This is a genomic window from Pectobacterium versatile, from assembly GCF_003932035.1.
GTDB classification, from domain to species: Bacteria; Pseudomonadota; Gammaproteobacteria; order Enterobacterales; family Enterobacteriaceae; genus Pectobacterium; species Pectobacterium versatile.
In genome coordinates, this window is the sequence record NZ_CP034276.1 from 2,418,649 (window position 1) to 2,476,319 (window position 57,671).

At 50.5% G+C, this 57,671-nt stretch carries 53 protein-coding genes, 1 tRNA gene, 1 other RNA gene and 1 riboswitch (2 of these 56 only partly in view); of the genes, 22 read left to right on the plus strand and 33 right to left on the minus strand.

From position 1 onward, the window contains the following. The 3 genes in view from EIP93_RS10965 to EIP93_RS10975 are tightly spaced (at most 13 nt apart) and all read right to left on the minus strand, a layout consistent with a single transcriptional unit that may run on beyond the window. Window positions 1-612: the start of a PTS sugar transporter subunit IIC gene (locus tag EIP93_RS10965; RefSeq protein WP_103860755.1), read on the minus strand. It extends 726 nt beyond the left edge of the window; the window shows 612 of its 1,338 coding nt (coding positions 1-612); the start codon lies at window positions 610-612; its stop codon lies beyond the left edge, outside the window. Between the two features lie 13 nt (window positions 613-625). Next, a complete protein-coding gene (locus EIP93_RS10970; RefSeq protein ID WP_010295258.1) occupies window positions 626-919 on the minus strand; it encodes a PTS sugar transporter subunit IIB in 294 nt (97 codons plus the stop codon). Window positions 920-929: 10 nt separating this feature from the next. Beyond that, window positions 930-1,910: a 6-phosphofructokinase gene (locus EIP93_RS10975; protein ID WP_103860754.1), complete on the minus strand. Its 981-nt coding sequence runs from the start codon at window positions 1,908-1,910 to the stop codon at window positions 930-932. Window positions 1,911-2,394: 484 nt separating this feature from the next. On the opposite strand from EIP93_RS10975, the gene EIP93_RS10980 reads away from it, so the two are divergent. After that, window positions 2,395-3,648 carry a D-amino acid dehydrogenase gene (locus tag EIP93_RS10980; protein ID WP_040032906.1) on the plus strand — a complete coding sequence of 418 codons (1,254 nt, stop codon included), beginning with the start codon at window positions 2,395-2,397 and terminating at the stop codon, window positions 3,646-3,648. 22 nt (window positions 3,649-3,670) lie between these two features. Here the strand turns inward: EIP93_RS10980 and EIP93_RS10985 are convergent, their stop codons facing one another. The 4 genes from EIP93_RS10985 to yeaG all read right to left on the minus strand — a co-directional run bounded on the left by EIP93_RS10985 (window position 3,671) and on the right by yeaG (window position 8,863). Further along, entirely contained in the window at window positions 3,671-4,870 is a 1,200-nt protein-coding gene (locus EIP93_RS10985; protein ID WP_039489569.1) for a multidrug effflux MFS transporter, read from the minus strand. Between the two features lie 197 nt (window positions 4,871-5,067). Beyond that, window positions 5,068-5,478, minus strand: coding sequence for a hemerythrin domain-containing protein (locus EIP93_RS10990; RefSeq protein WP_010295253.1), 411 nt, complete (start codon window positions 5,476-5,478; stop codon window positions 5,068-5,070). A gap of 139 nt (window positions 5,479-5,617) precedes the next feature. Then, a complete protein-coding gene (locus EIP93_RS10995) occupies window positions 5,618-6,892 on the minus strand; it encodes a YeaH/YhbH family protein (protein ID WP_103940706.1) in 1,275 nt (424 codons plus the stop codon). A 36-nt stretch (window positions 6,893-6,928) separates the two neighbouring features. After that, window positions 6,929-8,863 (minus strand): protein kinase YeaG, encoded by a 1,935-nt coding sequence (yeaG, locus tag EIP93_RS11000; protein ID WP_039489567.1) that lies wholly within the window; start codon window positions 8,861-8,863, stop codon window positions 6,929-6,931. A gap of 456 nt (window positions 8,864-9,319) precedes the next feature. Here yeaG and EIP93_RS11005 point away from each other — a divergent pair, with 456 nt between their 5' ends. Together EIP93_RS11005 and EIP93_RS11010 are read left to right on the plus strand one after the other, a co-directional pair. After that, entirely contained in the window at window positions 9,320-10,069 is a 750-nt protein-coding gene (locus tag EIP93_RS11005) for a MipA/OmpV family protein (protein ID WP_103971529.1), read from the plus strand. 158 nt (window positions 10,070-10,227) lie between these two features. Further along, entirely contained in the window at window positions 10,228-11,079 is an 852-nt protein-coding gene (locus EIP93_RS11010; RefSeq protein WP_125232701.1) for an aldo/keto reductase, read from the plus strand. 175 nt (window positions 11,080-11,254) lie between these two features. On the opposite strand, the gene EIP93_RS11015 is transcribed toward EIP93_RS11010, so the two are convergent. Both EIP93_RS11015 and gapA read right to left on the minus strand, forming a co-directional pair. Further along, on the minus strand, window positions 11,255-12,124 hold the full coding sequence (locus EIP93_RS11015) for a D-hexose-6-phosphate mutarotase (RefSeq protein ID WP_040032908.1): 870 nt from the start codon (window positions 12,122-12,124) through the stop codon (window positions 11,255-11,257). 107 nt (window positions 12,125-12,231) lie between these two features. Further along, window positions 12,232-13,227: a glyceraldehyde-3-phosphate dehydrogenase gene (gene gapA, locus EIP93_RS11020; protein WP_103860747.1), complete on the minus strand. Its 996-nt coding sequence runs from the start codon at window positions 13,225-13,227 to the stop codon at window positions 12,232-12,234. 344 nt (window positions 13,228-13,571) lie between these two features. Between gapA and msrB the strand changes: the two genes are divergently transcribed. Both msrB and EIP93_RS11030 read left to right on the plus strand, forming a co-directional pair. After that, a complete protein-coding gene (gene msrB, locus EIP93_RS11025) occupies window positions 13,572-13,991 on the plus strand; it encodes a peptide-methionine (R)-S-oxide reductase MsrB (RefSeq protein WP_039505479.1) in 420 nt (139 codons plus the stop codon). 132 nt (window positions 13,992-14,123) lie between these two features. Beyond that, the gene (locus EIP93_RS11030) at window positions 14,124-14,402 is read left to right on the plus strand and encodes a YeaC family protein (protein ID WP_103860746.1); all 279 of its coding nucleotides are present in this window, start codon (window positions 14,124-14,126) and stop codon (window positions 14,400-14,402) included. Between the two features lie 52 nt (window positions 14,403-14,454). Here EIP93_RS11030 and pncA read toward each other — a convergent pair whose 3' ends face one another. The 3 genes from pncA to sppA all read right to left on the minus strand — a co-directional run bounded on the left by pncA (window position 14,455) and on the right by sppA (window position 18,160). After that, window positions 14,455-15,102, minus strand: coding sequence for a bifunctional nicotinamidase/pyrazinamidase (gene pncA / locus EIP93_RS11035; protein ID WP_116362142.1), 648 nt, complete (start codon window positions 15,100-15,102; stop codon window positions 14,455-14,457). A gap of 19 nt (window positions 15,103-15,121) precedes the next feature. After that, on the minus strand, window positions 15,122-16,141 hold the full coding sequence (gene ansA / locus EIP93_RS11040; protein ID WP_039531489.1) for an asparaginase: 1,020 nt from the start codon (window positions 16,139-16,141) through the stop codon (window positions 15,122-15,124). 168 nt (window positions 16,142-16,309) lie between these two features. Further along, on the minus strand, window positions 16,310-18,160 hold the full coding sequence (gene sppA / locus EIP93_RS11045) for a signal peptide peptidase SppA (protein WP_107332906.1): 1,851 nt from the start codon (window positions 18,158-18,160) through the stop codon (window positions 16,310-16,312). Window positions 18,161-18,445: 285 nt separating this feature from the next. Here sppA and EIP93_RS11050 point away from each other — a divergent pair, with 285 nt between their 5' ends. The 3 genes from EIP93_RS11050 to EIP93_RS11060 all read left to right on the plus strand — a co-directional run bounded on the left by EIP93_RS11050 (window position 18,446) and on the right by EIP93_RS11060 (window position 21,303). Further along, entirely contained in the window at window positions 18,446-18,997 is a 552-nt protein-coding gene (locus tag EIP93_RS11050; RefSeq protein ID WP_103860743.1) for an NAD(P)H nitroreductase, read from the plus strand. Window positions 18,998-19,093: 96 nt separating this feature from the next. Beyond that, a complete protein-coding gene (locus EIP93_RS11055; RefSeq protein WP_125232702.1) occupies window positions 19,094-21,019 on the plus strand; it encodes a DNA topoisomerase III in 1,926 nt (641 codons plus the stop codon). Then, window positions 21,016-21,303, plus strand: a complete 288-nt coding sequence (locus EIP93_RS11060; protein ID WP_039489548.1) for a YnjH family protein — start codon at window positions 21,016-21,018, stop codon at window positions 21,301-21,303. Before EIP93_RS11055 ends, EIP93_RS11060 begins: the two co-directional genes overlap by 4 nt. 131 nt (window positions 21,304-21,434) lie before the next feature. Here the strand turns inward: EIP93_RS11060 and xthA are convergent, their stop codons facing one another. Next, a complete protein-coding gene (gene xthA / locus EIP93_RS11065; protein ID WP_103860741.1) occupies window positions 21,435-22,241 on the minus strand; it encodes an exodeoxyribonuclease III in 807 nt (268 codons plus the stop codon). Between the two features lie 309 nt (window positions 22,242-22,550). Beyond that, window positions 22,551-22,647, plus strand: a riboswitch (glycine riboswitch). 21 nt (window positions 22,648-22,668) lie between these two features. On the opposite strand from xthA, the gene EIP93_RS11070 reads away from it, so the two are divergent. Next, entirely contained in the window at window positions 22,669-23,295 is a 627-nt protein-coding gene (locus tag EIP93_RS11070; protein WP_039537403.1) for a trimeric intracellular cation channel family protein, read from the plus strand. Window positions 23,296-23,459: 164 nt separating this feature from the next. Here EIP93_RS11070 and EIP93_RS11075 read toward each other — a convergent pair. The 4 genes from EIP93_RS11075 to EIP93_RS11090 all read right to left on the minus strand — a co-directional run bounded on the left by EIP93_RS11075 (window position 23,460) and on the right by EIP93_RS11090 (window position 25,272). Beyond that, a non-coding RNA gene (locus EIP93_RS11075) (RtT sRNA) lies at window positions 23,460-23,589 on the minus strand. Between the two features lie 43 nt (window positions 23,590-23,632). Next, a tRNA-Tyr gene (locus EIP93_RS11080) sits at window positions 23,633-23,717 on the minus strand. Window positions 23,718-23,871: 154 nt separating this feature from the next. Then, a complete protein-coding gene (purU, locus tag EIP93_RS11085) occupies window positions 23,872-24,720 on the minus strand; it encodes a formyltetrahydrofolate deformylase (RefSeq protein ID WP_010295235.1) in 849 nt (282 codons plus the stop codon). A gap of 84 nt (window positions 24,721-24,804) precedes the next feature. Next, window positions 24,805-25,272 carry a YchJ family protein gene (locus EIP93_RS11090; RefSeq protein ID WP_125232703.1) on the minus strand — a complete coding sequence of 156 codons (468 nt, stop codon included), beginning with the start codon at window positions 25,270-25,272 and terminating at the stop codon, window positions 24,805-24,807. Between the two features lie 132 nt (window positions 25,273-25,404). On the opposite strand from EIP93_RS11090, the gene rssA reads away from it, so the two are divergent. The 3 genes from rssA to galU all read left to right on the plus strand — a co-directional run bounded on the left by rssA (window position 25,405) and on the right by galU (window position 28,568). Next, window positions 25,405-26,310 (plus strand): patatin-like phospholipase RssA, encoded by a 906-nt coding sequence (rssA, locus tag EIP93_RS11095; RefSeq protein ID WP_039531504.1) that lies wholly within the window; start codon window positions 25,405-25,407, stop codon window positions 26,308-26,310. A gap of 124 nt (window positions 26,311-26,434) precedes the next feature. After that, entirely contained in the window at window positions 26,435-27,451 is a 1,017-nt protein-coding gene (gene rssB / locus EIP93_RS11100) for a two-component system response regulator RssB (protein WP_103860738.1), read from the plus strand. 205 nt (window positions 27,452-27,656) lie between these two features. After that, window positions 27,657-28,568 (plus strand): UTP--glucose-1-phosphate uridylyltransferase GalU, encoded by a 912-nt coding sequence (gene galU / locus EIP93_RS11105; RefSeq protein WP_039473018.1) that lies wholly within the window; start codon window positions 27,657-27,659, stop codon window positions 28,566-28,568. Between the two features lie 146 nt (window positions 28,569-28,714). Here galU and hns read toward each other — a convergent pair whose 3' ends face one another. Beyond that, window positions 28,715-29,122, minus strand: a complete 408-nt coding sequence (gene hns, locus EIP93_RS11110; protein WP_010275331.1) for a histone-like nucleoid-structuring protein H-NS — start codon at window positions 29,120-29,122, stop codon at window positions 28,715-28,717. Window positions 29,123-29,640: 518 nt separating this feature from the next. Between hns and EIP93_RS11115 the strand changes: the two genes are divergently transcribed. After that, entirely contained in the window at window positions 29,641-30,237 is a 597-nt protein-coding gene (locus tag EIP93_RS11115; protein WP_039487093.1) for a thymidine kinase, read from the plus strand. Window positions 30,238-30,390: 153 nt separating this feature from the next. Here the strand turns inward: EIP93_RS11115 and adhE are convergent, their stop codons facing one another. Continuing rightward, window positions 30,391-33,066, minus strand: coding sequence for a bifunctional acetaldehyde-CoA/alcohol dehydrogenase (gene adhE / locus EIP93_RS11120; protein WP_095699419.1), 2,676 nt, complete (start codon window positions 33,064-33,066; stop codon window positions 30,391-30,393). A gap of 1,008 nt (window positions 33,067-34,074) precedes the next feature. On the opposite strand from adhE, the gene oppA (EIP93_RS11125) reads away from it, so the two are divergent. The 6 genes from oppA (EIP93_RS11125) to oppF all read left to right on the plus strand — a co-directional run bounded on the left by oppA (EIP93_RS11125) (window position 34,075) and on the right by oppF (window position 41,506). Beyond that, on the plus strand, window positions 34,075-35,745 hold the full coding sequence (oppA, locus tag EIP93_RS11125; protein ID WP_103860736.1) for an oligopeptide ABC transporter substrate-binding protein OppA: 1,671 nt from the start codon (window positions 34,075-34,077) through the stop codon (window positions 35,743-35,745). A 191-nt stretch (window positions 35,746-35,936) separates the two neighbouring features. Then, window positions 35,937-37,574, plus strand: a complete 1,638-nt coding sequence (gene oppA / locus EIP93_RS11130; RefSeq protein WP_103182986.1) for an oligopeptide ABC transporter substrate-binding protein OppA — start codon at window positions 35,937-35,939, stop codon at window positions 37,572-37,574. Window positions 37,575-37,627: 53 nt separating this feature from the next. Next, on the plus strand, window positions 37,628-38,548 hold the full coding sequence (gene oppB, locus EIP93_RS11135; protein ID WP_039489534.1) for an oligopeptide ABC transporter permease OppB: 921 nt from the start codon (window positions 37,628-37,630) through the stop codon (window positions 38,546-38,548). 11 nt (window positions 38,549-38,559) lie between these two features. Further along, window positions 38,560-39,468 carry an oligopeptide ABC transporter permease OppC gene (gene oppC / locus EIP93_RS11140; RefSeq protein ID WP_010295218.1) on the plus strand — a complete coding sequence of 303 codons (909 nt, stop codon included), beginning with the start codon at window positions 38,560-38,562 and terminating at the stop codon, window positions 39,466-39,468. 11 nt (window positions 39,469-39,479) lie between these two features. Next, on the plus strand, window positions 39,480-40,475 hold the full coding sequence (gene oppD, locus EIP93_RS11145; protein WP_039489532.1) for an ABC transporter ATP-binding protein: 996 nt from the start codon (window positions 39,480-39,482) through the stop codon (window positions 40,473-40,475). Continuing rightward, entirely contained in the window at window positions 40,472-41,506 is a 1,035-nt protein-coding gene (gene oppF, locus EIP93_RS11150) for a murein tripeptide/oligopeptide ABC transporter ATP binding protein OppF (RefSeq protein ID WP_103182987.1), read from the plus strand. The genes oppD and oppF overlap by 4 nt, the downstream gene beginning before the upstream one ends. Window positions 41,507-41,577: 71 nt before the next feature. On the opposite strand, the gene EIP93_RS11155 is transcribed toward oppF, so the two are convergent. Then, entirely contained in the window at window positions 41,578-41,901 is a 324-nt protein-coding gene (locus EIP93_RS11155; RefSeq protein ID WP_010295213.1) for an HI1450 family dsDNA-mimic protein, read from the minus strand. A gap of 55 nt (window positions 41,902-41,956) precedes the next feature. Then, window positions 41,957-43,417, minus strand: coding sequence for a cardiolipin synthase (gene cls / locus EIP93_RS11160; protein WP_039505499.1), 1,461 nt, complete (start codon window positions 43,415-43,417; stop codon window positions 41,957-41,959). Window positions 43,418-43,612: 195 nt separating this feature from the next. Here cls and EIP93_RS11165 point away from each other — a divergent pair, with 195 nt between their 5' ends. Continuing rightward, window positions 43,613-43,789: a YciY family protein gene (locus EIP93_RS11165; protein WP_085996914.1), complete on the plus strand. Its 177-nt coding sequence runs from the start codon at window positions 43,613-43,615 to the stop codon at window positions 43,787-43,789. 87 nt (window positions 43,790-43,876) lie between these two features. Here EIP93_RS11165 and EIP93_RS11170 read toward each other — a convergent pair whose 3' ends face one another. Together EIP93_RS11170 and EIP93_RS11175 are read right to left on the minus strand one after the other, a co-directional pair. After that, complete coding sequence (locus EIP93_RS11170) at window positions 43,877-45,550, minus strand: Tar ligand binding domain-containing protein (protein WP_103971536.1); 1,674 nt, start codon at window positions 45,548-45,550, stop codon at window positions 43,877-43,879. A 131-nt stretch (window positions 45,551-45,681) separates the two neighbouring features. Continuing rightward, window positions 45,682-45,978 carry a YciI family protein gene (locus EIP93_RS11175; protein ID WP_103860733.1) on the minus strand — a complete coding sequence of 99 codons (297 nt, stop codon included), beginning with the start codon at window positions 45,976-45,978 and terminating at the stop codon, window positions 45,682-45,684. Window positions 45,979-46,241: 263 nt separating this feature from the next. On the opposite strand from EIP93_RS11175, the gene tonB reads away from it, so the two are divergent. Next, window positions 46,242-46,997, plus strand: a complete 756-nt coding sequence (tonB, locus tag EIP93_RS11180) for a TonB system transport protein TonB (RefSeq protein ID WP_125232704.1) — start codon at window positions 46,242-46,244, stop codon at window positions 46,995-46,997. Between the two features lie 122 nt (window positions 46,998-47,119). On the opposite strand, the gene yciA is transcribed toward tonB, so the two are convergent. From yciA to EIP93_RS11195, 3 genes are all read right to left on the minus strand, one after another. Beyond that, the gene (yciA, locus tag EIP93_RS11185) at window positions 47,120-47,542 is read right to left on the minus strand and encodes an acyl-CoA thioester hydrolase YciA (protein ID WP_103860731.1); all 423 of its coding nucleotides are present in this window, start codon (window positions 47,540-47,542) and stop codon (window positions 47,120-47,122) included. A 22-nt stretch (window positions 47,543-47,564) separates the two neighbouring features. Then, window positions 47,565-48,131 carry a septation protein A gene (locus EIP93_RS11190; protein WP_103860730.1) on the minus strand — a complete coding sequence of 189 codons (567 nt, stop codon included), beginning with the start codon at window positions 48,129-48,131 and terminating at the stop codon, window positions 47,565-47,567. Between the two features lie 199 nt (window positions 48,132-48,330). Further along, window positions 48,331-49,083: a YciC family protein gene (locus EIP93_RS11195; protein ID WP_103860729.1), complete on the minus strand. Its 753-nt coding sequence runs from the start codon at window positions 49,081-49,083 to the stop codon at window positions 48,331-48,333. Between the two features lie 349 nt (window positions 49,084-49,432). On the opposite strand from EIP93_RS11195, the gene ompW reads away from it, so the two are divergent. Beyond that, on the plus strand, window positions 49,433-50,065 hold the full coding sequence (gene ompW, locus EIP93_RS11200; protein WP_116362136.1) for an outer membrane protein OmpW: 633 nt from the start codon (window positions 49,433-49,435) through the stop codon (window positions 50,063-50,065). Window positions 50,066-50,193: 128 nt separating this feature from the next. Here the strand turns inward: ompW and EIP93_RS11205 are convergent, their stop codons facing one another. The 7 genes from EIP93_RS11205 to EIP93_RS11235 form a co-directional block, all read right to left on the minus strand. After that, on the minus strand, window positions 50,194-50,913 hold the full coding sequence (locus tag EIP93_RS11205; protein ID WP_103971538.1) for an oligogalacturonate-specific porin KdgM family protein: 720 nt from the start codon (window positions 50,911-50,913) through the stop codon (window positions 50,194-50,196). A gap of 385 nt (window positions 50,914-51,298) precedes the next feature. Beyond that, window positions 51,299-52,105 (minus strand): tryptophan synthase subunit alpha, encoded by an 807-nt coding sequence (trpA, locus tag EIP93_RS11210; protein WP_109225183.1) that lies wholly within the window; start codon window positions 52,103-52,105, stop codon window positions 51,299-51,301. Further along, on the minus strand, window positions 52,105-53,298 hold the full coding sequence (gene trpB, locus EIP93_RS11215; RefSeq protein WP_170310025.1) for a tryptophan synthase subunit beta: 1,194 nt from the start codon (window positions 53,296-53,298) through the stop codon (window positions 52,105-52,107). Before trpB ends, trpA begins: the two co-directional genes overlap by 1 nt. A gap of 13 nt (window positions 53,299-53,311) precedes the next feature. Then, window positions 53,312-54,679, minus strand: a complete 1,368-nt coding sequence (trpCF, locus tag EIP93_RS11220; protein ID WP_125232705.1) for a bifunctional indole-3-glycerol-phosphate synthase TrpC/phosphoribosylanthranilate isomerase TrpF — start codon at window positions 54,677-54,679, stop codon at window positions 53,312-53,314. Between the two features lie 7 nt (window positions 54,680-54,686). Beyond that, entirely contained in the window at window positions 54,687-55,685 is a 999-nt protein-coding gene (gene trpD / locus EIP93_RS11225; RefSeq protein WP_125233336.1) for an anthranilate phosphoribosyltransferase, read from the minus strand. 83 nt (window positions 55,686-55,768) lie between these two features. After that, window positions 55,769-56,347 (minus strand): glutamine amidotransferase-related protein, encoded by a 579-nt coding sequence (locus EIP93_RS11230; protein ID WP_010275261.1) that lies wholly within the window; start codon window positions 56,345-56,347, stop codon window positions 55,769-55,771. Continuing rightward, window positions 56,347-57,671, minus strand: partial view of an anthranilate synthase component 1 gene (locus tag EIP93_RS11235; protein ID WP_103940363.1) — the 3' portion only. 238 nt of this gene lie beyond the right edge of the window; only the last 1,325 of its 1,563 coding nucleotides appear in the window; the start codon falls outside the window, past its right edge; its stop codon occupies window positions 56,347-56,349. Before EIP93_RS11235 ends, EIP93_RS11230 begins: the two co-directional genes overlap by 1 nt.

The following is a 57,671-nucleotide window of genomic DNA, read 5'->3' on the forward strand; positions in this document are numbered from 1 at the left end:
GTTTTTACCGACGACCCGAGCGACGGCAGCCTGCACCAAATACCCGATGGTACAAAAATGTCCCAGCGCAACATCATCGGAATTCGTGATTTTACGGACAATCGGTTGTGCCAGCGCTGGCATCAGTACCGCCATAATGCCGCCAAATATGCCTCCGGTTAGGATCAGCGTTGCGCCGGTCAAACCTGCCTTATAGCCAATTACGGTACCGATTGTTGCCATCCACAGCAGAGCCTGTCCCGTCAGGAAGATATATTTAAAGGGGGTAATGCGCGCAATAAGGATGTTGACGGCAAAGATCACCATGAGCGTCAACGCGACTTCTGACCCGAGCTCGCGGTTTGCCAACCCGGCGATGGCGGCGACATCGGTGATGTAGCCTTTCATGCCAAAGCCTTGGGTAAAGATGCTGTTCAAATACGTCAGGGTATCAACGATGATGTTAATCCCCGCCATCATGATGAGGAAACCCAGCAGTGTCTTAAACGTCCCCTCGGCCGTTTTCCCTACCGACTTCTTCTGCAAAATCAACCCGATCATGGCGATCAGCGCGATTAATATGGATGCCTGGCCTAATAAATCTTTCACAATGAAATTGATAACGGTGTTCATTTTTCACCTCATGCTATTGATGAGCCTGGATATACGCTAAAATTTTTTCTTCTATTTCATCTTTGTCGGTCAATTTATTAAGAATGATGATTCTTTTTTTCTCATCTTCACTGGCATCGCTATTCAGGATGTCAGCAAATATTTTCTGGGTTAGAATGACGTCATAATTGAAGGCAGAAGCTTCTGAAATCGTGGTGTGATTTATTTCTGCATCAATCCCTAGTTTTTTTAGTACGGATTTCGCACTCATTTCGATAGCGAAACTGGAACCTAATCCACAGCCGCAAACGCAAAGTACTTTCAACATAATCATGGCCTCATATAAGGTGATGAGATTTCGCGAGCTTATAAAAGTGACTGTCGACATCAACCAAACGTCGTTCGGAATCCTCCAGGTCGATAGGAATGGCTTTGTTGTTATTATTGATAATGATGATTTTATTGGTTAGCCCGGTATTAATGCACCGAACCACTTCTTCTGCTAACAGGGTGCCCTGAATAATTTCTTCCCCGGTGGGCGCGCCATTTCGTAAACCATATCCCAAAATAGTTTTTCGGATACGGATGCCAATCTTATGCTCTAGTTTCTTGATAATGGTGTCGATAGCGCCCTGAAAGCCAGGAGTATACTCATGGGTATAACCTTCAGAGCATAAAATGATTACGCTGTTTTGTTCCGCGATTTTCTCCCGAATACATTGTGATAATTGTTCAATATCCCACGGTGATTCTGGAATGAGTGCGATATCTGCGTTGCTCTTTAATGCCGCCTGCAAGGTTAATTCGCCACAATAACCGCCGAGTAATTCAATCATGAATACCCGTCCTTGTAGTCCACGGCCTGTATTTCGCAATTTCTCTACTTCACTCATGACCTGCTCGCAGGCGGTAGAAAAACCGATCGTATAGCTGTTCCCTGAAATATCATTATCAATCGTCATTCCTACGCCATAGCAATGAATACCATAGTGGCTGAGTTTTTTTAGAAATTGGAATGAGCCATCTCCTCCAGCCATAATGAGCGCGTCGAGTTTTTGTTTTTGAATGTTTTTGACGATGTGCTCATAGTCTACTTTTCTACATTTTCCGGTTTTTCTCCCTGAGGAGATCAAGGGCATTGCTGAGAGAGAATAATCCACCAAATCGCGGCGAGTTAGTACTTTGCAACAGTTATCGATAAGGCCATTAATTCCACCATCGAAAATGACGATGTCGGAGGCAGTCATTCTATTCACCTGAAAGATGAAGTTATTTATTCCGCTAACGTCGCCGCCGCTAATGACTAATCCAATTTTCATCGTCGCCCTCTGGAAATATGAATAACCACCGTGTGAACACAATGTTATTAAACTGATAAGGCGTTTTTTTGATGAATGTCGCAAATTTGTATTTAACTACGGGCTTGAGTGTCTTGACAGTGATGTTGTTGATTCAATTGCTGTGATGATTATCACGATTTAAAAATAAGAAAATTAACTAACTTGTTAATTCATTAGGCATTTAACATTTTCATCTTTTTTATTCTTCTTTATCTTTTCAGCTAAAAAGCGAATACGCATTTTGTGAATGATTTCACAGTTATTTCGTTACGATCTCAGTGGGGAATCAACGGATCGAAGAGATAACAATAGATAAATGTTATCGTCGAGGCGGGTGACAATTCCTTCCCAAATGCTAGAGTAGTCTTCAGTTTTACCTTTTAACTAGCGTTTTATTCCATTAAATAAGCATTCTTCCAGTAGATTAGACGGTCTTTAACGGAGAGAAAGGGAGAGCGGTAGCATGCGGGTTGTGATTCTGGGAAGTGGCGTCGTTGGCGTAAGTACCGCCTGGTATCTTGCGCAGGCAGGGCATGATGTTACCGTTATTGACAGGCAACCGGAGCCCGCGTTGGAAACCAGCGCCGGGAATGCCGGACAAATTTCCCCTGGCTATGCCGCGCCTTGGGCTGCGCCGGGCATACCGCTGAAAGCGATAAAGTGGATGTTTCAGCGCCATGCGCCGCTGGCCATCCGGCCGGACTTTACGGCTGCACAGCTTTGCTGGATGTGGCAAATGTTGATCAACTGCGATGCACGCCACTATAAAACCAATAAAGCGCGGATGGTACGTCTGGCGGAATACAGCCGCGACTGTTTGCAAGCGCTGCGGCAGGATACCGGTATCCAGTACGAAGGTCGGCAAGGCGGAACGCTGCAACTGTTCCGCACTGAGCAGCAGTATGAAAACGCGACACGGGATATCGCTGTGCTGGAAGAGGCTGGCGTACCGTATCAACTGCTGACTCGTCATGAGCTGGCCTCGGTTGAACCTGCGCTGGCGAACGTGGCGGGTAAACTGACTGGCGGGCTGCGTTTACCGCATGATGAGACGGGCGACTGTCAACTGTTCACTCGCCAACTGGCGGCGATGTCCGCCGAGGCCGGCGTCACCTTTAAACTGGGACGTAACGTTCGTCAGCTGCGGGTTGAAGGACAGAGCGTCACGGGCGTGCAGTGCGACGACGAAATCATCGTGGCAGATGCCTATGTGATGGCCTGCGGCTCTTATTCAACGGGACTCCTGCGCCAGTGGTTCGATATTCCGGTCTATCCGCTGAAGGGCTATTCGTTGACGATCCCGCTAGCTGATGACGCCTCGGCACCGGTTTCTACCGTACTGGATGAAACCTATAAAATAGCGATTACCCGTTTTGATCGTCGCATCCGCGTTGGTGGAATGGCGGAAGTCGTGGGCTTCAACACTGAGCTGAATCCCAAGCGCCGTGAAACGCTGGAAATGGTAGTGCGCGATCTTTATCCTCATTGCGGCCCGATTGAGCAAGCAACATTCTGGACGGGGCTGCGTCCGATGACGCCGGATGGCACGCCGTTGGTAGGGCGCTCACCGTTGAAAAATCTGTATCTGAATACGGGACACGGCACGCTAGGCTGGACGATGGCTTGCGGATCGGGGAAATTGCTGGCGGATATTCTGTCGGACAAATCACCGGAGATTGAGTCCGATGATTTGTCCGTGGAAAGGTATGTTCGTTAGTTTTGAACTAATTAGCTTTTAACTACGTGCGGGGCAGTGGCGTAATGCTGCCCTTGTGGTGCCGCGTGAGCAGGCGGGCGCGTATCGCCAGCAAGGCGGCACAGAGCATCACCAGCGCCAGTGATATTTTTGACGGCAGAGGGAGCGCCATAGCAATCAGCCCCAGCGCTGCACCGCCCGCCATCTGCACAAATCCTACCATCGCCGATGCAATCCCCGCCTCATTGGAATAAGGCTCCAGCGCATAGCTGGTGGACGGCCCGATCAAAAATGCCAGACCAGCACAGGCCAGCGCGACGGGCAGCATGTAGGTTGGCCAGGTGTTTTGCATCGCTTCGGGTAAGAGAACGACGCCGCTAAGCAGCGAAAGAAAACCGGCCCCCATCAGCAGGCTACCGATAGCCAGACAGCGCGGCCGGCCGACTTTGCGGATAATACGATTCGCAAAGAAGCTGACCAGCATGATCCAAAAACCGTTTACGCCAAAGGCAATCGAAAACTCAAGCGGCGTGAGCTGGGCCTCATTCATCAACACCACAGGAGAGAAGGTGACATAGGTTAACGCCATCCCCATCGCGCCCGCGTTGACTGAGGCGAATCCCAGAAAGTGGCGATCGGATAACAGACGTGCGTATTGGCGCAGCGGCAAGCCGTGTACGGGCAATGTTGAATCTGGTCGCGTTTCAGGAAGAAAGCGGATGACGAGTGCCAGTACTAAAATGCTGTAGCCCGCGAGGAACCAGAAGGGCGCACGCCAGCCTAAGGCTTCGGCCAAAAGCCCACCGAATAGCGGCGCCAGCGCTGGCACAATGTTCAACGTGCCGTTAAGAAAGCCATAGGTTCTGGCGGCATCGTCACCGTTCAGTTTGTCACGCACGCTGCTGAAAATGGCGACGGCGGTACAACAGACGGCCAGCCCCTGAAAAAGGCGTGAGAGGATGAACAGCGTGGCGCTGGTCGCCAGCGCAGCCATGACCGCGCCGATGAGATAGATAATCACACCAGCCAGCGCCATTGGACGTCGACCGTACTTATCGACCAGCGGCCCCGCCAGAAGTTGGCCTAATCCCATGATCAGAATAAACAGTGCGACGGTGGACTGAATCAGCGATTCTGGGCTGTTCAGCGCCACGGCGATGGCGGGAATAAGCGGTAAATAGATGTCAATGCCCAGCGGGCCGAGTAGAACCAGAGCCAGTAAAATCAGAACAAATCGTTGCATAACAAAACAGAAATCTACGTTTTATGGGTTCGACAGGGTAATGCGCACCGTGGCGGAAGGAAAGTGTTATCTTTGTGACAACGTCACGATAATGTGAGAGAGATGGCGTAGCAAGGTAGCATGAAGGCGGTAATCAACAGGGCGGAGCGTCGTCAGCCAGAAATTCTCCGCCCTTTAGTCAATTGTGCTTAATCCACTCAGGCCGTTTCAATGCGGGGATAAAAATCATGATTCTCCCGCTGCATACGTTCATAGACCTTACGCAATACGTTATTGGCATCAGCGCGAAAATCCCTGTCGTGACCAACCAGTTGTGAAGCTGTATTCCAGCGACGGGAAAACGCATCGTAATCTGCGGCAATGGTTTGCATTTCATTCTGGTAATGCTGGCTCATCTTCGTTAACTGCTCGTCACCGCTGCGCTGAAGCGAAGGGTAAAGCACGCGATCTTCTGCGGAAAGGTGCAACTTGATGGTTGAACTCATGGCGACGATGGCGCGAGCGATATCCGCAGCGTTTTCTGTCACGCCCGCCTTAGACAGCCGGCGCAGGGTATCAATGCTTTCGAGGATGTCGTTGTGCTGGTGTTTGAATTTATCAATGTTCATAAGCGATTCTCTGTGCAGGTATAATGCCATTTATAATACATGCATTTTAAATACACGTTTATAGAAAAATGCCCAGAGAGAGAAAATCAGCCAGCTAACTATTAATCATTAACAGATAACTGGCCGACTGAGAGGAAGGTCAATGCCCTACCGTTTGTTTACGGAAGAGTTCACGGAAGACAGGGTAAATATCATCCTGATCGCGGATATGCTGCATAGCGAAATTATCGAACGTATCGCGCAGTGCTTCATATTCGCGCCAGAGCGTCTGGTGTGAACGCCGGGTGATTTCAATGTAGCTATAATAACGGACCATCGGCAGAAGCTGATTCGCCAGAATCTGGTGACACAGCGGGGAGTCATCAGCCCAGTTATCACCATCTGAGGCCTGTGCCGCGTAGATATTCCACTGCGACGGATCGTAACGCTCGCGAACCACTTCCTCCATCAGCTTTAACGCACTGGAGACAATGGTGCCGCCGGTTTCCTGAGAGTAGAAGAACTCCTGTTCATCGACCTCTTTCGCCTGCGTATGGTGGCGAATGTAGACGACGTCCACGTTTTTATAATTTCTGCTGAGGAACAGATACAGCAGAATATAAAAGCGCTTCGCCATGTCTTTCGTCGCCTGATCCATCGAGCCGGACACATCCATCAAACAGAACATCACAGCCTGGCTCGACGGCTCGGCCCGACGCTCGTAGTTCCTGTAGCGCAGGTCAAACGTATCGATAAAAGGCACGCGGGCGATTTTCTGGCGCAGTTCGGTAATTTCCTGCCGCAGCCGTTCCTCTTCCAGCAATTGTGCAGGTTCGGTATGCGCCAGCTGTTCCAGTGACTCTTCCAGCTCATGCAGCGTGCGCCGTTTACCCGCTGTCATCGCCATACGGCGTGCAAGCGAGTTTTGCAGCGAACGCACCACGCTGATATTGGCGGGAACGCCGTTAGCGGTGTACCCGGCGCGGTGCGTTTTGTACTCGGTCATCTGCCGATGCTGGGTCTTCTTCAGGTTCGGCAGTGCCAGATCTTCAAACAGCAGGTCCAGATATTCGTCTTTGGAGATTTGAAAGACAAATTCATCCTCGCCTTCGCCATCTTTACTGGCATCCCCCTGACCGGAACCACCGCCGCCACCTCCTTGTGGCCGCTCGATTTTGTCGTTCTGTACAAAATGATCGTTGCCCGGGTGGACGCGGTGGCGGCGTCCTCCACGGCCCTGATGGAACATCGGTTCGTTGATGTCTGCATTGGGGATCGAGACGGACTCCCCGCTTTCGATGTCGGTCACCGAACGCTTATTAATGGCCTCGGAAATCGACTGTTTTATTTGCGACTTATAGCGGCGCAGAAAGCGTTGGCGGTTCACCGTGCTTTTGTTTTTGCCGTTCAGTCGTCGGTCAATAAAATAGGCCATGTTTCCCCCAAACGCTGTTGCCAGCATCGTGCGTCATTATGATGACTTCCTCACCCGCAGATACCATTCGCACAGCAAACGCACCTGTTTCCGGGTGTAGCCTTTCTCCATCATGCGATCGACGAAATCATCATGTTTTTTCTGTTCATCCGTTGAAGTTTTGGTATTAAACGAAATCACAGGCAGCAGCTCTTCCGTATTGGAGAACATCTTCTTCTCAATGACCGTGCGCAGCTTCTCGTAACTGGTCCAGTTTGGATTCCGGCCGCTGTTGCTGGCACGGGCGCGCAGGACAAAGTTGACGATCTCGTTACGGAAGTCTTTAGGGTTGCTGATGCCCGCAGGCTTTTCGATTTTTTCCAGCTCGGCGTTTAACGATTCGCGGTCAAACAGCTGGCCTGTATCTGGGTCACGGTACTCCTGATCCTGAATCCAGAAATCCGCATAGGTAACATAACGGTCAAAAATGTTCTGGCCGTATTCGGAATAGGATTCGAGATAGGCGGTCTGGATCTCTTTACCGATAAATTCGGCGTACTTCGGCGTCAGATAGCCTTTCAGGTGCTCCAGATATTTTTCTGCCAGCTCCTGCGGGAATTGCTCGCGCTCGATCTGCTGTTCCAGTACGTAGAACAGGTGTACCGGGTTGGCCGCGACTTCACTGTGATCGAAGTTAAAGACGCGCGACAGAATCTTGAACGCAAAGCGAGTCGACAGGCCGTTCATTCCCTCATCAACGCCCGCGTAGTCGCGATACTCCTGATAGGACTTCGCCTTCGGATCGGTATCTTTCAGGCTTTCCCCGTCGTACACCCGCATCTTGGAGTAGATGCTGGAGTTTTCCGGATCTTTCAGGCGTGACAGAATGGAGAAGCGGGCCAGCGTTTCCAGCGTGCCGGGCGCGCAAGGGGCATGTGTCAGCTCGCTGTGATCCAGCAATTTGTCGTAGATTTTGACCTCTTCGGATACGCGCAGGCAGTACGGCACCTTCACGATATACACGCGGTCAAGAAACGCTTCATTGTTCTTGTTGTTACGGAATTGCACCCACTCGGATTCATTGGAGTGCGCCAGAATAATCCCGTTGAACGGCAGGGCGGCAATGCCTTCCGTCCCGTTATAGTTACCTTCCTGTGTCGCAGTCAGCAGCGGGTGGAGCACCTTGATCGGCGCTTTGAACATTTCGACGAATTCCATAATGCCCTGGTTCGCGCGGCACAGTGCGCCGGAATAACCGTAGGCATCGGGATCGTTCTGGGCAAAATGCTCCAGCTTGCGGATATCGACTTTACCGACCAGCGCTGAAATGTCCTGATTGTTTTCATCGCCGGGCTCGGTCTTCGCGATCCCAATTTGCGCCAGAATGGATGGCCACACTTTGACCACTCTGAACTTGGTAATGTCGCCGCCAAAGTCCTGAAGGCGTTTGGCTGCCCACGGCGACATGATGGTGCCGAGATAGCGCCGTGGAATGGCATACTCTTTCTCGAGTATCGCGGCATCTTCCTGCGGGTTGAACAGGCAGAGCGGATGGTCATTCACCGGGCTGCGTTCGCCGTTGGCGCTGAGGATGTAAATCGGTACGCGCTGCATTAGCGCTTTCAGGCGTTCGGCCAGAGAGGATTTCCCGCCGCCGACCGGCCCCAACAGATACAGAATCTGTTTCTTCTCTTCTAATCCCTGCGCGGCATGTTTCAGGTAAGAGACAATCTGTTCGATGGCCTCTTCCATACCGTAAAATTCTTCAAAAGCAGGGTAGCGAGCAATCACCCGGTTTGAGAATAGGCGCGACATTCGTGATTCTTGGGCGGTATCCACCATTACAGGCTCACCGATAGCCGTTAACAATCGTTCAGCTGCGTTCGCATAAGCGTTGCGATCCTGCTGACAGATAGTAAGGAATTCCTGCAGAGTGAACTCTTCATCCTTGGCAGCGTCGTAGCGCTGGCGGTAGTGATCAAATATGTTCATAGCGATGCCCGTCCTTCGTCGATTAGCACAGATTAAGAGAGCGTGTGGAATATATGCCTATTAATGTATTGCCCTCCGAAAGAAGAAATCTCCTGAGTCCAGCAACCCTTATGCCAACTTGTAGCGTCAGGGCGTCGTGATTTTATTCATTCCTGCTGGTCAAGGAAGACGTCACCTTCTGTATTAAAGCGTAGTTTGCATCCGTAAAATTTCCTCTAGTCCACAGACGTATTTTTAAGATATTTCAAGGACTCACTTTCAGGAAAATCCGTGTAACATTATAGAGAATGGGCGTTCTGCCTTAAGGACACCGCCTATTACCGACGTTAGCGCACGTAAAACCTATCGAATATATAGGTTATTCGTTAATGTTATTTTTATATAACCTGAACGCGAACGTGTGTAATTGGCTTATCATGTTTCATGATATTTATCTGTAATAGGAAATAGAAAACTGTGAAAAAACCTCAACTATGTATGCTGGCCGCACTGGTTTCTGGTGCTGTGCTCCTGCCTTCAGCCTATGCCGCAGACGTCTCGCTGGGCCTTGGCGCTGCGGGTTCAACGTCCGTGTACCGTGGTGTTGATAATGATGTTTATCCGCTTCCTGTACTGAATTATGAAAGTGAAAGTTTTTATTTCCGCGGGCTAGGTGGTGGATACTACCTGTGGAATGACGGCGCAAATCGTTTCTCTTTAACGGCGTATTACCTGCCTTTAGGGTTTAAGCCGGGAGATAGCGACGATCTGCGTATGAAGCAGTTGGACAAACGCCGCAGTACGCTGATGGCGGGTGCCGCTTATCGTCATACCGCCGACTGGGGTGAAATTCGTACCGTGCTGGCAGGGGACACGCTGGATTACAGCAACGGCTTCGCGTGGGATACCGCTTATCTTTACCGCTTCTCAATGGGCGATCTGAGCATCACCCCAGGTATCGGCGCCACTTGGTTCAGTGAAAACATGAACCAGTATTACTACGGTGTTAGCGCACAAGAATCTGCTCGTTCCGGCTTTAACCAATATAGCCCTGGCGATGGCTGGGCTCCGTATCTTGAACTGAGTGCGGGCTATCAGATTAACCAAAGCTGGAGCGCCTGGGCCGTGGGCCGTTACACGCGTCTGTCTGACGAAATGAAAGACAGCCCGATTGTTGATAGTAACCACAGCATCTTAATGAGCGCGGGCGTCAGCTATCGCTTCTGATACTTTTCATGAGCACTTTTAATGCTCTGCGTAAGCATAGTGCATCTGCCGTACAATAATGGGGTGATATCACCCCATTTGCACATTTATGGTGCGCCGAATGTCATGTTAGGTTTGACGGTAAACTGGTTACGTTGACGGTATAACAAGGAGGGCTCGTGACAAAAGCGATTCGTTTTCCAGATAACACTCGCGTACCGGCGATCGGTCAGGGAACGTGGTACATGGGCGAAGATGCCCGCATGAAAGCGCAGGAAGTGGCGGCGCTGCAAGCGGGCATCGACCTTGGGTTAACGATGATTGATACCGCCGAAATGTATGCGGAAGGCAGGGCGGAGGACGTGGTTGGGGACGCGATATGCGGCCGCCGTGACAGCGTTTATCTGGTATCGAAAGTGTACCCGCACAATGCGGGAGGCGAAAAAGCGATACAGGCATGTGAACGCAGCCTGAAGCGGCTGAAAACCGAGCGTATTGACCTGTATTTGCTGCACTGGCGCGGTGGCATTCCGTTAGTGGATACGATCGCCGCAATGGAGCGATTGCAGCAGGCGGGAAAAATCGGCCAGTGGGGCGTGTCCAATCTCGATCTTGAGGATATGCAGGAGCTGTGGTCGCTAAATGGCGGACAGCACTGCATGACTAATCAGGTGCTTTACCATTTGGCCTCGCGCGGTATTGAATTTGATTTGTTGCCGTGGTGTCAGCAACAGCAGCTTCCCGTGATGGCGTATTGCCCGCTGGCGCAGGCAGGGCGCTTGCGTGAGGGATTATTCTCGCATCCGGTGGTGAACCGCATTGCGCGTGAACATAACATCACGCCTGCTCAACTTTTACTGGCGTGGGTGATTCGCCAGCCGGGCGTGATCGCGATTCCAAAAGCCAGTTCTGTAAAGCATGTGCAGGAAAATGCGAAAGCGCTGGACGTGGTGTTGTCTGAGGACGATCTCGGGCAGTTGGATCAGGCGTTTCCACCGCCGACGCGCAAACAGCATTTGGATGTGGTGTAGCGGAAGATAAAACATTTGCAGAAGAGGTGTATGGCGGTATACCCGTCATACTTCAAGCCGCATGTGCGTTGGCTTCTCTTACTCACCCCAGTCACTTACTTGTGTAAGCTCCTGGGGATTCGTGCGGTTGCCGCCTTCACGCAACTCGAATTATTTAGGGTATATGCAGCGGTGGTTATTTCTTGATGCGGATAACCGTCGCCAAGCGAGCCGGAGCCTTGGCAGATGCGACAAACGGTTGATTAATTCGCGCGGTTTCCACACACACGAACGTTTTATATCCCTCATCTGGCATATCGCTAATCGTACGAGACAGCTCTGCACCGGGGTTCCATGACACCACATCGCTATGGTGCGTATGGTGTACTTCGATAGCGCGTTTCAGTACCGCATCATGTACCACGCTGGTGTCCTGCGGCTGGGTATAAATACGGTCTGTACGGTCGGTAAAGACCAAATCACCTTGCTGCGTAGCCAGCTTGCCTTGATCCACTTTATCGATGAATGATTCACCCAGGCCGGCAATGCGAATATCGCTGATGTCGCCGATGTTGAAATAGGTGTGCAGCGCGCTGGTGATGCTGTAATCGCCATGCGCTTCCAGCTCAATACCGCACTCTTTGCCCAGCTTGAAGCGGGCGATGAGCGTGAATTCATGCGGCCAGCTCTTACGCGTTTCTTCATTGTCCCGCAGCGTGAATGTGAGCTGCACACCGTGCTCATCTTCGCTGTGAGCGGTAAATTCCCACGGCAGCAGACGGGCAAAACCGTGGTTAGGATCGGCGAAAGGGCCAAACCAAGGGAAACAGATCGGGACACCGCCGCGAATCGCAACGTGATGAGTAAAAGGCGTATTGTCGCTCAGCCAGAGCACCGGTTCTTCGTTTGTCGGCTGCCAACTGAGTAGGTGCGCCCCTTGCAATGCGACCGCTGCGCGCACTTCTGGATGATCAACGACGATGATAGGTAGTTGGTCCAACTGACGCTGGCTGAGGGTTGCGCTAATTTGCTTAGTGACGGGGAGTGAGAAAATTGTGTTATGCATGATAGTGCCTTTTTTTGATTGTTTTTCGTGGTAAAAAGAAATCTGCAATTAACAATAAAAAAGGGCGACATTACGTCGCCCTTTTTTCACAGAATCATCGCTGACGCTTATTTAGAGATGTGAGCGATCAGATCCAGAACTTTGTTTGAGTAACCTGTTTCGTTGTCGTACCAGGAAACCAGTTTCACAAAGTTATCGCTCAGTGCGATACCGGCTTTAGCATCGAATACGGAAGTCAGTTTTTCACCGTTGAAATCGGTAGAAACCACTTCGTCTTCGGTGTAGCCCAGAACGCCTTTCAGCTCGCCTTCAGAAGCGGCTTTGATTGCTGCACAAATTTCTTTGTAAGACGCTGGTTTTTCCAGACGTGCAGTCAGGTCAACAACAGAAACGTTCGGGGTAGGAACGCGGAACGCCATACCAGTCAGTTTGCCGTTCAGCTCAGGAATCACTTTACCTACTGCTTTAGCAGCACCGGTAGAAGATGGGATGATGTTCTGTGCTGCGCCACGGCCGCCGCGCCAGTCTTTGTGAGACGGGCCATCAACAGTTTTCTGCGTTGCAGTGGTTGCGTGAACAGTGGTCATCAGTGCTTCGACGATACCGAAGTTGTCGTTGATAACTTTTGCCAGCGGTGCCAAGCAGTTAGTGGTACAAGATGCGTTAGAAACGATTTCCTGACCTGCGTAAGTTTTGTGGTTTACGCCCATAACGAACATCGGGGTGTCATCTTTAGATGGACCAGTCAGAACGACTTTCTTCGCACCAGCAGCGATGTGTTTACGTGCAGTCTCGTCAGTCAGGAACAGGCCAGTTGCTTCAGCAACAACGTCCACGTTGACTTCGTTCCACTTCAGGTTTGCAGGATCGCGCTCTGCAGTAACACGAATGGTTTTGCCGTTAACAACCAGGTGGCCATCTTTAACTTCAACGGTGCCGTCGAAACGACCATGAGTTGAGTCGTACTTCAGCATATACGCCATGTACTCAGCATCTAACAGGTCGTTGATTGCAACGATCTCGATGTCAGAACGCTCTTGTGCAGCGCGAAAAACAATACGGCCGATACGGCCAAAACCGTTGATACCTACTTTGATAGTCATATATTCCACCAGCTATTGGTTTGTGAATAAAAGGTTGGTTGTAAAATTACAAAAACCTTGCTGAGCGTCAAGCGGAATCGTGTCAATAGTTGCTGTAAGTCAAACCTATGACCAAACTTTGTGCGAAAACCGCTCGACCCTGTAACTAAGTAACATCTAAGACTGATATGAGGGCGGAATGCATCATATAAAGCCTGTGTTATCTCAATATGTGACGTGCATCACAATTAAATATTCATGCTAATAACATTCCTAATATTAGGACAGAACGGCCTGTCAGGTTGTTAATTTTTTGTTATAATCAATGATTAATTGAATTGATAACACCCGCTGTGAGACTTCCAATGACTAACGACTCTGCTTCGCATACCCCGTCCGACAACACTGAATTGACAGAGATGCAGCGCTATGTCACCCAGCAACGCGGTACGGAGCCTGCGTTTTCAGGCAAATTGTTGCATAACAAGCGCACTGGCGCTTATCACTGCCTCTGCTGCCAGGCTCCGCTGTTTTATTCCGATAGCAAATATGACTCGGGCTGTGGCTGGCCGAGCTTCGATCAGCCTGTTTCCTCAGAGGCGATTCGCTATCTGGAAGATGACTCACACAATATGCGCCGCATCGAGATCCGCTGCGGGCAGTGTGATGCGCATCTGGGGCACGTTTTCCCTGATGGCCCGAAAACCACGGGAGAGCGCTACTGCGTGAATTCTGCTTCGCTGAGTTTTATCGACGACGTTGATGGCGAACGCGTTGACGGGTAATCTGTCCGCGATAGGTGTGGCAGTGACAGGCTGATAATGTTTTAGCTTTAAACGATTCAGCTACGATGAAACGCTACACAAACTGGAATCCAGTAATAATAAATCTGACCTTTCTCGGAGCAGAAACCGGATATGGAACTCAATGATCTGATCGATGCCATGACGCCAGAAATTTACCAACGGTTAGTCACGGCGGTGGAGTTAGGCAAATGGCCAGATGGTGTCGCGTTGACGGCTGAGCAGAAAGAAAATTGCCTGCAAATGGTGATGATGTGGCAGGCTCGTCATAACGAAGAGGCTGAGCACATGACGATTGGCACTGATGGCGAAATCGTGATGAAGAGCAAGCAGGAGTTGAAGCGCGAGTTTAACATCGCTGACGCCATTATTACGCTGAAACCCAACGCGTAACGTGTGAGCAGGCAGCCTCATTGGCTGCCGCTATTTTCAGTTGTCAGTCGCGCTAACGGGCAGAAAACACCGTAGTAAGAAACTGCGTCATATCCGTCAGTATCGCGCCACGCTGCGCCATTTCCCGTAACGCAGATTCGCTGTCATCAGGAGAAAGATTCACGCCACGACAACCATCCACCAGGACTTCGGTGTGGTAGCCCAGCGCAATGGCATCCAATACGCTGAACTTGACGCAATAATCTGTTGCCAGCCCCAGAATCGTCAAATGGGTGATGTGATTAGCGCGTAGCCACGCATCCAATTCGGTTTTAACCCGATGCCCATTATCGAAAAAAGCGCTATAGCTATCGATCTCCGGCTGCGTCCCTTTTTGTACGATCCACTGAATGGCCGACTGATTAAGCGCTGGGTGAAAATCAGCTCCGGTGGTTCCCTGTACACAGTGAATCGGCCACCAGATCTGCGGCCATCCGTTTAATTCACCGAGTTCTCCGACCTTGGTATTCGCATTAACCGCAAAGCTGCCGTGATTAGCCGGATGCCAATCCTGACTGGCAATCACCGTGACGCCAGCGTCCAGACAAGCCTCAATAGCACGATTGGCAACGTCAATGACGCGGTCGCCTTCGTTAACGGCCAATGCGCCGCCGGGGCAAAAATCATTTTGCAAATCAACTAATAGCAATGCTTTTTTCATTATCTACTCCGTGATTAACTCAATCTTTATCGCTCAATTCCCCATGCAGATTCTGCTGCATCAACTGGCGGATTTCATCGGCGCTTAAGTCTTGCTGGCTCAATAAGTAATGCAGCTTGGTCAAGGCGGCTTCGACGGTCATATCAAAGCCACTGATGACGCCCGCATGCGCCAGCGCATTGCCCGTCGCATAGCCGCCCATGTTCACGCGGCCGGAAATGCACTGCGTCAGGTTGACGACCACAATGCCGCGTGCGGAGGCTTCACGTAACTCGTGCAGCAGACCAGGGCTTTGCGGCGCGTTGCCAACGCCGTAGGATCGCAGGATAAGGGCTTTTACTGGCTGACGGAGGAAATTGCTGATGACATCGGCAGAAATGCCAGGATAAATCGTAATCACCCCGATAGGCTGCGGCGTAATGTGATGCACTTTCAACGGCGGACAGTTGCTACATTCCACGGTCGGTGCCAGCCGACGAATATGGATGCCGGCTTCCAGCAGCGGCGGATAGTTGGGGGAGGCGAAGGCATCAAAACCGTCCGCATGGGCTTTGGTGGTGCGGTTGCCGCGCAGCAGTTTGTTATTGAAGAAGAGGGCGACTTCATTAATCGGATGATTAGCGGCAACGTATAGCGCGTTCAACAGGTTAGTCTGGCCGTCCGAACGCAATTCTGCTAACGGAATTTGTGACCCTGTCACGATAACCGGCTTGGCAAGGTTTTCGAGCATAAACGAGAGCGCAGATGCGGTGAACGCCATCGTGTCAGTACCATGCAGAATCACAAAACCGTCGTAATCATCGTAGTGGTCTTGAATATCGTCCGCGATGGATTGCCAATCCGCTGGCGTCATGTCAGACGAATCGATTAGCGGGTCATATTCATGAATCGTGAACGATGGCATCTCTTCACGGTGGAATTCTGGCATTTTTGCCAATTGCTGTTGTAAATGACCGGATACTGGTACATAGCCGTTAGCAGAGCGCTGCATACCGATGGTGCCGCCCGTATAGGCGACATAAATGGATTTCTTTCGCATGGTGGTGTGAGTCAGGATTAAAAATCAAGTATAGAGGGAAAAATAGCCCGGTAATATCATCATAAGTAATGACTATTACCGGGCCAGGCCCGTCATACTTCAAGTTGTTTGTGCGTTGGCTTCCTTCACACAACTCGAATTATTTAGGGTACATATAGCGACCAAACGCTACCGGACTTCTCCGCAGGTGAGGCAAAATGCGTACCGGTTCTGCGGGTCGTTCAGGTTATTCATGATGGACGGCTGTGACCGCACCACTTCCGCCAACTGTGCGACCGGTGCTGGCAGCATAGACTGGACGGCAACGGGCAGCAGGGCATAAACGGAAGCGTTCACCTGATTCAGCATCGTGTCGAGAAGGCCTGGCTGTTCGGCATACCAGTTCAACTGATACTGTCCCAGTTTTGCCAGCTCAGCCGCTTTCTTCACGGCATCATCAAAATCGCCGATCTGATCAACCAAACCATTTTCTTTCGCGTCGCTACCGACCCAGACGTGACCTTGTGCGATCTGATCGATTTGCTCAGGCGTTTTCTTACGAGCCTGCGCCACGATATCGATGAAATTCTTATAACCGCGTTCGATACTCAACTGCATCATCTGGGAGAATTCAGGCGGCAGTGATTTTGTGATCGACAGATCGGCCAGCGGGGAAGTAGCAACGCCATCCGTGTGGACGCCAAGGCTTTCCAGCGAATCTTCGAAGGTGGTAATCACGCCAAAAATACCGATAGAACCGGTCAGCGTACTGGCGCTGGAGATGATTGCGTTCGCAGGCGTTGAGATCCAGTAGCCGCCCGATGCTGCCATTCCCCCCATGGATACCACGATCGGTTTACCCGCCAAACGGAGCGCCATCAATTCTGAACGAATCAGCTCCGACGCGGTAACGCTACCGCCGGGGCTATTGACGCGTAATACCAGCGCTTTGACTTTAGGATCGAGGCGCGCGGCGCGGATTTGTGCCGCCGTAGTATCACCGCCGACCATTCCCGGCGTTTCCGGACCGTCAATGATTGCGCCATTGGCAAACACAACCGCGATCTGGTTGTTGTTTTGTACCGGTGGTTTGATGGTGTAGTCGTAAATACTGATGAAATTAAAGTTGTTCTTCTGACTATTCCAGCCGAACGCTTTAACCAGCGATTGCTCGGTCACGGAACGTGATGCCACTTCATCGACCAGCTTGTTATCCAGCGCATAGCGTGCAGTATCGCCCTGAACGGCCTGCAAGCCTGCAAGGATGCTGGTTGCGCCAGGGAAGAGCTGCTGAGGTGTAATCTGGCGGTTAGCAGAAACGGTATTTAAATACTGCTGCCACAGGGCGTTGATCCAACGGCCATCGGCATCACGCGCAGCAGGTGACATATCGTCGCGCAGATACGGCTCAACGGCTGATTTATAGGTTCCCACGCGGAAGATATTGGTGGTCACTTTCAGCTTGTCCAACATGGACTTGAAATAGAGATTGTTGGTGGCGAAACCGTGCAGATCAACACTGCCTTGTGGCGTCAATGACACCGTATTGGCAAAACTGGCCAAATAGTATTGAGACTGGTTGTAGCTGTCGCCGACCGCATAAATAGGTTTGCCGCTATCGCGAAATTCGCGCAGCGCTTTACCGATGTATTGCAGAGACGGTTGGTCGGCACCGGTAAAGTCGCTGAGATCCAGCACCATTCCCGTGATGTTGTCGTCACTCTTTGCCTGACGAATACTGTCGACGATATCGAACAGTGAGTTCTCCTGGCGACGATTGTTCGATGCGCCGAAGAATTCGCGTCCTAATTGACGCAGTTTGTTGTTAACGGTGGGTTGATCAACGACCACGCCCGTCAGATCGACCAACAGCGCACCCTTCGTGGCCGCTTCCGGCGTCGTTTTTACCTGTGAGTAGATCCCAACACCCACTAAAATCAGAGCAATAAGGAAAATATTGAGAATAAATTCTCTGATAAAATTAAGCAGACGCCATGTCCACTTAAAAAATCCGCTAAAAATTCGCCACAATGTGCGCATGATATCTCCATGAACGGGTAAACAGCGTGTGCCCTACGTCCTTCAACTCGCCCTCTGGCAAGTGATGAAGCACAAGGAGTGATAGTATCCTAATGAGCGGACAGTAAAAAGTCAGCATTAAATCGCCGCAGAAGCACGCCCTGTCAGGGGTTATCTTGTAACAAAACTTCTACTTGTGCTAACGTGGCGCGCAACGTTGCCGTACAGTCATTTCTACTGTAGAAGTGGCTTGCCGTAGAACTGAATTGTACCGCAGAAATTATATTGCCAGACAGGAGATGTGCGATGGATGCTCTTGAATTGCTATTGAATCGTCGTTCGGCCTCGCGCCTGACCGCGCCAGCACCGACGGGTGACGCATTGAATAACATTATCCACGCCGGTGTGCGTGCGCCGGATCATGGTGCGATGCAGCCGTGGCGCTTTTTTATGATCGAAAATGACGGTCTGGATCGTTTTAGTACGCTACTGGCCCGTGCCGCGCAGCAGGAAGGGCTGGACGAAGCCGGTATCGATAAAGCGCGTCAGGCACCTTATCGCGCGCCGCTGATTATCACCGTTGTTGCCCATTGTGAAGAGAACCCGAAAGTCCCGCTTTGGGAACAGATTGTCTCCGCAGGCTGTGCGGTTCAGGCCATGCAGATGGCCGCATTGGCGCAGGGCTTTAATGGTATCTGGCGTAGCGGCGCCTGGACGCACAATACGCTGGTGCGTGAAGCGTTCAACTGCCGTGAGCAGGATGAAATTGTCGGTTTCCTCTATCTGGGAACACCCGTGCTCAAAGCATCGACAACGGTCACGCCGCTTGATACCGACGCGTTTGTTCACTACTTCTGATCGTCATCTTTTGAATAATCTCGATTTCCACCCCGTTTTACAGCGTGCTTTCCCGCGAGTTGCGCGGGAAATGCCCAGTCTGCTTGATGGTGAATAATGCGACTTTTTATTGCCGAAAAGCCCAGCCTTGCGCGGGCGATTGCAGACGTGTTACCCAAACCGCATCGACGCGGCGATGGCTTTATTGCCTGCGGTCAGAATGATGTTGTGACGTGGTGCGTGGGGCACCTGCTGGAGCAGGCGCAACCGGATGTTTATGATGCGCGCTATGCTCGCTGGTCGCTCACCGACCTACCTATCATTCCCCAGAAATGGCTGTTGCAGCCGCGACCCTCGGTCAGTAAGCAGCTCAACACCATAAAAAAGCTCCTGAATGACGCCACCGAAGTGATTCACGCGGGAGACCCCGATCGTGAAGGACAACTGCTGGTGGATGAGGTGCTGGAATACCTTTCCCTGCCGGAAGAAAAACGCCAGCAGGTACGCCGTTGTCTGGTTAACGATCTTAACCCACAGGCGGTAGAACGTGCCGTTTCTCGTTTACGTGAAAACAGAGAGTTTATCCCCCTGTGTGTGTCGGCGCTGGCGCGTTCCCGAGCGGACTGGCTCTACGGCATTAACATGACCCGCGCCTATACGATATTAGGGCGCAATGCGGGCTATGACGGCGTGCTGTCGGTTGGCCGCGTGCAAACGCCAGTGCTGGGGCTGGTGGTGCGACGAGATGAAGAGATAGAAAACTTCATTTCCAAAGATTACTTTGAAGTGAAAGCCCATATCGTAACGCCTGCCGATGAGCGTTTTGTCGCGATGTGGCAACCCAGCGAATCCTGTGAACCTTATCAGGATGAAGAAGGGCGATTGCTGCATCGATCGTTGGCGGATCATGTCGTCAAGCGTATCGAAGGCCAGCCCGCGTTCGTCACCAGCTATAATGATAAACGGGAATCAGAAACCGCACCGCTGCCTTATTCGCTGTCGACGTTACAGATCGAAGCCGCTAAGCGTTTCGGGCTTAGCGCACAGCAAGTTCTGGACGTGTGCCAGAAGCTCTATGAAACCCATAAGCTGATTACGTACCCGCGTTCTGACTGTCGCTATTTGCCAGAGGAGCATTTTGCCGGGCGTCATGCCGTCTTGAATGCGATATCCGTACACCAGCCAGACCTGTTGCCACAGCCAGTTATGGATGTGGATCGGCGTAACCGCTGCTGGGACGATGGTAAGGTCGATGCTCACCACGCGATTATTCCTACCGCCCGCAGTGCAAGCGCCTCGCTGACGGAGAATGAGCGCAAGGTGTATGGTTTAGTCGCGCGGCAGTACATTATGCAATTCTGTCCAGATGCTGTGTTTCGCAAGTGTGTCATTGAACTGGATATTGCGGGCGGTAAATTTATTGCCAAAGCGCGCTTCCTGGCTGAAGCTGGGTGGCGCACGTTGTTAGGTGGCAAAGAGCGGGACGAAGAAAACGAAGGGACGCCGTTGCCCGTAGTGGCAAAAGGTGATGAATTACTGTGTGAACGCGGTGAGGTGGTTGAGCGCCAAACACAGCCGCCACGGCCGTTTACCGATGCCACGTTGTTATCGGCGATGACGGGCATCGCGCGTTTTGTGCAGGATAAAGAACTGAAGAAAATCCTGCGAGCGACCGATGGGTTAGGTACCGAGGCGACGCGCGCGGGTATTATCGAGTTATTGTTTAAACGGACATTTCTGTTTAAGAAAGCCCGCTATATTCACGCGAGTGAAGCGGGGCGGGCGTTGATTCACTCACTGCCTGCCAGTGCGGCGCATCCTGACATGACCGCACATTGGGAAGCCACGTTGACGCAAATTAGCGAGAAAAAATGTCGCTATCAGGATTTTATGCAACCGCTGACGAACTCCTTGCAGGAGTTGATTCAGCAAGCGAAACAAAACGGTGCGGTGAGGGCGTTCAAAGGGCTTTCTGCACCGCCGTCGGGTGCTTCAAAACGGCGTAAGCCTCAGACTAAAAAAGCGAAGGAGCAGGAGCAATGAAATCGTTAGTGTCTTTGTGTGTCGCCAGTGTGATGCTAGTGCTGCCCGCTTTGGCGCAGGCTAATCGTGGCGGAACAGATATTGTTGTTCCCGTTCCACCGGAAGTGTGGGGAGCAGGGACTGCGGTGCGTGAGCAAAATAACAACTGCCTGCGTTGCTGCGTGTATGAAAACCGGAATTATTCTGAAGGCGCGGTGGTAAAGGTCGAAGGTGTGATTCTGCAATGCGTGCGGGACAAGCAAACGCTGGGAACGAATAACCTGATATGGCAGTTGGTTAAGTAATAACGGCGAGTTAAAAAGCCCGACGCTTAACTTTCGCTTATTTTAATCACCGCTGTGGCTTGGATGCACAGCGGTGATGTTATTTTCACCGCGTATTATCTCTGCAACGAAAGTTTCTACAATGAAAACGCCTACAACGAAAACTGCGCCCAGATCGGGGCATGGTCGGACGGTTTTTCCATTCCTCGAATATCGTAATCAATACCGGTGGCGATGCAGCGCTCGGCCAGAAAGGTACTAGCAAGAATCAGGTCAATACGCAGGCCACGGTTGTCATCGAACCCGGCGGAACGGTAGTCAAACCACGAAAAACGATCGTTGCTCTCTGGGTTAGCGGCACGGAAGGTGTCGATAAGTCCCCAGCCTTGCAAACGCGCCATCCAGTCACGCTCTTCCGGCAGGAAAGAACATTTACCGGTGCGTAGCCAGCGCTTACGGTTCTCTTCGCCGATCCCGATATCCAGATCGGTGGGACTGATATTAACATCACCCATCACAATCAGCGGTTGTGTCGCGCTATGGTGCTGTTCCAGATAGGTTTGCAAATCCTGATAAAAGCGCGTCTTGGCGGGGAATTTTACCGGATGGTCGCGGCTTTCTCCCTGTGGAAAATAGCCGTTAACGACGGTGAGTGTGCCGTGCTCAGTGGCAAAATCTGCCATGATGATCCGGCGCTGTGCATCGTCTTCATCCGTAGGGAAACCGCGACGAACCGCAATGGGCTGCTCTTTACACAGCAGTGCGACGCCGTAGTGACCTTTTTGTCCGTGATAATAAACGTGGTAGCCGTACTGGCTGACATCCTCTAACGGAAACATGTCATCGTGGACTTTCGTTTCCTGCAACCCGATCACATCCGGCTGGTGTTGTTCGATAATGGCGGCCAACTGATGAGGGCGCGCCCGCAGGCCATTGATATTAAAAGATACAACTTTCATGTTCGCTGCCATTCGCTAAAAAATGTGACCAGATGGTAGCAGAAAATGGGGCGTGGCGTCACGGCGAGGCTACGTTTTCGAATAGGGTTACGGGGCTTATTGCTGTGGCTTCAGAGACGGTTGGCGCAGATGAGAATCGTTAAAAATAAGATTCACTTATATTCAGTTGAACATGAGGCTTGTCGACCGCTATACTCCGCACCTCGCAGGAGAGAGGGCGCATACCCGTCATTATTTAGGGTATATATGACGCTCCGCCGAAGGCGCAAACTCCCATAATCGCTCAGGCTACCCTAACTGCGAATTCCATTGAAGCCAACTGGAGAGAGGTTGCCAATGCAACCCACCGAAGGGGCAAGCAGCACTGCTGCGTAAACTCTCAGGTAAAGCGGACAGAGGGAGTGGCACATTTCACAGGATAACTTGTGTGCTGACTTACATCTATCTGATCGCGATTACGGCAGAGGGGATGTCCGGGGCGCTGGCTGCCGGACGTCGTAATATGGATATTTTTGGCGTAGGCATGATTGCCTTCATCACCGCGCTTGGCGGTGGTACCGTTCGCGATATTCTCCTCGGTAATTATCCCATCGGCTGGACGCAGCATCCCGGCTATATCTACCTCACCATTGGTGCGGGTCTTTTCACGATTATCATTGCGCGCTTCATGCACCATTTGCACCGACTCTTTCTGGTGCTGGATGCGATGGGACTGATTGCCTTTACGGTTATTGGTTGCAACGTCGCACTGCAACTGAATTATTCAACGACGGTGGTGGTTATGGCAGGTATCGTAACCGGGATTTTCGGTGGAATATTGCGTGATATTTTCTGTAACCGTACGCCAATGGTGCTGAAAAAAGAGCTGTACGCCAGCGTCTCGCTTTTGGTTGCACTTCTCTATCTTGGGTTAAAATCGCTTAACGTTAATCACGATATTAATCTGCTGGTGTCATTCAGCATTGGTTTGGCCGTGCGTCTGGCAGCCATTCGCTGGTCGTGGCAACTCCCAGTGTTCTCTTATGTTCCTGGGCGCTGGAAAGGGAAGGCGTAAGGCTATCTTTCCCCATTCCATGCTATTGCGCTGATTATTGGTGCGAGTGGCAGTGGGGAAATAACGCTATGGGTTGCCGAACCTTGGTCGAAGGCTCTCACCTTCCCCTAATGGGAATCTGATACTTTGGCGTTGGGATGTAATTCAGAAGTGCTGCTTTGAAATGGTGGTGGGGGAAGGATAACTCGTCGCTTCGCTCCTCGCCCTGCGGGTCAACGCGGCGCGTTGCTCAAAACCGTGCCGGTTTTGTCGAACCTTGGTCGAAGGTTCTCACCTTCCCCTAATGGGAATCTGATACTTTGTCGTTGGGATTTAATTCAGAAGTGTTACTTTGAAATGGTGGTGGGGGAAGGATTCGAACCTTCGAAGTCTGTGACGGCAGATTTACAGTCTGCTCCCTTTGGCCGCTCGGGAACCCCACCACTGGCCTTGCTGCAAGACACTTTCGCTTCAAGCGGGGCGCATCATATCAAATGACGCGCCCCTGTAAAGCGGTATATATCAAAAATAAATGCGGTTGCCGTTTTTTTATTCCGTTCGGCGCATCCTTATACAAAAAGATGCCCGATCAACCAATTACAGAATAATGGTGCGGTTACCGTAGACAAAAACACGCTGTCCCAGCACGCGGTACAGCGCACGACTCAGGACATTTTTCTCAACGTCTCGGCCTGCACGCATCATGTCGTCGCCCGAATAAGTATGGTCGACATGAATAACATCCTGCATGATGATCGGACCTTCATCCAGATTATCGTTGACGTAGTGTGCCGTCGCGCCAATGATTTTTACACCGCGCTCATAAGCCTGATGGTACGGGCGAGCACCGATAAAAGCGGGTAAAAACGAATGGTGAATGTTGATCACCTGATTTGGGTAGTGCTGGACAAAGGCCGGTGTCAGCACTCGCATATATTTTGCCAGCACGACGTAATCGGGTTTGTATTGGTCGATCTGCGCGATCATTTTTTGATCGTGCTCTTCGCGAGTCAGTCCTTCATGACTGACCAGATGGAAAGGAATATCAAACCGCTCAACCAGTGTCTGCAAGGTATCGTGGTTGCCGATGACGGCAGAGATTTCGACATCCAAACCACCGTAGGCGCTTTTCATCAACAGATCGCCCAGGCAGTGGGCTTCTTTCGTCACTAGAACGACGATGCGACGACGGCCAGCTGCGGTTAATTCGCGAGAAGATCCTTCGGGAAGCGCGCTATCCAGATCGGCTAACAGCGTGGTGTCGTTGAAAATCCCTTCCAACTCGGTCCGCATGAAAAAACGGCCAGTGCGATGATCGACAAACTCATTGTTTTGCACGATGTTCAGTTCGTGCTTATAACAAATATTCGTAATTTTCGCGATGAGCCCTTTTGCGTCGGGGCAAATGGTTCGTAATACTTTTCTTTGTATATTTTGGGATTGCATGAGCGTGTGGATCCTGTCCAAAAAACTAAAATAACGATCTTATGGTAACGCAGCAATAACGCCGCGTGGACGACTGCCTGTGTTCTATTGTCCGCAACACTTTTTGTATTTTTTGCCGGAACCACACGGGCAAGGTTCATTTCTGCCTGTCTGCAAATGAACGCCGTCTATATAGTACCAGCGATCCTGCTGGCGAAGGAAGCGTGAGCGCTCTCGCATCACTTCTGTTCGCTGGTTGTCGCTTTCCGATATATAACGTGCGGCGAATTCCACATAGCCCTCATCGGGCGTTTTTCCGGGAGATGTTGCCAGTATAGTAAGGCCGAGCCACTGTGAATTCTGGCAGCTTTCCGCGAGGGACCCGCGCCATTTCTCGGGCTGAAGATCGGGATGCCAGGTGGCGATAAGATAATAGACATCGTGTTTGACATAGGCGGTATAGCGCGATCGCATTAAGATGGCGGGCTCAGCCGCTGTTGCGGCATGCGTGAGGTAGGGTTGACAGCATGCGTTATACTGCAATCCACTGCAACAGGGGCAAGATTCTGACACGATGTCTCCTGAAGAAAATTTAAGATAAAAACTGATAGATAATAAACAGATCACTATGCAGGATGCCGATATGTTACCTAAGAAACTCTACGTGTAGCAATGTGCGCTAAAATGAAGGCAGGTGGATCGATCATGCAGCGGAAAAAAATTGGAATAGCCTTGGGATCTGGGGCAGCGAAAGGATGGGCGCATATTGGTGTATTTAATGCGTTAACAGAAATGGGGATAGAGGTTGATGTTGTGGCTGGTTGTTCTATCGGCGCGCTGGTTGGTGCGGCGTATGCCACAAACAATCTCTCTTCAGTGGATCGCTGGGTGAGGGCGTTTGGCTACTGGGACGTGATTCGACTGATGGATCTCTCCTGGCAGCGCGGCAGTTTGTTGCGTGGCGATCGTGTTTTTAATAGTGTGAAGCATTTGTTACATACAACACAGATTGAAGACTGTGCTATTAAATATGGCGTAGTGACGACCAACCTCAGTACAGGGCGTGAGCTCTGGCTGACGGAAGGCGACTTGCATCAGGCTATGCGGGCGTCTTGCAGTATGCCCGGTCTGCTATCCCCCGTTCGATTTAACGATTACTGGCTGGTGGATGGCGCGGTGGTTAACCCTGTTCCCGTTTCTCTGGCGCGGGCAATGGGGGCCGACATCGTGATTGCGGTTGATCTCCAGCACGACGCTAGCCTTAATCATCAGGATTTGCTGTCGATCAAACCGACGGCGTCAGACATTGATGTGGAGAATGTTCCGCAAGATTGGCGTAGCAAAATTCGGGAACGCTTACTGCGGGGCCGCCGTCAGCAAGCGGAAAGTTCGCCAACGGCGATGGAGATAATGAGTACGTCGATTCAAATTCTGGAAAATCGGTTGAAGATGACGCGGATGGCGGGCGATCCACCTGATGTGCTGTTGCAACCGCATTGTCCCCAGATTGCTACCTTAGATTTTCATCGGGCGCAGGAGGCGATTGAGGCGGGTTATAAGGCGGTGGAAAAGATGCGTGATGAATTGTTGCCGCTCGCGAAAGAGGCATAGTGAAGCGAGCAGCATGTAGTTGTAGTTAAAGTACATGTAGAGAAGAAGACAGCGTGTGCCGTCTATCCGGCACACTGGCGCTAAAGCAGGTGTGATTATTCGGTGTTTGAAGTAAGGGGTACTGATGGAACAACCACTAGCGGGTAAGCATATTTTAGTCATTGATGACGAGGCCGTTTTTCGATCTGTGCTCGCTGGTTATCTGACTTCTCTTGGGGCTTCAGTTCAGGAAGCGATTAACGGATTAGATGCGCTAAGTACTCTTGAACATTACCAACCCGATTTAATGATTTGCGATCTGAGTATGCCGACGATGGGAGGCATCGAGTTCCTTGAACGTCTGCGCTTGAAAGACAACGACACGCCAATACTGATCATCTCTGCAACCAGCCAGATGGCGGACATTGCCAAAGTCTTGCGGCTTGGTGTTCAGGATGTGTTGCTGAAACCGATTCGTGACTATGGACGTTTGCGTGAAGCTGTAATGTCCTGCCTATATCCTGATATGTTCACCTCACAGCTGAATGAGATGGATCAACTCATGCAGGACATGGATTCCCTAAATCAATCTCCTGAAGCCGTCACCAAACTGCTTGCCCAACTACAACCGCCCGTTCAGCAAACGCTTGCTCGTTGCCGTATTAACTATCGTCAGTTGACGGCAGCGGAACAACCGGGGCTGGTGTTGGATATTGCCGCGCTTTCGGAGACTGAACTAGCCTTCTATTGCCTTGATGTCACTCAAGGCGTCAATAATAGTGGGACGCTGGCAGCGTTACTGCTTCGAACCTTGTTCAATGGGGTGCTTCAGGAGCATTTGGCCGATCAACAACACCGTTTGCCGCATTTGCCGACGCTATTAAAGCAGGTAAACCAGCTGTTGCGGCAAGCGAGCCTGGACGGTCGTTTTCCTTTGCTTGTGGGGTATTACCATCAGCAGTTAAAACAGCTAATACTGATTTCCGCTGGGCTAAATGCGACGCTGAACGTTAATGAACAGCAGATAGCGCTAAATAGCGGCGTCCCTTTAGGCACGCTTGAAGGGGCTTATCTCAACCAGCTGAATTATCAGTGCGAAGCTTGGCAATGCCAGATCTGGGGCGGCGGCGGCCGTTTGCGACTGATGTTGACGACAGAATAGTCTGATAGCGCGAGATGGTGCGGGTTTCAGGTAATACCCATCTTTCGGTATTATTTTTTATTTCCTACTATGTAGGGAGTTATCTTATTTTTATTGAACGGTAACGTTGGGACAAGCGTGCTCTTGTTAAAGTCGTTATACTCTTGCGGTTATCTTGATTAGATAAATAAAGTTCATTATTTGAACGGTATATAAGAGGCTGTTTATGTCTATTGTGAATAAAAAAGTAAAAAAAGCGGTCATACCGGTTGCTGGATTAGGGACGCGTATGCTGCCTGCCACCAAAGCCATTCCTAAAGAAATGCTGCCGTTGGTAGATAAACCGCTGATCCAATATGTTGTTAATGAGTGTATCGCAGCAGGGATTAATGAAATTATTCTTGTTACGCACTCTTCTAAGAATTCTATCGAAAACCATTTCGATACCAGTTTTGAACTGGAAGCCATACTGGAAAAGCGCGTTAAACGTCAGCTGTTGGAAGAGATTCAATCTATCTGTCCTAAGCACGTCACCATTATGCAAGTGCGTCAGGGGTTAGCCAAAGGGCTTGGCCATGCCGTATTGTGCGCGCACCCGTTAGTCGGGGATGAGCCTGTCGCGGTTATTCTGCCAGATGTGATTATTGATGAATATGAATCCGATCTGAAGAAAGATAACCTGAGCGAAATGTTGCAGCGCTTCTCTACGACGGGCCATAGCCAGATTATGGTTGAGCCTGTTGAAAATGTAAGTAGCTATGGCGTGGTTGATTGCAAAGGCGTGGAATTAAAAGCAGGGGACAGCGTACCAATGGTCGGTGTGGTTGAAAAACCTAAGGCTTCCGAAGCCCCGTCTAATTTAGCCGTCGTTGGCCGCTATGTCCTCTCTGCGGATATTTGGTCTCTGCTGGAAAAAACACCGCCTGGCGCAGGTAATGAAATTCAGTTAACCGATGCCATCGCGATGTTGATGGAAAAAGAAACAGTAGAAGCGTATCACCTGAAAGGTGTGAGCCATGACTGTGGTAATAAATTAGGCTATATGCAGGCATTCGTTGAATATGGTTTACGCCATGATGGTTTAGGCCAGGAATTTGCGCAGTGGCTGCAGGAAACGATTGAAGCCGAAGAAAAATAACAGAATGTAATGATTGCTCTCTGTTTACAAAAAACAGAGAGCAGCCAAAAATGGCGGCATATCTGTTTTTCTTTGCAATATGCGTTACCAAAGAAAAACCCCCGATAGTTATCGGGGGTTTTTTCGTATTCAGTACTTATAAACGATTACAGCAGGAAATCGTCTAAAGATTTACCTTGCTCTTCGATCGCTTTCTTGATTACTGCCGGTGTACGACCCTGGCCAGTCCAGGTTTTAAGTTCGCCGTTTTCGTCAGTGTATTGATATTTTGCTGGGCGGGCAGCGCGCTTGCTTTTACCTGCAACCTTAACTGAACCTAAAGACTGCAATAATTCGTTAGGGTCAATACCGTCTGCAATCAGCATATCGCGATATTGCTGCAATTTACGCGCACGTTCTTCAACTTCAGCCTGAACCTGGCTATCTTCTTCGCGGCGTTCATTAACCACGACTTCCAGTTTTTCCAGCATTTCTTCCAAAGTATCCAGGGTACATTCTCTTGCCTGGGCACGCAGAGTACGGATGTTGTTAAGAATCTTTAGTGCTTCGCTCATTGTGATAATCTCAAATAATATTATTGGTGGCGTGTAGTGTGATAATAGAGTGCTATTTTCCTTTCTGCAATAGTCAAATTTGTAAGTTTGTTAAAAAACGTCATTTTTAAAACAGATCTCACATCGTATGTTACATAAATATAAATACTTTCCTGTTATCAAAAAAATACATTTGGTATGCCGCTTTTCTACCTCAAAAGGCAGAGAATGACTTATTGATGCCGTGCCGTTGTTATAAGGAACGTTTATATCCTTTATCATAAAAGGCCGTCGCTGGCGGGTGTATGGACAAAATGTGGTCGGAGAATAGGCCATTGCGCAGCGCGAAGACGAGTTGTTACAATAAGTGTTTACGACCCGAAGATCATATACCCCAAATAATTCGAGTTTCAGGCAGGCGGCAAGAGAAGGAATCCCGATGAGCAAACACAGGTAAGTGATTCGGGTGAGTGAACGTAGCCAACGCACATGCAACTTGAAGTATTACGAGTATATAGCCTGCCTTTTGGAGTGACCGAGTGGCCCAACTTTATTTTTATTATTCTGCAATGAATGCAGGGAAATCGACGGCACTATTGCAGTCGTCATATAACTACCAGGAGCGTGGGATGCGCACGCTGGTGTTCACTGCAGAAATAGATAATCGGCATGGCGTGGGGATAGTAAGTTCACGGATCGGCCTTTCTTCTCCTGCATTATTGTTTAATCCGCAGACATCCTTATTTGGATTGCTGGAGAAAGAGCACCGTGCTCAGCCCGTCGATTGTGTATTAATTGATGAATGTCAATTTTTAACCCGCGAGCAGGTGGGGGAGCTTTCCGATGTCGTGGACCAATTAGATATCCCAGTATTGTGTTACGGATTGCGTACTGATTTTCGTGGTGATTTGTTTTCTGGGAGTCACTATTTATTAGCGTGGGCAGATAAGCTGATCGAGTTAAAAACGGTCTGCCATTGCGGCCGTAAAGCCAACTGTGTATTGCGGTTAGATGCACAAGGTAATGCCGTCCACGAAGGAGAGCAGGTCGTTATTGGCGGCAATGAGAGCTATGTTTCTGTGTGCCGTAAGCATTATAAAATTGCGCTGGGATTAACCCGTAAAGAAAGCGAGTAAGTCGGTTAAATATCCGACAAACGGGGCGATTAATAAACGGCGTATTGATGCGTGTCTATGCTGAGTACGAGTAACAAAAATGCCCAACCTTAAAAGGTTGGGCATCGTTGAGAGATAAACCGCCTTTAGGTTAAGGCGGTTACAGCCAGAACGTTAGTGTGCGGCTTTCTTGCTGGTTTTAGCGGCTTTTGCTACAGGTTCAACTGCTTCTGTTTTTTCTTCTTCAGAGAACTTACGACCATAGTAAGTATCCAGCAGAATTTGTTTCAGTTCGGAAATCAGCGGGTAACGCGGGTTAGCGCCGGTACACTGATCGTCGAACGCATCTTCTGACAGTTTATCGACCTTAGCCAGGAAATCGGCTTCCTGTACGCCCGCTTCACGAATAGACGTTGGGATCCCCAGCTCTGTCTTTATTTCTTCCAGCCAGTTCAGCAATTTCTCGATTTTCTGCGCGGTACGATCGCTTGGAGCAGTCAAACGCAGGTGGTCGGCTATTTCCGCATAACGACGGCGAGCCTGCGGACGGTCATACTGGCTGAACGTCGTCTGCTTGGTCGGGTTGTCGTTCGCGTTATAGCGAATCACGTTTGAGATCAGCAGGGCATTAGCCAAGCCGTGCGGAATATGGAATTCAGAGCCCAGTTTATGCGCCATGGAGTGACAGACGCCGAGGAAGGCGTTGGCAAACGCGATACCTGCAATTGTCGCGGCGTTATGTACACGCTCACGGGCAACCGGGTTTTTCGCGCCGTCACGGTAGCTGTCTGGCAAGTTTTCCTTCAGGAGTTTCAGCGCTTGTAACGCCTGTCCATCTGAATATTCGTTTGCCAGCACGGAAACATAGGCTTCCAGTGAGTGGGTTACGGCATCAAGCCCGCCAAACGCACACAGCGATTTCGGCATATTCATTACCAAATTGGCATCAACAATCGCCATATCTGGCGTCAGCGCGTAGTCCGCCAACGGATATTTCTGTCCGGTAGCATCGTCAGTCACTACGGCAAACGGTGTGACTTCGGAACCGGTACCGGATGTGGTGGTAATCGCCACCATTTTGGCTTTAACGCCCATTTTCGGGAACTTGTAGATACGTTTACGGATATCCATAAAGCGCAGTGCCAGCTCTTCGAAGTGCGTCGTAGGATGCTCATACATCACCCACATGATCTTCGCGGCATCCATTGGAGAACCACCGCCCAGCGCAATAATCACATCCGGCTTGAAGGAATGCATTTGTTCCGCGCCTTTACGCACGATGCTCAGCGTCGGGTCAGCTTCAACTTCGAAGAACACTTCGGTTTCCAGTCCGTGCTGTTTCAGTACAGACGTCACCTGATCGACATAGCCGTTGTTGAACAGGAAGCGGTCGGTCACGATAAATGCACGTTTTGCACCATCGGAAGCGACTTCTTCAAGGGCGATAGGCAGTGAGCCACGACGGAAATAAATGGATTTAGGAAGTTTATGCCACAACATATTCTCTGCTCGCTTGGCTACCGTTTTCTTGTTGATCAAGTGCTTCGGACCGACATTTTCGGAGATGGAGTTTCCGCCCCAAGAGCCACAGCCCAGCGTCAGAGACGGAGCGAGTTTAAAGTTGTAGAGATCGCCGATACCACCTTGAGAGGCTGGGGTGTTAATCAGGATACGCGCCGTTTTCATCATATTACCGAAATGATTCACGCGCTCTGGCTGATTGTCCTGATCGGTATACAGGCAGGATGTGTGACCGATGCCACCCATTGCGACCAGCTTTTCCGCTTTAATGACGGCGTCATTGAAGTCTTTCGCACGGTACATCGCCAGCGTTGGAGACAGTTTTTCATGGGCAAACGGTTCGGATTCATCGACGGCCGTCACTTCACCGATCAGCACTTTGGTGTTTGCAGGGACAGTGATACCCGCCATTTCTGCGATCTTCGGTGCAGGCTGGCCCACAATGTCGGCGTTCAGTGAACCGTTTTTCAGCAGAATACCCTGTACGGCATGCAGTTCTTTGCCTTTCAGCATGTAGCCGCCGTGGGTGGCAAAACGTTCACGCACAGCATCATAGACGCTGTCTACCACGATGACTGACTGTTCTGACGCACAAATCACACCGTTATCGAAGGTTTTCGACATCAGAATAGAGGCAACAGCACGCTTGATATCTGCGGTTTCGTCAACGACAACAGGCGTGTTACCGGCACCGACGCCGATCGCCGGTTTACCGGAGCTGTATGCGGCTTTCACCATACCTGGGCCACCAGTAGCCAGAATCAGGTTGATATCGGGGTGGTGCATAAGCTGGTTGGACAGATCGACGGAAGGCTGATCGATCCAGCCGATGATATCTTTCGGCGCGCCTGCCGCAATGGCTGCTTGCAGAACAATGTCGGCAGCTTTATTGGTCGCATTTTTTGCACGTGGATGAGGAGAGAAGATAATCCCGTTACGGGTCTTCAGGCTGATCAACGCTTTAAAAATTGCGGTAGACGTGGGGTTAGTGGTGGGAACAATACCGCAAATCAGACCAATAGGTTCAGCGATCGTAATGGTACCGAAAGTGTCATCAGTAGAGAGGACGCCGCAGGTTTTTTCATCCTGATAGGCATTATAAATGTACTCTGAGGCGAAGTGGTTTTTGATGACTTTATCTTCCACGATCCCCATGCCAGATTCGGCAACCGCCATTTTTGCCAGCGGGATACGGGCATCCGATGCAGCGAGTGCGGCAGCGCGGAAGATTTTGTCCACTTGTTCCTGAGTGTAAGTAGCAAATTCCTGTTGTGCCTTTTTCACTCTTTCGACCAATGCGTTAAGTTCAGCAACGTTGGTTACGGCCATAATGCTCTCCTGATAAATGTTAAACTCTTTCAGTCAATTGTTCGCCGGATAGAACAGTATAGATAAACGAGCGGGGTACGTTTCCGTTACTGGGCTATTCTTTCCTGCCTATCACACGTTAATTGACTCAAAGAGCTTGTCAGCCGCTATTGTGGCGCGATTATTGCTTTTTAAAATACTGTAACCGCCGATACCGTAAATTTTTGAAATATTGTTTTGAAATTACATCAAAATTAAGAAGATTTACGTGTTCACAACGGTATGGAATGAGCATACCTATTTGTAGGTGCCTTTTTTGTGATCAACATCGAATTTTCTTTAAGCTGACACCATTCAGCAGGGTGATGTTGATAACGAGTATCATTAATCAGACGGGATAAGCGGTTTTTCTACCTAAAAGGGATTGGTAAGGGATAGCGGCAGGCACTGAAGTGGGGCGTTGTGGGGGGAATTCCAGGCTCGCGGTGGTTCACATAATGGGAGTGATTTGTTCGTATAAAACGTGCTCGTATAAACAGTGCTTATATCTTAATCGAGTTAGTTATTTTACGCGCAGCCTATATCAGGGAAATAGGGAACTCTTGTGGTGCTAGGTGAGTAATGGAATTGTTAAAATACTAACATTTTGGTCAGATAATGACGCGGACAGGTAAGCATACATCATCATTTTTGTGCTGTGAAAATGATGAAACCCACTACGATGTTTTTTTGTTCAAAAACTATAAATTGCTGAATATTTAAAAAATACTTGAGGGTTAATTGAAAAGACATTGTTTATCATAGGGTTAATGATTGCCCGAACGATTGAAATAAAACATTTATCGATCTGTAGTAAAGAAAATTAAGCAACATCAATGTAAAAATATTGGCGAATGTGTCCGCTTTTGATAGCTTCGAGTGTCGACCTGCTATTCGTTATTCACCCATAAATTAATTTTATGATTTATTTGGATAATGGGCGATCTTTTCTGCTCTATGTGACGGCGATTTTTACGCATAGAGTCCGGTATGGCGTTGTATCAAAACAGGGGCGTTTATAAAGTGAAAACTCGCAAAACAAAACGATGCTTTGTTACCAGTATGATTGCCGCAGCAGTGATGGCGTCATGTGTGAATGTTCAGGCTGCTACGGTACCTGCCGGTGTTGAACTGGCGAAAGAGCAGGTTCTGGTGAGAAACAATGGCGCTGAGGTGTCATCACTGGACCCGCATAAAATCGAAGGTGTTCCTGAATCCAACGTCGCGCGTGATTTATATGAAGGGTTGGTGATTTCCGATCCGGATGGACACCCGATTCCTGGCGTGGCCGAGCGGTGGGAAAGTAGCGATTTTAAAGTCTGGACATTCCATTTACGTAAAGATGCCAAATGGTCCAATGGCGAGCCGGTTACCGCACAAGATTTCGTTTATAGCTGGCAGCGTCTGGCCGATCCGAAAACCGTTTCTCCTTATGCTAGCTATTTGCAATATGGTCATCTGCTGAATATTGATGACATTATCGCCAGCAAGAAATCTCCTGATACGCTGGGCGTAAAAGCACTCGACGACCATACGCTGGAAGTGACATTAAGCGAGCCGATCCCTTACTTTTATAAATTACTGAATCACTCATCCCTGTCTCCGGTAAATAAAGCGGCGGTAGAGAAGTTTGGTGATAAATGGACCCAGCCGGAAAACTGGGTAGGGAATGGCGCCTACCGTCTTAAATCCTGGGTTGTGAATGAGCGGCTTGTGCTGGAGCGTAATACCCAATATTGGGATAACGCCAAGACCGTGATTAATCAGGTCACCTATTTGCCGATTGCTTCTGAAGTGACGGATGTTAACCGTTACCGTGCGGGTGAAATTGATGTCACCAATAATAAATTGCCCATTGAGCTATTTCAGAAGCTAAAAAAAGAAATCCCACAAGAAGTTAACATCAATCCCTACCTCTGCACGTATTATTACGAAATCAATAATCAGAAACCGCCATTTAACGATGTACGGGTACGTACGGCTCTGCGCATGGGGCTTGATCAAGACATATTGACCAATAAAGTGAAAAATCAGGGCGATATTCCTGCCTATGGTTATATTCCGCCGTTTACGGACGGCTTGAAAGCGCATACGCCAGAGTGGTTTACCTGGTCACAGGCGAAACGTAATGAAGAAGCGAAAAAACTGCTGGCAGAAGCGGGCTATACCGCCGAGAAACCGCTGACGTTTAATTTGCTCTATAACTCATCAGATTTGCATAAAAAGATGGCGATCGCGGCGGCATCGATCTGGAAACAGAATCTGGGCGTCGACGCGAAGTTGGAAAACCAAGAGTGGAAAACTTATCTCAGCACGCGTCATCAAGGCAATTATGACGTTGCGCGTGCCGGATGGTGTGCGGACTATAACGAACCGACATCGTTCCTGAATAGCATGCTGTCAGACAGTAGCAACAACACGGCGCATTATAAGAGCGCGGCGTTCGACAAGCTGATGGAGCAGGCGGTTCAGGCGAAAACGGACGATGAGCGTGCGCAAGTTTATCAGCAGGCAGAATCGCAGTTGGATAAAGATGCGGCGATTGTACCGGTCTATTACTACGCGAACGCCAGGCTGATAAAACCTTATGTCGGCGGTATTACCGGCAAGGATCCTTTGGATAATATACGGGTGAAGGATCTCTATATCATTAAGCATTAATCCACCGCTGTTTACGGTTTGATGCAAATGAAGTGAGCGAACAGCGATTAATTTGGTGTTTAATCTCTGGTTACCCATTCCTGCTCTGTGGGAATGGGTTGTGAGTCGAATCGATTAATCGTTTTCTCACAGGGCTCTAATTCAGGAATCGTGCTGGGATAACTAACACGACAACATTACAGGAGAAAATAATGACACACATCACAACTAAAAAAAGAGTAGCTGCCGCTATTATCGCAGCATTAAGTAGCACGATGGCTGTTTCTGCCTTTGCCGCGACCGTTCCCGCAGGCGTTCAGTTAGCAGAAAAACAGGAATTGGTTCGTAACAACGGTGCTGAAGTTTCCTCTCTTGACCCGCATAAAATCGAAGGCGTGCCGGAATCCAACGTGTCGCGCGATCTGCTGGAAGGGTTGGTGATTTCCGACGTTAACGGCAAAACCAGTCCCGGTGTAGCTGAAAGCTGGGATAACAAAGATTTTAAAGTGTGGACATTCCACCTGCGTAAAGATGCCAAATGGTCCAACGGTGAGCCGGTTACCGCACAAGATTTCGTCTATAGCTGGCAGCGTCTGGCCGATCCAAAGACGGCATCACCTTACGCCAGCTACCTGCAATATGGTCATCTGCTGAATATCGATGACATCATCGCTGGCAAGAAATCCCCTGATACGCTGGGCGTAAAAGCGATCGACGATCATACCTTTGAGGTTACGCTGTCCGAAGCGGTGCCTTATTTCTATAAGCTGCCTGTTTACGTTGCGATGTCCCCAATCAATAAAGCCGTTGTTGAAAAATTCGGTGAAAAATGGACGCAGCCGCAAAACTGGGTCGGCAATGGTGCTTACAAGCTGAAAAGCTGGGTTGTGAACGAAAAAATGGTGCTGGAGCGTAACCCGCAATATTGGGACAACGCCCATACCGTGATTAACCAAGTGACGTATTTGCCGATCGCGTCTGAAGTGACGGACGTTAACCGCTACCGCAGCGGTGAAATTGACATGACGTACAACAACCTGCCGATCGAACTCTTCCAAAAGCTGAAGAAAGAAATCCCGGATGAAGTGAAGGTTAACCCGTACCTGTGTACCTACTACTACGAAGTTAACAACCAGAAGCCGCCGTTTAACGATGTACGAGTTCGTACCGCGCTGCGTCTGGGTCTGAGCCAGGATATTCTGACCAACAAGGTGAAGAATCAGGGCGACATTCCTGCCTATGGCTTTGTTCCTCCGTATATCGATGGCCTGAAAGCGTCAGTACCGGAGTGGTTCACCTGGTCACAGGCGAAACGTAATGAAGAAGCGAAAAAATTGTTGGCAGAAGCGGGCTATACCGCCGACAAACCGCTGACGTTGAACCTGCTGTACAACACCTCCGACCTGCATAAGAAGATGGCGATTGCCGCGGCTTCTATCTGGAAACAGAATATCGGCGTGGACGTTAAGCTGGAAAACCAGGAATGGAAAACCTTCCTCAGCACCCGTCATCAGGGAACTTATGATGTTGCGCGTGCCGGATGGTGTGCGGACTATAACGAACCTTCAACCTTCCTGAACAGCATGCTGTCCGACAGCAGCAGTAACACCTCGCACTATAAGAGCAAAGAGTTTGATGCACTGGTGGCGAAATCCTTGCAGGTGAAAACCGATGAGGAGCGCGCTGCGGTTTACCAGCAGGCGGAATCGCAGCTGGATAAAGACGCTGTCACCATACCGGTCTATTACTATGCGAATACCCGACTGGTGAAACCTTATGTTGGTGGATTAACGGGCAAAGATCCGCAGGATAATGTTTACGTGAAAGATCTTTATATCATCAAGCACTAATAATAATGGCTGGCGCACGCAACTGTGCTGCCAGCCTTTTATAGGTACGAGCAATGTTAAAATTTATTCTTCGCCGCTGTTTAGAGGCGATTCCAACACTATTTATCCTGATCACCATCTCGTTCTTCATGATGCGATTGGCACCCGGCAGTCCTTTTACCGGTGAGCGTAATTTACCGCCGGAAGTGATGGCGAATATTGAAGCCAAATACCATCTGAACGATCCTATCATGACGCAGTACGGTAACTACTTACTGCAATTGGTACAGGGTGATTTCGGTCCTTCTTTTAAATACAAAGACTATTCCGTGAACGATCTGGTCGCGACGTCTTTCCCTGTTTCTGCAAAACTGGGAGCTGCGGCATTCGTTCTGGCGGTTATTTTTGGTGTGAGTGCCGGTGTGATCGCCGCGCTGAATCAGAATACGAAATGGGACTATACCGTGATGGGCTTTGCCATGACGGGGGTGGTGATTCCCAGCTTTGTTGTCGCGCCGTTACTGGTGCTGATTTTCGCCATTACGCTGCGGTGGCTACCCGGCGGTGGGTGGAACGGTGGGGCACCCAAATACATGATTTTACCGATGGTGGCACTGTCCCTGTCTTATATCGCCAGCATCGCGCGTATTACCCGAGGATCGATGATCGAGGTTTTACACTCTAACTTTATTCGCACCGCGCGCGCTAAAGGGCTACCGATGCGCCGCATCGTCCTGCGCCATGCGTTAAAACCTGCGCTGCTGCCCGTGCTTTCCTACATGGGGCCGGCGTTTGTGGGGATTATTACCGGCTCGATGGTTGTTGAAACCATTTTTGGTTTACCCGGCATTGGGCAACTGTTTGTGAACGGTGCACTGAACCGTGACTATTCACTGGTACTGAGTCTGACGATTCTGGTCGGCGGCTTAACCATTTTATTTAATGCGATCATTGACGTGCTCTACGCTGTTATCGATCCGAAAATTCGCTATTAATTGGGGGCGTTATGTTTTGGAATCGAAAAAACGTTGAAGCGTTAGAGAACTTCACCGAGCAGGCTGAGATTGAAGGGCGCAGTTTGTGGCAGGATGCGCGTCTGCGCTTTATCCACAACCGTGCGGCGCTGGCCAGTCTGTTTGTTTTAGCTGTGATTACCGTGTTTGTGATTTTTGCGCCGATGCTGTCGGCATTTGACTACGCCGATACCGACTGGGGAATGATGTCGGCCGCGCCGGATATGACATCTGGTCACTACTTTGGTACGGATTCCTCCGGTCGTGATCTGCTGGTCCGTGTTGCTATCGGTGGACGTGTTTCGCTGATGGTTGGTGTAGCCGCGGCGCTGGTTGCGGTAATCGTCGGAACGCTGTATGGCGCGATGTCGGGTTATCTGGGCGGGAAAGTGGATTCGGTGATGATGCGTCTGCTGGAAATCCTCAACTCATTCCCGTTCATGTTCTTCGTTATTCTGCTGGTGACGTTCTTCGGGCAGAACATGCTGTTGATCTTCGTGGCTATCGGCATGGTGTCCTGGCTGGATATGGCGCGTATCGTGCGCGGCCAGACGCTGAGCCTGAAACGTAAAGAGTTCATTGAAGCGGCGATGGTTTCCGGCGTCTCCACGCGCGGTATCGTGCTGCGCCACGTTGTGCCTAACGTGCTGGGCGTGGTGGTGGTGTATGCCTCTCTGCTGGTGCCAAGCATGATCCTGTTCGAATCCTTCCTGAGCTTCCTGGGGCTGGGAACGCAGGAACCGTTAAGCAGCTGGGGTGCCTTGCTGAATGATGGTGCGAATTCAATGGAAGTGTCGCCGTGGTTACTGTTCTATCCGGCGGCGTTTCTGGTTGTCACGCTGTTTTGTTTTAACTTTATCGGCGATGGCCTGCGTGATGCCCTCGACCCGAAAGATCGCTGAGGAATATCGACATGAGCAAGATTGAATTAACTGGCGCGCACGACGCGCTGCTACATGTTCAGGATCTCCGGGTAACGTTCAAAACGCAGGATGGCGATGTGACGGCGGTTAACGACCTGAACTTCACGCTCAACGCCGGTGAAACGCTGGGGATTGTGGGTGAATCCGGTTCCGGTAAATCACAAACCGCGTTTGCGTTGATGGGACTGCTGGCGCGTAATGGCCGTATTGGCGGATCTGCACGTTTTCGTGGCAAAGAGATTCTCAATTTGCCTGAAAGCCAGTTGAATAAGCTGCGTGCTGAAGAAATCAGTATGATCTTCCAGGACCCGATGACCTCGCTGAACCCGTACATGCGCGTCGGCGAACAGCTGATGGAAGTACTGATGTTGCACAAACGCCTGAGCAAAAGTGAAGCGTTTGAAGAGTCGGTCAAAATGCTGGATGCGGTCAAAATGCCGGAAGCGCGTAAGCGTATGAAGATGTATCCGCATGAGTTTTCCGGCGGGATGCGTCAGCGCGTGATGATCGCAATGGCGCTGCTGTGTCGTCCGAAACTGCTGATTGCCGATGAACCGACAACAGCGCTGGATGTGACGGTTCAGGCGCAGATTATGACGCTGCTGAACGAGCTGAAACGTGAGTTTAATACATCTATCATCATGATCACCCATGACCTGGGCGTGGTGGCTGGTATTTGTGACAAAGTGCTGGTGATGTACGCCGGACGCACCATGGAATACGGCACTGCACGTGACGTCTTTTATCATCCGAGCCACCCGTATTCTGTTGGCCTGCTCAACGCCGTGCCGCGTCTGGATGCGGAAGATGAAGTGCTGGCAACCATTCCGGGTAATCCGCCTAACTTATTACGTTTGCCGAAAGGCTGTCCGTTCCAACCACGCTGCCCGTATTCAATGGATGTCTGCCATAGCGCACCGGCGCTGGAATCTTTTGGTGATGGCCGCTTGCGCGCCTGCTTTAGAGCGATTGAGGAGGTGGTATGAACAACGCGGACGAGAAAAAGGTGTTGTTAGAAGTGGACGATCTGAAAGTCCACTTTGACGTCAGAGATGATAAGCAGTGGTTCTGGCAGCCGCCGAAAAAACTGAAAGCCGTTGATGGCGTGACGCTACGTTTATATGAAGGCGAAACGCTGGGCGTGGTGGGCGAGTCTGGCTGCGGCAAGTCTACGCTGGCGCGTGCCATTATCGGTCTGGTAAAAGCGACCGACGGACGCGTCACCTGGCTGGGGAAAGACCTGCTGGGCATGAGCGCCGATGAATGGCGCGCCGCGCGTAGCGATATTCAGATGATATTCCAGGATCCGCTGGCATCGCTGAACCCGCGTATGACGATCGGCGAGATTATTGCTGAGCCGTTAAAGGTTTATCATCCAGAACTGGATCGACAGACGGTAAAAGATCGTGTGAAAGCGATGATGCTGAAGGTGGGGCTGCTGCCGAACCTGATCAACCGCTATCCGCATGAATTCTCTGGCGGGCAGTGTCAGCGTATCGGCATCGCGCGCGCGCTGATTCTTGAGCCGAAGCTGATTATCTGTGATGAGCCGGTTTCCGCGCTGGACGTATCGATTCAGGCACAGGTGGTTAACCTGCTGCGTCAGCTACAGCGTGAAATGCGTCTGTCGCTGATTTTTATCGCCCATGACTTATCGGTTGTGAAGCACATTTCCGATCGCGTGCTGGTGATGTATCTGGGTCATGCGGTAGAACTGGGGACGTACGATCAGGTCTATAAAAACCCGCAGCACCCGTATACCCGCGCGCTGATGTCCGCTGTGCCGACGCCCGATCCCGATCAGGAGCGGAACAAGAAGATACAGCTGCTGGAAGGGGATTTGCCTTCGCCAATCAATCCGCCATCGGGCTGTGTGTTCTGCACGCGTTGTCCGATTGTCGGCCCTGAGTGCTCGAAAACCCGTCCATTGCTGGAAGGGAGCTTTACGCACGCCGTTTCGTGTCTGAAGGTCGATCCGCAGGCGTTGTTACCGGTGGCAGAAGCCGAAGCACAGTAATCTGTTTTATCGGCTACCGATGTAAAAAAGGCGTCTCCTGCGGGAGACGCCTTACTTTTAGGTAAGAAGAATTATTCTTTCCACAAAATGTGGCAAAGTTTGTGGTCTTTCTCCCGGCAAATCAGCACGCGGGCAAAAATATCGGTAATTTCTTCACCTTCATTCTCAGCCAGCCCAATGACGACTTCGGCAAAAAAGTCAGGGTTCAGATCGAAATCAACGTGCTCGGCCCAGTCTTCCGCAGGGTCGAACAACTCTGCGCCGCCGCGCTCTTCGAATTGCAGGTTGAACAGCAGAATATCTGCCGGATCGAGGTTATCAGCCGCGAGTTCCAAAAAGATATCGTAGGCCTGTTCCAATGCTTCGTCTTCGGTCAGGCGATTATTCAAATCCATAACGTAATTCCTGTTAATTCCCAATAGCCTTATTAGAACACGGGAAAACGCGTATTTATAGCAGGGGGCTGAAAAAGTAGAACAGCCTCTCGACGATGCGTTGCCAGTAAGGGCGGTTTTGCCACTGCGTGGCGTTTAACAGGCGTGAACGGGCGATATAGTCTTCCTGTACGCAGGCTAAATCGCTGCCGAATCCGGCATCGTCAATCACCAACGTAATTTCAAAATTCAGCCACAGGCTGCGCATATCCAGATTCACCGTGCCAACCAGGCTGAGTTGTCCATCAACCAGTACGCTTTTGGTGTGCAGCAGTCCGTCCTTGAATTGATAAATTTTTACGCCAGCGGCCAGCAGCTCTGTGAAGAACGCGCGACTGGCCCAGCCGACCAATACCGAGTCATTTTTGTGTGGAACGATAATGCTGACATCGACCCCGCGCTGGGCGGCGGTACAGATGGCGTGCAGCAGATCGTCGCTGGGCACGAAGTAGGGGGTTGTCATGATCAACTGCTTACGTGCCGAATAGACGGACGTCAGCAGCGCCTGATGAATCATTTCTTCCGGGTAACCGGGGCCGGAAGCAATAACCTGAATGGTATGGCCGCTCTCCTGTTCGAACGGCATAACGTTAACATCCGGCGGCGGCGGAAGCAGGCGCTTGCCCGTCTCCATTTCCCAGTCGCAGCAGTAAATAATCCCCAGCGTAGTTGCCACTGGGCCTTCAATACGTGCCATCAGATCGATCCATTGTCCGACGCCGGCATCTTGTTTGAAGAAACGAGGATCAACCATATTCATGCTGCCGGTATAGGCGATACGGTTGTCGATCAGGATAATTTTACGGTGCTGCCGCAAATCCATGCGGCGGAGGAACGCACGGAATAGATTCACTTTCAGGGCTTCAACCACTTCAATCCCGGCGGTGCGCATCAGCTCGGGATGATGCTGACGGAAAAATTGTACGCTGCCAGCGGAGTCTAACAGAATGCGGCAGTGCACCCCGCGTCGTGCCGCGGCGATAAGGGAAGAGGAGACTTGCTCAACCAGACCGCCGGGTTGCCAGATGTAGAACACCATTTCGATGTTGCTGCGTGCGAGTTCAATATCACGCAATAACGCTTTAATGGTGTCATCAAACGTGGTCATCAACTGCAACTGATTGCCTTTAACGCCGCCAACCCCTTGCCGTCTTTCACACAGCTGAAATAACGCGCTGGCGACTTCACTGTTTTCCGTTGCGAAAATACGGCGATATTCTTTTAATTCGCGTAGCCATTTTGCCGTTGATGGCCACATTTTGCTGGCACGTTCGGCTCGGCGTTTGCCGAGATGGAGCTCGCCAAACGAAAGATAAGCGACAATACCGACAAGTGGCAGAATATAAATCACCAGCAGCCAGGCCATGGCAGAAGGCACCGCCCGACGTTTCATCAGAATACGCAAGGTCACACCAGCGATCAGCAACCAGTAGCTAAAAACCAGTAACCAACTTATTACGGTATAAAATGTCGACATAAAAGCAGCACAGTTCCCTTCTGCAAAGAATTAACAAAGTGTACGCATAGATTTATAAAAGGGGAAATGCCTTTCCTCTGAATAAAATAGCGTAGCTGACTAAGAGGAGAATGGCGGTGAGCGTGATTCACTGATTGTCGTCACGCAGTCGGGGGGTATAATGCCCAGCGCGAGTGAATTAACAAGAGCCGCATAATGAAACGCAGTCGGAATGAAGTGGGTCGCTGGCGGATGTTACGTCAGGTCCAGCGTAGAAGAAGTCGCTGGTTGGAGGCTCAATCACGTACGTATCGTCATATTCGCTCTGCCCGTTATTTGCAGCAAAAGCAGCAACGGCGGGCATTGCTCTATGCGGTAACGTACGACTGGTAAGCCAGTGAGGAAAATAGCGACCCGAGGTATGGTCGCTATTTTTTTATCATGCTTTTTATCACACCCTGAGCTTATTCCCTCATTGACTCATCCCATAGCCGGAATGCGTGGTGTCATTTCTCTCTGATCAATCATCAGGTTAACCTCAGCCTCTGTTGAGGGCAGGATGAACAGCGATACCGACGTATTTAAGCGTTCCGTTTGCTCCAGCAGTGAGGCAAAGGTGTGTGCGGAGGCTTCAACCTGTCCCGCATTTTCTCTGACGGTATCGTTCAGCGTGCTGAGTCGGGCGGTGACTTCATGAATGCTTTCGTTCTGCTGGTGCGATATTTCCGAGATTTCGCTCAGAAATGTGCCAGTGCCTTTCGCTGTCTGAATGATGTTCTGCAGGCTGTCATTCAGTTTGTTCACCAGTCGCGTTCCGGCGGTTACGCTATTGTCTGAATCACGAATCAGCACATTAATATTTTGTGCAGAATGGCTGCTTTGCGAAGCCAACGTGCCGACTTCCCGCGCGACAACGGCAAAGCCTCGTCCCATCGTCCCGGCTCGAGCCGCTTCAATTGCGGCATTCAACGACAAAATATGCGTCTGAAACGCCACGTTTTCAATCATCCCAATGGCTTCTGTCATCTCACGTGTTCTGCCTGCAATATCTGACATCGCCGCTTTGACGTCATTCATCATTGTCTCACCCTGAGCGGCGATCTTACTGGTGTCTTCTGCATGCAAATTGGCCTGTTGGGTATGCTGGGTATTTTGCTCAAGATGCTGGCTCAGCTGAATAATGTGCTCCGTGGTGGCTTTGAGCTCGTGGGATTGGCGGTTCGCCTGTTCGGAAAGCCGATGGTTATCTGTCGCGACCCGATCAACCTGCGTCACCATGTGGTCAACGCCCTGACGAACCTGATTGACCAGGGTCACCAGACCTTCCTGCATTTGGATCACGCTGGTATTGAGCTGTTCAACTTCACGTGTACCGCGCGTCTTTGTACTGACCGAATGCGAAAGGTCGCCCGCGGCGATCAGTTTTAAATGGGCGATGATGTGCGTCAGCGGACGAATAATGATCCGACTCACGCCAATCCACACGGCGATGGCGATAACCAGCAAGAGGCCCAGAACCGTAATGAAAATTGTTTTTGCGTTATCGAGAGAGGATAAAAATTGTTGGCCATGCTGTTTTTGCAACGCATCGGTGTCTTGCAAATAGTGTGAATACTTCTGGGTAAAATCGCTTTGATAGGCCTGTACCGGAACGGCAAAGAAAATATCGATCTGATTGGTGGTTTTTATTCCCTCGGCTAGCTCGACGAGCCCAGAATAAAGCTGGTTATAACTCTTTTTCAAATCCACAAAAGCCGTCGTGTCTGCTTCAGGTGTCGTGGTTGTTTCCAGTTGCTGGTAATGCGCTTGTGCCTGTTTGAGAGACACTTCTGCCTCATCCATCAGGCTATGCCAGCTGCCTTCAGATCCAGTTTCTTTGTCTACCAACAGATAAATGCCCGCGCGGTTGAGCTTGTCGCTGGCATTCATGACTTCCATTCGCGCTTTATCCATTAACGCTTGCTGCTGGCGGAGGCTCTCGTTAGCGGAAATATCCTGCCGAACCTGAGTCATCGTTTGCGAAATGACGCCGACGGAAACCAATTGCAGTAAAGAAAACAACCCAATGATCAATAACAATCCGGAGAGAATACTGAGGCGATGACGGCGGCGGATCGTAGCAACTCCGTTTCGCAAAATCGCAGGCATTAACATGATTGTTGATCCTCTATAAATGAATAGCGGTCAAACTATCACTGTTAAATGACTAAAATATTTCAGCTTTTGGCGGGGGCGAAAAGGGTCATGGCTTTTTCGCGTAGCCATGACCTATATCAAGGGAACCCTTAAAACACTTTCTTGAATGGTTTTACGCTGACGTGTTTATAGACGCCTGCCGCAATGTAAGGATCGGCGTTGGCCCATGTCGTTGCTTCATCCAGCGATGTGAATTCGGCGATAATCACGGAGCCGCTAAAGCCAGCCTGACCGGGATCGTCGCTGTCGATCGCAGGTAACGGGCCCGCAGTAATCAGTCGGCCCTGATCGCGTAATGCCTGTAAACGGGCAAGATGGTCCGGCCGGACTGACAGGCGTTTTGCTAATGAATCAACATTATCTTCAGCATAAATGACGTAGAGCATAGCGACCTCACAGGTGGGAAGGTACCCTTTTTCGTTTTGGGGCCGGGGTTGAGACCCAGCGGTCAAACGCTATCGGGTAAGAGAAACGTGTTTCTACCATCATACGTGATGTTGTTTGAAGACAATAGTGCGAGGACAATAGGTTGATTTGCCAGAGTAATCCCCCCACGACTTCGGTTTTTTTAACAATTCCACGGGTTGTTATTGAATATGATTGCTATTTGCATTTAAACTTGGGCGGCATAAGAGGATAAAGACAGACTATGCCGCAAAAAAAGTTTTTTTTGACCCGCCGTTACTCATGGCCATTCATACTTTCAGTCGGTTTTCACGGTTCACTGATTGCAGGATTGCTGTACGCATCATTTAATAATTCAATCGAATTACCGCAGGAATCTAAGCCCATCAGCGTTGTGATGGTGAACCCGGCGGCCTATGAAGCGGCACCTGCTGCTAAATCTGCCCCGGAACCAGAGCCGGTTAAGCAGCCCGAACCTGAGCCGAAACCGATTCCAGAACCGGAGCCATTGCCGCAGCCGGTTCCTATGCCATTACCTGAACCAAAGCCCAAGCCGAAACCTAAACCGGAACCTAAGCCGGTGAAGAAGGTTGAGCAGCCGAAGCCGGTTAAACGTGAACCGACCGTTGAGAAACAGCCGCCTTCGCCGTTTACCAGCGAAGAGCCAACGCGCAATGTGACTAATGCGCCAGTGAAGCAGGCACCTGCGCCCGCAGCAAGCACGCAGTCAAGTGGACCGCGTCCGTTAAGCCGCGCACAGCCTCAGTATCCAGCCCGCGCGTTTTCCTTGCGCGTTGAAGGGCGGGTAAAAATGCAGTTTGATGTGGATGAGTCTGGACGTGTTGACAACGTGCGCGTGCTTTCTGCCGAACCGCGTAATATGTTCGAACGCGATATCAAACAGGCCATGCGTAAATGGCGTTATGAAGCCAGTAAGCCGGGCAAAGATTTGGTTGTGACCATCGTCTTTAAAATTGATGGCGGGGCGGCAGTCGAATAATTTACGCTGATATGAAAAAGAAACGGGGCGCCATCTTTGTAGATGGCGCCCCGTTTTCGTTATGTCTTTATATCCGGTAACAACATATCAATTAACAAATTAAGTGCTTACGTTACCCGATGTCACTCGCTTGGTGTGAAGTTGCTTTTACCTGCGGGCAACTCGCGAGGATGACCTTCCTCATCGACTGCGACGTAGGTGAATAACGCTTCGGTAGCCCGGTAGCGCTGACCGATCGGCTCAGAGGAGACTTTCTTCACCCACACTTCAACGTTGATATTGATAGAGCTGCGGCCCGTGCGTAAGCAACGTGCATAGCAGCAAACCACATCGCCAACGGCGACAGGCTTTAAGAATGACATCCCATCAACCCGTACGGTAACGACACGTCCTTCGGCAATTTCTTTCGCCAAGATCGCGCCGCCCATGTCCATTTGCGACATCAGCCAGCCGCCAAAAATATCGCCGTTCGCATTGGTATCGGCTGGCATTGCCAGCGTGCGGAGAACCAGTTCGCCCTGTGGTAACACGTTTTGTGTGCTCATTGTGTCTATCTCGCTTTGGCTATTACTGCTGTTCGCTTTTTTCTTCTTCTGACTTTTCCTGATCGTTAGGCAAGTGACGATAGATATAAACGCCGCAAATCAGCGTAAACAGTAGCGTCACACCGGTCAGACCAAAGACTTTGAAATTAACCCAAACGTTTTGCGGTAACCAGAAAGCAATATAGATGTTAACCAGTCCACACACCAGAAAGAACATGGCCCAGGCGAAATTCAGTTTCCCCCAGACGGGCTGCGGCAAGGTTAACTCTTTACCCAGCATTTTCTGAATCAGGGTTTGTTTCATTACAAACTGACTAACCAGCAGGGCAATGGCGAACAAGCCGTAGATGATGGTGACTTTCCACTTGATAAACAGGTCGTTATGGAACACCAGCGTTAGCGAACCGAAAACGACGACCATTGCAAAGGTAACCAGCGTCATTTTCTCTATTTTACGATACATCACCCAGGTGACCACGAGTGACAGCGCCGTTGCCGCAATCAGTGCACCCGATGCGATATAGATGTCATAAAGTTTATAGGCCGCAAAAAAAACGACCAACGGTATAAAATCAAGAAGTTGCTTCATTATGTCAATCCATCACTCAACAGTGTCGTAATCATAACCCGCGAGAGTTATCCGATAGCTCATGCCATTATCCTTTATTGTGGAACACCATTCCCGAGATATTGTAATAATTTGCAGAAAATTACGATTGGGTAGATAGCGAACGGAGATCTGGCGGAACCTATGCCACCAGAGCGATGGCATAAGCAAAGGGCAGTAATTAAGCGCGCAGCAGCATATAAAGGCGGAACAGATAAATGAGCAGGATCGCGGAGATCAGGTTGCCCAAGCCGTTAAGAACCACGCCGAGCACGGTCGGTGAGGAAATCGGTAACTTCGACACGATCAGCAAAATAGCGATTTTAGCCAGTAGCCACATTACGATGGCTGGCGCGGTTGCACGCAGATTACCGTAAGCCAGTTTAGTACTCACTTTAATCGCGTTGAAAATTCCGCTTTTTTCCGTGACGACAATCACGGGTGACAAACTCAGCGCAATAGCCAGCAGCACGCCAGGAATGACCAGAAGCATCATGCCAAGTTGGATGAGCAGTGTGCACAGCAGGATCAGGATAAGCAGACGCAGTAAAAAAGGTGCCGATGCGCCAATCGCGCGCAGTGCACTGGTGCGCTGTCCGTCAGAAACCAACTGGATCAGCATCAGAACCCCGCCCGTCAAGAGCGCATTGCCCACTAATGCAGCAAAGGTGCCTGCTGCCGACATTTTCAGTAACACGGTTTGTTGTTCCGGCGTCATCTGCTGAATCATATCCATCAAGCCAGACTCGACAGAAGATGACAGATCGCTGCTGGAACTGCTCAGAATCCGTAACTCGTCTCCAGACGGCGATAGTGCATGATTCAGTATGACAGTAATGAATGCCGTCAACAGTGACATCATTAAGATGCTGATGAACTGGTTGCGGGTGAAATTCATTGTGTCACGGTACAACGTGTTAGCCGTGATAGGCATGCAGGCTCCTTGAAAAAGATAAATCGACAGAGATAACTTAACTCACGATTGTAACCTGTTAATTCGCGCAGTGGCACCCCGTCAACGATGCAATGCTGCTTTTCCCCTCACTATGAGGTAAGTGCGGCATGGTTGCTCATAATGGCGCTCATCGCCACCTGTGGCGTATGCGACGCCCTTGCGGCACTGTTGATCTGGATCAATTTCATTGATTTTAATTAGTTAGCGATAAATGATTCAGTTCAATTTAGGTCTAAAATCTTTAAAAGATGTGATCTGGCTTAAAACAAGAATACCTACTTAGGGGTATATTTCGCTCGAAATTTAAACCCTATAAATGGAGTGGGTAATGAAAAAGACATCTTTCTTATTGTTGGCGGCGGCGCTCATGCCTGCATTGGTACAGGCTCATCAAGCGGGTGATTTCATTGTTCGGGCGGGTTCAGCAACCGTGCGCCCTGCTGAAAGCTCGGACAACGTACAGGGTTTAGGTGAGTTTCAGGTTAGTAACAATACTCAACTGGGTCTGACTTTTAGCTATATGGTGACGGACAATATTGGGGTTGAATTGCTCGCCGCCACGCCGTTCAAACATAAAGTTGGCACACCGGGGACGGGGACTATCGCGGAAGTTAAGCACCTGCCGCCTTCACTGGTGGCACAGTACTATTTTGGTGATGCTCAAGATAAATTACGTCCCTATTTAGGCGTTGGCCTGAATTACACTTTGTTCTTCGATGAGAAATTTAATGATACGGGGAAAGGCGCAGGGCTGAGCGATCTGAGCCTGAAGAACTCCTGGGGACTTGCGGCGCAGGCAGGGTTGGATTACAACCTGGATAAAAACTGGCTGCTTAATATGTCTGTATGGTGGATGGATATTGATACCGATGTGAAGTTTAAAGCCGGGAACGATCAGCAAAGTATCCATACTAAACTTGATCCATGGGCCTTTATGTTTGGCGTAGGCTATCGCTTCTGATTGCTAATTTAGTTTGATGAATAAAAAACGGCGAAGTAAATAACTTCGCCGTTTTTATAGACAGGAAATAACAAACCAATAAAGAGAACGCTATTTTATTACCGCAATTATCTAGATGGCATTAGCCATTAGAAATTGTACTGTACGCCAACGCGGTAGCGAGTTTGACGCTCGTCAGTAGTTTTGCTACCAGAAACGTTACCGACTTGAACGTAAGGTGTCCAGTTTTTGTCGAATTTATAAGCCAGTTTAACATCGTGGGTCATGTCATAGTTCTCGTTGTCAGCGAGGTAGCCAACAGAACCTGCTTTAGTTTTCTTGTCGTATTCAAATTCGTATTCAATGACAAAATTCGCTGGCAGTTTGTAACCCAGTGTACTGGTGATGGTGTAGCCTTTCATATCTGAAGGGGCTGTAGTACCAATGCTGTCACTTTTACGCAGGTAAGATGCACGGTAGCGCAAGCCATAGTAAAGAGAATCGGTGATGTTGGCTGTACCTTTGATATAAGGACGATAGTTGTTGTCTTTTGAAGAGGAAACCATGTTTAGCCCTGCTTCAAGGCCAAAGGTTTTATCAAACTTGTACAGGTAGCTGGCGGTCACTTCGGTACCGGCGCTGACGGTTTCGTTATACGGTTTATTTGGCGTATTGTCTTTGTCAGATTGGCCCCACTTAGCTTCCATTGACAGGCCAAAACCGTTGTCAAAACGGTGGGACATCAACAGGCGGTCTTTATGATCGTTCTTTGCTGTATCTTTCATTTCATGACGATAGTCAATCGTCACAGCCATGGAGCTTAAGCTGATTAAGGAGGTTACCACCATCGTCAATATTTTAACTTTCATTTTATTATCCCAAGTCAAAGAGAATTATTATTTAAAAACGCGCTGCCACTTTTGTTCAGCGGTTCCATTCTATTTATTATTTCTTACAGTAATGTGAACAAGATCGTTAAAAAGAGAAAATTTAAAATGATCTCATTTCTGTGATTTTCTTCGTATTTTATTGGTGGGATTTATGCGGTTTAAAAATTAATGGTTATTTGATTTATTTCTTTGATGTGGAATTAAATAATTATTTCAATTTGAAAACATTACTTACAATTATAATGAATTGGACATTAAATAACAATTGAAGATACTGATGTTTAATTAAATGAGAAATAATTTGAAACATTATTCGGCGCGCGATAGGACTTGTATAAAGCACAAATCGCGCGCCTGAAAAGTGTTATGAACGCGTAGCGGCTTTCATTTCACTTACAAAGGCGTGTAACTCTGACAGCATCACATCAGGCTGGTTCAGATTTTTTTCGATAATCCGTACGATCGCCGAGCCAGAAATGGCACCCGCTGCGCCTGATGCTAACGTTTCCCGCACTTGGGCAGGATCGGAAATGCCAAATCCTTGCAGCGGCGGTGCTGCATGATACGCGTTCAGCTTGGCAACCAGATGATTCAGCGGCAGCTGTGCGCGCTTTTCTGCCCCGGTCACACCTGCACGTGACACTAAATAGGTATAGCCACTGCCATAAGAGGCGATCTCACGCAGCAGTTCATCGTCAGCATTGGGCGGACAGATAAAAATGGGGGCAATGCCGTGTCGTAGCGCCGCCGTACGGAATGGGGCTGACTCCACCACTGGCACATCTGCCACCAAAACTGAATCGACGCCAACCTGCGCACAGCGCTGATAAAATTCATCAATACCGTTGCTGAAGACCAAATTGGCATACATCAGCAGGCCAATCGGGATTTCTGGGTATTTTTGACGTATTGCTGACAGCATTTCGAAGCATTGGTCCGGTGTGACGCCTGCGGCAAAGGCGCGCAGATTGGCGTCCTGAATGGTCGGGCCATCCGCTAATGGGTCAGAGAAGGGCACGCCCAGTTCCAACGCGTCGGCACCAGCGGCAATCAGCGTGTCGATAATTTTCAGGGATTGCCCGGGAGAGGGATCGCCCAGCGTAACAAATGGAACGAACGCGCCTTCCTTTTTCTCTGACAGGCGGTTAAATAACTGTTGATAGCGTTCCATTAGATTTCTCCCCGATCTTTCAAAATATCGTGCACGGTAAAGATGTCTTTATCACCACGGCCAGACAGGTTGACCACCAGCAGTTGCTCTTTCTCCGGTTCCGCTTTAATCATCTTCAAGGCGTGTGCCAGCGCATGGGAGGATTCCAGCGCGGGAATAATCCCTTCACCGCGGCAGAGCGCTTTGAAGGCATCCAGCGCTTCATCATCGGTAATCGAGACATAGTCGGCGCGGCCGATGCTGTTCAGGTAGGCATGCTGTGGCCCTACGGACGGGAAATCCAGCCCGGCGGAAATAGAATAGGATTCTTCAATTTGCCCGTCAGACGTTTGCATCATCGGGGACTTCATACCGAAATAAATACCAACGCGGCCGTGTTTTAACGGTGCACCGTGCTGCCCAGATTCAATGCCCAAGCCGCCAGGCTCAATGCCGATCAGACGGACGTTTGTATCGTCGATGAAATCAGCGAACATCCCAATCGCGTTAGAGCCACCACCGACGCAGGCGAGCACCGCATCCGGCAAGCGACCTTCTTTTTCCAGGATCTGCGCTTTGGTTTCCTCACCAATCATGCGTTGAAACTCACGCACGATAGTCGGATAAGGATGCGGGCCAGCAGCCGTTCCCAGCAGATAGTGTGCCGTTTCATAGCTGCCGGACCAGTCACGCAGCGCTTCGTTACAAGCATCTTTCAGCGTGGAGGAACCGCTGTGAACCGGGATCACTTCTGCACCCATCAGACGCATGCGGAAGACGTTCGGCGACTGACGCTCAACGTCTTTTGCACCCATATAAACGCGGCATTTCAGGCCAAGCAGGGCGCAAGCCAGCGCCGTTGCGACACCGTGTTGGCCCGCACCCGTTTCGGCGATGATTTCGCTTTTACCCATGCGCTTAGCCAGTAGAGCCTGTCCGAGCACCTGATTGGTTTTGTGCGCACCGCCGTGCAGTAAATCTTCACGTTTCAGGTACAGCTTGGTTTTCGTCCCTGCGGTCAGGTTTTTACACAAGGTTAACGCTGTTGGGCGACCCGCATAGTTTTTCAGCAGATCGGTAAATTCGGCCTGAAATTCAGGATCTTTCTGTGCACTGACGAAAGCCTCTTCCAACTGGCGTAACGCCGGGATGAGGATCTGCGGAACAAATTGTCCGCCGAATTCACCGAAGTAAGGGTTGAGTAATGTCATAATTTTCCCGTCTGTTTTAGTGTTGCGGCTGACGTAATGTCGCAAAAACCGCAGCAATTTTATGTGAGTCTTTTTTTCCCGGTTCGCTTTCGACCCCGGAATTGAAATCCAGTCCTGAGCAACCTTGCTGTGCCGCCAGTGCGCAGTTATCGCTATTCAGGCCACCGGCCAACAGCACGTTATCCAATGACTGATTCGCCAGCAGCGACCAATTAAAGGTTTTACCGCTGCCGCCCTGACCGTTGTCAAACACGTAGCGATCGACGTGGCTGAGACTGCGCTCGGGCAGCACATCCGCGATGCTTAATGCTTTCCAAATCTGGCAGGTCGCTGGTAATTGCTGACGTAACCGGTCAATGGTCTGCTGATCTTCATCACCGTGCAGTTGAACGGCCGCTAACCCTAACTGCGTTGTGATAGCAACGATGTGTTCGACAGGGGCATTGCGGAAAACACCGACATAGCGCAGTGGGGCACCTGTCATAACGTCAGTGGCTTGTTTAGCGTCAACATAGCGTGGAGAACTGGCGACGAAGATTAATCCGCCGTAGAGCGCACCCGCTTGATAGGCTGCCTGTGCATCTGCGGAGCGCGTCAGGCCGCAGACTTTGTTCTCACCTAGAATAACGCGGCGTACTGCGTCGTTCAGATCCGGCTCGGACATCAGTGAACTGCCGATCAGGAAGCCCTGAGCAAACGCGCTGAGTTCACGAATCTGCGCCTGGCAGTTGATACCGGATTCACTGATCACGGTTACGCCTGCGGGCAGACGCGGTGCGAGCGTCCGGGTACGGTTGAGGTCAATGGAGAGATCGCGCAGGTCGCGGTTGTTGATCCCGACGACGCGCGCTTCGAGCTGAATGGCCCGCAGTAGCTCTTCTTCGTTACTGACTTCTGTTAACACGCCCAGCTTCAGGCTGTGCGCTACCTCGGCCAGTTGCTGATACTGCTCGTCGTCCAGCACAGATAACATCAGCAGAATGGCATCGGCCTGATAGTAGCGAGCCAGATAGATCTGGTAGGGCGAAATAATAAAGTCTTTGCACAACACCGGCTGGTGTACTGCCGCGCTAACCTGTGGCAGGAAGGCAAAATCGCCCTGAAAATACTTCTCGTCGGTTAAAACGGAAATAGCAGACGCGTAACCTTTATAGACCTGAGCTATCGCTACCGGGTCGAAATCATCGCGAATCAATCCCTTCGATGGTGAAGCCTTTTTGCATTCAAGAATAAAGGCGGGCTTATCTTGTTTCAGCGCCTGATAAAAGTCGCGCTGGCTGGGAACGATCTCATGCTGAAAAGAGGCCAGCGGCTGTGCTTTTTCTCGTTCTGCAACCCAGAGCGCTTTATCACGCACAATTTTATGTAATACGGTTTCCTGCATGGTTCCATTATCCTCTGGCGGACAGGGCGATAACGCGCTGATAAGCCTGTCCACTATGAATGACTTCAAGCGCCTGTTGCGCATTCTGGCGCAGATCTTCTTGTCCGAATAATCTCAGGAGCAGCGCAACGTTGGCGGCAACCGCCGCGGCGTGCGCGCGTTCACCTTTACCTTGTAGCAGTGACGCGAGAATGTCACGATTTTCTTCTGGCGTACCGCCTTGTAATGCCGACAGCGGATACGCATCCAGACCGAAATCGCGGTGCGTCAGTTCGTAGGTTTCGATCTCGCCATTGTTCAACTCAGCAACCTGCGTCGGTGCATGAAGCGCGACTTCATCCATCCCGCCGCCGTGTACGACGGCAGCACGTTGGTAGCCCAGCACCTTCAGCGTTTCGGCGATAGGGCGAACTAATTCGGGGCTATACACGCCAATAAGCGCCAGTGGCGGGCGAGCGGGGTTAACCAACGGCCCCAGCACATTGAAGACGGTGCGCGTTTTGAGCTGCTGACGAACTGGCATGGCATGACGGAAGCCCAGATGGTATTGCGGAGCAAACAGGAAACACACGCCCAGATCGTCCAGCGCCTGACGGGAATCCTGCGCGCTCATATCCAGTTTAATGCCGAAAGCGGAGAGCAAGTCTGAGGAACCGGAGCGACTGGATACGCTGCGGTTGCCGTGCTTGGCGATTTTCAGGCCACAGCTGGCAGCAACGAAGGCACTGGCCGTCGAAATGTTGATGCTGTTGGTGCCGTCTCCGCCTGTGCCGACGATATCGGCAAATAAATAGTCAGGGCGGGGGAACGGCTGCGCATCGGCCAGCAAGGCCGTGGCGGCGCCGGCGATTTCATCGGGATGCTCGCCACGCACTTTCATGCTAATCAACGCCGCTGCTAACTGGCTAGCTTCCAGTTCACCGCGAATAATGGTACCAAACAGCGCCTGACTTTCCTGACGGCTCATAGGGTTCGCGCCGTATAATTTTTCCAGTATGTGTTGCATGGTCATGACATCCTGAGCTGTAGACGGTTCCCGGGTCTTAGAAGACAGTTCTGTAGAAGACAATTGCATAATCGTATCCCTCGTTAAGCCAGTGCCCAGTCCAGCGTTTGTTCCAGCAGTCGAGCGCCGTGCGTGGTCAGAATCGACTCAGGATGGAATTGAAAACCGCAGACGCGATCCGCATCGTTTCGCACGGCCATGACCATCGTGTTGAAGTGTGCGTTGACGGTCAGCGTCGACGGAATGTTGCTGCCGACCAGCGAGTGGTAGCGGGCAACGGGCAACGGATGCGGTAAACCGCTAAACATACCGCTGGCATCGTGGTCGATGGCAGACGCTTTGCCGTGCAGGATTTCACCCGCCTGACCGACATGGCCGCCGTAGGCTTCCACGATGGCCTGATGGCCGAGGCAAATGCCGATAATCGGCAACTGACCGCGTAAGCGTTGCAGCAGTTCAGGCATACAACCCGCTTCGGCTGGCGTGCCGGGGCCGGGGGAGAGCATCAGGATCGGTTTTTCCATTTGCTGTAACCGCGCGATGATGACGTCGGCAGGCAGATGGTTACGGTAAATCACGACCTGATGACCGCTGGCACGCAGTTGATCCACCAGGTTGTAGGTGAATGAATCGATATTATCGAGCAGCAGGATGTCAGCCATCAGAAAATCTCCTTTGCATGGTGCGCACTGGCAATAGCTCGCAGTACGGCCCGGGCTTTATTACGTGTTTCGTCGGCTTCTGCCTGAGGGTTAGAATCCAGAACCACGCCCGCACCAGCCTGAACGGTGGCAATACCGTCTTCGACATAGGCGGAACGAATGACAATGCAGGTGTCCAGATCGCCGTGCGCGGTGAAGTAGCCGACTGCGCCGCCGTAGCTGCCGCGCCGGGTTTTCTCACTTTCGGCAATCAGCTGCATTGCCCGGACTTTCGGTGCGCCGCTCAGCGTGCCCATATTCATGCAGGCGCGGTAGGCGTGCAGCACATCTAAATCCTCACGCAATGTGCCCACTACGCGGGAGACCAGATGCATCACAAAGGAATAGCGGTCAACTTTGGTCAGGTCAGCAACGTAACGGCTGCCTGGTTGGCAAATACGGGCCAGATCGTTACGGGCTAAATCTACCAGCATCAAATGCTCAGCCAGCTCTTTATGGTCGGTACGCATTTCCAACTCAATACGGCTATCAAGATCGCGATCCAGTGAGCCATCGGCACGGCGACCGCGCGGGCGGGTACCGGCAATGGGGTAGATTTCAATTTGGCGGCTGTCAGCATCGTATTTCAGCGAGCTTTCCGGCGAGGCACCGAACAGCGTGAAATCCTGATCCTGCATGTAAAACATGTAAGGGCTGGGATTGCTATCCTTCAGCGTTTGGTAGGCGGCCAGCGGTGAAGGACACGGCAGAGAGAAACGACGTGACGGCACGACCTGGAAAATTTCACCGATGCGGATGGCTTCTTGCATCTGGCTGACGACGTCACCGAAGGCTTCATCGCTCTGGTTGCAGCTCAGTGTCATGTCTTCGATGGACTGACGTGGCAGCGCAGGCGCTGGCTGGGTGAGCTGAAGTTGTAGCTGTTCCAGACGCTGTTGCAGACGCTGCTTTTCGCTCTGGTTCGGCGTAAACAGGCTGGCTTGCAGAGCGGTCACACGTTTTTGGTGGTCGAGCACCAGCAGCGTTTCTGCCAGATAGAAACAAAAATCCGGGCAACGCTGCTGCTGGCTCAGCGCGGGTAGTTCTTCAAACCCAGCGACCAAATCGTAGGCGAACAGGCCGCCGAGGAACATGGCTTCACGCTCGTCTGTCGGGCAGGCGACCAGCGTCAGAATCTGGCGTAAGGCATCAAACACGGACAGCGAGCGCAGGCGAGCATCTTCGTCCTGCATCGCGTCTGCCAGCGGGAAGGTGAGTTCACGGCCGTTCGGACGCGGCTGATTAATAATTTCTACTGGTAGCGCGGCATCCAGAAGCGGCAGGA

Bases quoted from the DNA above. Each gene is read 5' to 3' on its own strand.
- EIP93_RS10970 (WP_010295258.1), bottom strand. From the start codon at position 919: ATGTTGAAAGTACTTTGCGTTTGCGGCTGTGGATTAGGTTCCAGTTTC.
- EIP93_RS10975 (WP_103860754.1), bottom strand. From the start codon at position 1,910: ATGAAAATTGGATTAGTCATTAGCGGCGGCGACGTTAGCGGAATAAAT.
- EIP93_RS10980 (WP_040032906.1), top strand. From the start codon at position 2,395: ATGCGGGTTGTGATTCTGGGAAGTGGCGTCGTTGGCGTAAGTACCGCC.
- EIP93_RS10985 (WP_039489569.1), bottom strand. From the start codon at position 4,870: ATGCAACGATTTGTTCTGATTTTACTGGCTCTGGTTCTACTCGGCCCG.
- EIP93_RS10990 (WP_010295253.1), bottom strand. From the start codon at position 5,478: ATGAACATTGATAAATTCAAACACCAGCACAACGACATCCTCGAAAGC.
- EIP93_RS10995 (WP_103940706.1), bottom strand. From the start codon at position 6,892: ATGGCCTATTTTATTGACCGACGACTGAACGGCAAAAACAAAAGCACG.
- yeaG (WP_039489567.1), bottom strand. From the start codon at position 8,863: ATGAACATATTTGATCACTACCGCCAGCGCTACGACGCTGCCAAGGAT.
- EIP93_RS11015 (WP_040032908.1), bottom strand. From the start codon at position 12,124: ATGCATAACACAATTTTCTCACTCCCCGTCACTAAGCAAATTAGCGCA.
- gapA (WP_103860747.1), bottom strand. From the start codon at position 13,227: ATGACTATCAAAGTAGGTATCAACGGTTTTGGCCGTATCGGCCGTATT.
- msrB (WP_039505479.1), top strand. From the start codon at position 13,572: ATGACTAACGACTCTGCTTCGCATACCCCGTCCGACAACACTGAATTG.
- EIP93_RS11030 (WP_103860746.1), top strand. From the start codon at position 14,124: ATGGAACTCAATGATCTGATCGATGCCATGACGCCAGAAATTTACCAA.
- pncA (WP_116362142.1), bottom strand. From the start codon at position 15,102: ATGAAAAAAGCATTGCTATTAGTTGATTTGCAAAATGATTTTTGCCCC.
- ansA (WP_039531489.1), bottom strand. From the start codon at position 16,141: ATGCGAAAGAAATCCATTTATGTCGCCTATACGGGCGGCACCATCGGT.
- sppA (WP_107332906.1), bottom strand. From the start codon at position 18,160: ATGCGCACATTGTGGCGAATTTTTAGCGGATTTTTTAAGTGGACATGG.
- EIP93_RS11050 (WP_103860743.1), top strand. From the start codon at position 18,446: ATGGATGCTCTTGAATTGCTATTGAATCGTCGTTCGGCCTCGCGCCTG.
- EIP93_RS11055 (WP_125232702.1), top strand. From the start codon at position 19,094: ATGCGACTTTTTATTGCCGAAAAGCCCAGCCTTGCGCGGGCGATTGCA.
- EIP93_RS11060 (WP_039489548.1), top strand. From the start codon at position 21,016: ATGAAATCGTTAGTGTCTTTGTGTGTCGCCAGTGTGATGCTAGTGCTG.
- xthA (WP_103860741.1), bottom strand. From the start codon at position 22,241: ATGAAAGTTGTATCTTTTAATATCAATGGCCTGCGGGCGCGCCCTCAT.
- purU (WP_010295235.1), bottom strand. From the start codon at position 24,720: ATGCAATCCCAAAATATACAAAGAAAAGTATTACGAACCATTTGCCCC.
- rssA (WP_039531504.1), top strand. From the start codon at position 25,405: ATGCAGCGGAAAAAAATTGGAATAGCCTTGGGATCTGGGGCAGCGAAA.
- rssB (WP_103860738.1), top strand. From the start codon at position 26,435: ATGGAACAACCACTAGCGGGTAAGCATATTTTAGTCATTGATGACGAG.
- galU (WP_039473018.1), top strand. From the start codon at position 27,657: ATGTCTATTGTGAATAAAAAAGTAAAAAAAGCGGTCATACCGGTTGCT.
- hns (WP_010275331.1), bottom strand. From the start codon at position 29,122: ATGAGCGAAGCACTAAAGATTCTTAACAACATCCGTACTCTGCGTGCC.
- adhE (WP_095699419.1), bottom strand. From the start codon at position 33,066: ATGGCCGTAACCAACGTTGCTGAACTTAACGCATTGGTCGAAAGAGTG.
- oppA (WP_103860736.1), top strand. From the start codon at position 34,075: ATGGCGTTGTATCAAAACAGGGGCGTTTATAAAGTGAAAACTCGCAAA.
- oppA (WP_103182986.1), top strand. From the start codon at position 35,937: ATGACACACATCACAACTAAAAAAAGAGTAGCTGCCGCTATTATCGCA.
- oppB (WP_039489534.1), top strand. From the start codon at position 37,628: ATGTTAAAATTTATTCTTCGCCGCTGTTTAGAGGCGATTCCAACACTA.
- oppC (WP_010295218.1), top strand. From the start codon at position 38,560: ATGTTTTGGAATCGAAAAAACGTTGAAGCGTTAGAGAACTTCACCGAG.
- oppD (WP_039489532.1), top strand. From the start codon at position 39,480: ATGAGCAAGATTGAATTAACTGGCGCGCACGACGCGCTGCTACATGTT.
- oppF (WP_103182987.1), top strand. From the start codon at position 40,472: ATGAACAACGCGGACGAGAAAAAGGTGTTGTTAGAAGTGGACGATCTG.
- EIP93_RS11155 (WP_010295213.1), bottom strand. From the start codon at position 41,901: ATGGATTTGAATAATCGCCTGACCGAAGACGAAGCATTGGAACAGGCC.
- cls (WP_039505499.1), bottom strand. From the start codon at position 43,417: ATGTCGACATTTTATACCGTAATAAGTTGGTTACTGGTTTTTAGCTAC.
- EIP93_RS11165 (WP_085996914.1), top strand. From the start codon at position 43,613: ATGAAACGCAGTCGGAATGAAGTGGGTCGCTGGCGGATGTTACGTCAG.
- EIP93_RS11170 (WP_103971536.1), bottom strand. From the start codon at position 45,550: ATGTTAATGCCTGCGATTTTGCGAAACGGAGTTGCTACGATCCGCCGC.
- EIP93_RS11175 (WP_103860733.1), bottom strand. From the start codon at position 45,978: ATGCTCTACGTCATTTATGCTGAAGATAATGTTGATTCATTAGCAAAA.
- tonB (WP_125232704.1), top strand. From the start codon at position 46,242: ATGCCGCAAAAAAAGTTTTTTTTGACCCGCCGTTACTCATGGCCATTC.
- yciA (WP_103860731.1), bottom strand. From the start codon at position 47,542: ATGAGCACACAAAACGTGTTACCACAGGGCGAACTGGTTCTCCGCACG.
- EIP93_RS11190 (WP_103860730.1), bottom strand. From the start codon at position 48,131: ATGAAGCAACTTCTTGATTTTATACCGTTGGTCGTTTTTTTTGCGGCC.
- EIP93_RS11195 (WP_103860729.1), bottom strand. From the start codon at position 49,083: ATGCCTATCACGGCTAACACGTTGTACCGTGACACAATGAATTTCACC.
- ompW (WP_116362136.1), top strand. From the start codon at position 49,433: ATGAAAAAGACATCTTTCTTATTGTTGGCGGCGGCGCTCATGCCTGCA.
- EIP93_RS11205 (WP_103971538.1), bottom strand. From the start codon at position 50,913: ATGAAAGTTAAAATATTGACGATGGTGGTAACCTCCTTAATCAGCTTA.
- trpA (WP_109225183.1), bottom strand. From the start codon at position 52,105: ATGGAACGCTATCAACAGTTATTTAACCGCCTGTCAGAGAAAAAGGAA.
- trpCF (WP_125232705.1), bottom strand. From the start codon at position 54,679: ATGCAGGAAACCGTATTACATAAAATTGTGCGTGATAAAGCGCTCTGG.
- trpD (WP_125233336.1), bottom strand. From the start codon at position 55,685: ATGCAACACATACTGGAAAAATTATACGGCGCGAACCCTATGAGCCGT.
- EIP93_RS11230 (WP_010275261.1), bottom strand. From the start codon at position 56,347: ATGGCTGACATCCTGCTGCTCGATAATATCGATTCATTCACCTACAAC.